This is a genomic window from Kitasatospora sp. NPDC004272 (assembly GCF_053603035.1).
Genome location: NZ_JBSGET010000033.1, coordinates 1 through 56,276, shown reverse-complemented (window position 1 = coordinate 56,276; position 56,276 = coordinate 1). Strand labels below are relative to the sequence as shown.

45 protein-coding genes, 4 pseudogenes, 3 CRISPR repeat arrays and 1 riboswitch (1 of these 53 running past the window's edge) are annotated in these 56,276 nt (G+C 74.3%); of the genes and pseudogenes, 21 read left to right on the top strand and 28 right to left on the bottom strand.

Translation table 11 applies throughout. The features are described from left to right. Both ACWEO5_RS13355 and ACWEO5_RS13350 read right to left on the bottom strand, forming a co-directional pair. Positions 1-853, bottom strand: partial view of a globin domain-containing protein gene (locus ACWEO5_RS13355; protein ID WP_452162523.1) — the 5' portion only. It extends 362 nt beyond the left edge of the window; 853 of the gene's 1,215 nt are visible here — the first part of the coding sequence; its start codon is at positions 851-853; the stop codon falls past the left edge of the window. A 149-nt stretch (positions 854-1,002) separates the two neighbouring features. Then, a complete protein-coding gene (locus tag ACWEO5_RS13350; RefSeq protein WP_452162522.1) occupies positions 1,003-1,557 on the bottom strand; it encodes an RrF2 family transcriptional regulator in 555 nt (184 codons plus the stop codon). A 297-nt stretch (positions 1,558-1,854) separates the two neighbouring features. Between ACWEO5_RS13350 and ACWEO5_RS13345 the strand changes: the two genes are divergently transcribed. From ACWEO5_RS13345 to ACWEO5_RS13335, 3 genes are all read left to right on the top strand, one after another. Then, a complete protein-coding gene (locus ACWEO5_RS13345) occupies positions 1,855-3,384 on the top strand; it encodes a carboxyl transferase domain-containing protein (RefSeq protein WP_452162521.1) in 1,530 nt (509 codons plus the stop codon). Next, positions 3,381-3,659, top strand: a complete 279-nt coding sequence (locus tag ACWEO5_RS13340) for a hypothetical protein (RefSeq protein ID WP_452162520.1) — start codon at positions 3,381-3,383, stop codon at positions 3,657-3,659. The genes ACWEO5_RS13345 and ACWEO5_RS13340 overlap by 4 nt, the downstream gene beginning before the upstream one ends. A gap of 79 nt (positions 3,660-3,738) precedes the next feature. Then, positions 3,739-4,908: a DUF6183 family protein gene (locus tag ACWEO5_RS13335; protein WP_452162519.1), complete on the top strand. Its 1,170-nt coding sequence runs from the start codon at positions 3,739-3,741 to the stop codon at positions 4,906-4,908. A gap of 128 nt (positions 4,909-5,036) precedes the next feature. On the opposite strand, the gene ACWEO5_RS13330 is transcribed toward ACWEO5_RS13335, so the two are convergent. The 3 genes and pseudogenes from ACWEO5_RS13330 to ACWEO5_RS13320 all read right to left on the bottom strand — a co-directional run bounded on the left by ACWEO5_RS13330 (position 5,037) and on the right by ACWEO5_RS13320 (position 7,219). Then, complete coding sequence (locus ACWEO5_RS13330; RefSeq protein ID WP_452162518.1) at positions 5,037-5,840, bottom strand: hypothetical protein; 804 nt, start codon at positions 5,838-5,840, stop codon at positions 5,037-5,039. 252 nt (positions 5,841-6,092) lie between these two features. Continuing rightward, a pseudogene (locus ACWEO5_RS13325) lies at positions 6,093-6,609 on the bottom strand (GNAT family N-acetyltransferase). Positions 6,610-6,679: 70 nt separating this feature from the next. Continuing rightward, on the bottom strand, positions 6,680-7,219 hold the full coding sequence (locus ACWEO5_RS13320) for a hypothetical protein (RefSeq protein ID WP_452162517.1): 540 nt from the start codon (positions 7,217-7,219) through the stop codon (positions 6,680-6,682). Positions 7,220-7,345: 126 nt separating this feature from the next. On the opposite strand from ACWEO5_RS13320, the gene ACWEO5_RS13315 reads away from it, so the two are divergent. From ACWEO5_RS13315 to ACWEO5_RS13295, 5 genes are all read left to right on the top strand, one after another. Further along, positions 7,346-7,588, top strand: a complete 243-nt coding sequence (locus ACWEO5_RS13315) for a hypothetical protein (RefSeq protein WP_452162516.1) — start codon at positions 7,346-7,348, stop codon at positions 7,586-7,588. Next, positions 7,560-8,084, top strand: a complete 525-nt coding sequence (locus ACWEO5_RS13310) for a DUF6879 family protein (RefSeq protein WP_452162515.1) — start codon at positions 7,560-7,562, stop codon at positions 8,082-8,084. The genes ACWEO5_RS13315 and ACWEO5_RS13310 overlap by 29 nt, the downstream gene beginning before the upstream one ends. A 13-nt stretch (positions 8,085-8,097) precedes the next feature. Next, positions 8,098-8,949 carry a helix-turn-helix domain-containing protein gene (locus ACWEO5_RS13305; protein ID WP_452162514.1) on the top strand — a complete coding sequence of 284 codons (852 nt, stop codon included), beginning with the start codon at positions 8,098-8,100 and terminating at the stop codon, positions 8,947-8,949. 178 nt (positions 8,950-9,127) lie between these two features. Continuing rightward, positions 9,128-9,271 (top strand): hypothetical protein, encoded by a 144-nt coding sequence (locus ACWEO5_RS13300; protein ID WP_363605038.1) that lies wholly within the window; start codon positions 9,128-9,130, stop codon positions 9,269-9,271. A 3-nt stretch (positions 9,272-9,274) separates the two neighbouring features. Next, the gene (locus tag ACWEO5_RS13295) at positions 9,275-10,453 is read left to right on the top strand and encodes a methyltransferase domain-containing protein (RefSeq protein ID WP_452162513.1); all 1,179 of its coding nucleotides are present in this window, start codon (positions 9,275-9,277) and stop codon (positions 10,451-10,453) included. Between the two features lie 36 nt (positions 10,454-10,489). On the opposite strand, the gene ACWEO5_RS13290 is transcribed toward ACWEO5_RS13295, so the two are convergent. From ACWEO5_RS13290 to ACWEO5_RS13280, 3 genes are all read right to left on the bottom strand, one after another. Continuing rightward, positions 10,490-11,158, bottom strand: coding sequence for a hypothetical protein (locus ACWEO5_RS13290; RefSeq protein ID WP_452162512.1), 669 nt, complete (start codon positions 11,156-11,158; stop codon positions 10,490-10,492). 120 nt (positions 11,159-11,278) lie between these two features. After that, positions 11,279-12,469 carry an alpha/beta hydrolase family protein gene (locus ACWEO5_RS13285; RefSeq protein ID WP_452162511.1) on the bottom strand — a complete coding sequence of 397 codons (1,191 nt, stop codon included), beginning with the start codon at positions 12,467-12,469 and terminating at the stop codon, positions 11,279-11,281. After that, complete coding sequence (locus ACWEO5_RS13280; RefSeq protein WP_452162510.1) at positions 12,466-12,645, bottom strand: hypothetical protein; 180 nt, start codon at positions 12,643-12,645, stop codon at positions 12,466-12,468. The genes ACWEO5_RS13285 and ACWEO5_RS13280 overlap by 4 nt, the downstream gene beginning before the upstream one ends. A 39-nt stretch (positions 12,646-12,684) precedes the next feature. On the opposite strand from ACWEO5_RS13280, the gene ACWEO5_RS13275 reads away from it, so the two are divergent. The 3 genes from ACWEO5_RS13275 (at position 12,685) to cobM (ending at position 15,512) form a co-directional block, all read left to right on the top strand. Then, positions 12,685-13,131 carry a MarR family winged helix-turn-helix transcriptional regulator gene (locus ACWEO5_RS13275; RefSeq protein WP_344559397.1) on the top strand — a complete coding sequence of 149 codons (447 nt, stop codon included), beginning with the start codon at positions 12,685-12,687 and terminating at the stop codon, positions 13,129-13,131. A gap of 249 nt (positions 13,132-13,380) precedes the next feature. After that, positions 13,381-14,775, top strand: coding sequence for a precorrin-6y C5,15-methyltransferase (decarboxylating) subunit CbiE (gene cbiE, locus ACWEO5_RS13270; RefSeq protein ID WP_452162509.1), 1,395 nt, complete (start codon positions 13,381-13,383; stop codon positions 14,773-14,775). Next, positions 14,772-15,512, top strand: a complete 741-nt coding sequence (gene cobM / locus ACWEO5_RS13265; RefSeq protein WP_344559393.1) for a precorrin-4 C(11)-methyltransferase — start codon at positions 14,772-14,774, stop codon at positions 15,510-15,512. The genes cbiE and cobM overlap by 4 nt, the downstream gene beginning before the upstream one ends. 534 nt (positions 15,513-16,046) lie before the next feature. Here the strand turns inward: cobM and ACWEO5_RS13260 are convergent. Continuing rightward, positions 16,047-17,213, bottom strand: a complete 1,167-nt coding sequence (locus ACWEO5_RS13260) for an FAD-dependent oxidoreductase (protein WP_452162508.1) — start codon at positions 17,211-17,213, stop codon at positions 16,047-16,049. Between the two features lie 118 nt (positions 17,214-17,331). Between ACWEO5_RS13260 and ACWEO5_RS13255 the strand changes: the two genes are divergently transcribed. Then, positions 17,332-17,976, top strand: coding sequence for a TetR/AcrR family transcriptional regulator (locus ACWEO5_RS13255; protein WP_452162507.1), 645 nt, complete (start codon positions 17,332-17,334; stop codon positions 17,974-17,976). A gap of 73 nt (positions 17,977-18,049) precedes the next feature. Continuing rightward, positions 18,050-19,606: direct repeats of the CRISPR family, unit length 29 nt; unit sequence GGGGCCATCCCCGCGGGCGCGGGGAGCAG. Positions 19,607-19,707: 101 nt separating this feature from the next. Here the strand turns inward: ACWEO5_RS13255 and cas2e are convergent. Genes cas2e through cas3 form a run of 8 tightly spaced genes read right to left on the bottom strand, consistent with a single transcriptional unit; the run spans position 19,708 to position 28,827 of the window. Next, complete coding sequence (cas2e, locus tag ACWEO5_RS13250) at positions 19,708-20,058, bottom strand: type I-E CRISPR-associated endoribonuclease Cas2e (RefSeq protein ID WP_452162506.1); 351 nt, start codon at positions 20,056-20,058, stop codon at positions 19,708-19,710. Beyond that, a complete protein-coding gene (gene cas1e, locus ACWEO5_RS13245; protein ID WP_452162505.1) occupies positions 20,055-20,990 on the bottom strand; it encodes a type I-E CRISPR-associated endonuclease Cas1e in 936 nt (311 codons plus the stop codon). The genes cas2e and cas1e overlap by 4 nt, the downstream gene beginning before the upstream one ends. Before the next feature lie 4 nt (positions 20,991-20,994). Beyond that, on the bottom strand, positions 20,995-21,699 hold the full coding sequence (gene cas6e / locus ACWEO5_RS13240; protein WP_452162504.1) for a type I-E CRISPR-associated protein Cas6/Cse3/CasE: 705 nt from the start codon (positions 21,697-21,699) through the stop codon (positions 20,995-20,997). After that, entirely contained in the window at positions 21,699-22,460 is a 762-nt protein-coding gene (cas5e, locus tag ACWEO5_RS13235; protein ID WP_452162503.1) for a type I-E CRISPR-associated protein Cas5/CasD, read from the bottom strand. The genes cas6e and cas5e overlap by 1 nt, the downstream gene beginning before the upstream one ends. Further along, positions 22,457-23,653 carry a type I-E CRISPR-associated protein Cas7/Cse4/CasC gene (cas7e, locus tag ACWEO5_RS13230; protein ID WP_452162502.1) on the bottom strand — a complete coding sequence of 399 codons (1,197 nt, stop codon included), beginning with the start codon at positions 23,651-23,653 and terminating at the stop codon, positions 22,457-22,459. Before cas7e ends, cas5e begins: the two co-directional genes overlap by 4 nt. Continuing rightward, on the bottom strand, positions 23,650-24,321 hold the full coding sequence (casB, locus tag ACWEO5_RS13225; RefSeq protein ID WP_452162501.1) for a type I-E CRISPR-associated protein Cse2/CasB: 672 nt from the start codon (positions 24,319-24,321) through the stop codon (positions 23,650-23,652). The genes cas7e and casB overlap by 4 nt, the downstream gene beginning before the upstream one ends. Continuing rightward, positions 24,318-26,075, bottom strand: coding sequence for a type I-E CRISPR-associated protein Cse1/CasA (casA, locus tag ACWEO5_RS13220; protein ID WP_452162500.1), 1,758 nt, complete (start codon positions 26,073-26,075; stop codon positions 24,318-24,320). Before casA ends, casB begins: the two co-directional genes overlap by 4 nt. Continuing rightward, a complete protein-coding gene (gene cas3, locus ACWEO5_RS13215; RefSeq protein WP_452162499.1) occupies positions 26,062-28,827 on the bottom strand; it encodes a CRISPR-associated helicase Cas3' in 2,766 nt (921 codons plus the stop codon). The genes casA and cas3 overlap by 14 nt, the downstream gene beginning before the upstream one ends. A 713-nt stretch (positions 28,828-29,540) precedes the next feature. After that, positions 29,541-29,997: direct repeats of the CRISPR family, unit length 29 nt; unit sequence CTGCTCCCCACCCGCGCGGGGATGGCCCC. A gap of 144 nt (positions 29,998-30,141) precedes the next feature. On the opposite strand from cas3, the gene ACWEO5_RS13210 reads away from it, so the two are divergent. Further along, complete coding sequence (locus ACWEO5_RS13210; protein WP_452162498.1) at positions 30,142-30,975, top strand: Fic family protein; 834 nt, start codon at positions 30,142-30,144, stop codon at positions 30,973-30,975. Positions 30,976-31,071: 96 nt separating this feature from the next. Here the strand turns inward: ACWEO5_RS13210 and ACWEO5_RS13205 are convergent, their stop codons facing one another. From ACWEO5_RS13205 to ACWEO5_RS13195, 3 genes and pseudogenes are all read right to left on the bottom strand, one after another. After that, on the bottom strand, positions 31,072-31,362 hold the full coding sequence (locus ACWEO5_RS13205; RefSeq protein ID WP_452162497.1) for a hypothetical protein: 291 nt from the start codon (positions 31,360-31,362) through the stop codon (positions 31,072-31,074). A 934-nt stretch (positions 31,363-32,296) separates the two neighbouring features. Beyond that, positions 32,297-33,025, bottom strand: a pseudogene (gene istB / locus ACWEO5_RS13200) (IS21-like element helper ATPase IstB); the annotation flags it as partial. Positions 33,026-34,342: 1,317 nt separating this feature from the next. Next, the gene (locus tag ACWEO5_RS13195; RefSeq protein ID WP_452162496.1) at positions 34,343-35,665 is read right to left on the bottom strand and encodes a hypothetical protein; all 1,323 of its coding nucleotides are present in this window, start codon (positions 35,663-35,665) and stop codon (positions 34,343-34,345) included. A gap of 556 nt (positions 35,666-36,221) precedes the next feature. Continuing rightward, positions 36,222-37,420: direct repeats of the CRISPR family, unit length 29 nt; unit sequence CTGCTCCCCGCGCCCGCGGGGATGGTCCC. A gap of 202 nt (positions 37,421-37,622) precedes the next feature. Here ACWEO5_RS13195 and ACWEO5_RS13190 point away from each other — a divergent pair. Further along, positions 37,623-38,043 (top strand): annotated as a pseudogene (locus ACWEO5_RS13190) (IS5/IS1182 family transposase); the annotation flags it as partial. Positions 38,044-38,141: 98 nt separating this feature from the next. On the opposite strand, the gene ACWEO5_RS13185 reads toward ACWEO5_RS13190, so the two are convergent. Beyond that, the gene (locus tag ACWEO5_RS13185) at positions 38,142-38,783 is read right to left on the bottom strand and encodes a TetR/AcrR family transcriptional regulator (RefSeq protein WP_452162495.1); all 642 of its coding nucleotides are present in this window, start codon (positions 38,781-38,783) and stop codon (positions 38,142-38,144) included. 87 nt (positions 38,784-38,870) lie between these two features. Between ACWEO5_RS13185 and ACWEO5_RS13180 the strand changes: the two genes are divergently transcribed. After that, positions 38,871-39,464: a peroxiredoxin-like family protein gene (locus ACWEO5_RS13180; RefSeq protein ID WP_452162494.1), complete on the top strand. Its 594-nt coding sequence runs from the start codon at positions 38,871-38,873 to the stop codon at positions 39,462-39,464. Positions 39,465-39,697: 233 nt separating this feature from the next. Here the strand turns inward: ACWEO5_RS13180 and ACWEO5_RS13175 are convergent, their stop codons facing one another. The 3 genes from ACWEO5_RS13175 to ACWEO5_RS13165 all read right to left on the bottom strand — a co-directional run bounded on the left by ACWEO5_RS13175 (position 39,698) and on the right by ACWEO5_RS13165 (position 43,432). Beyond that, the gene (locus tag ACWEO5_RS13175) at positions 39,698-40,327 is read right to left on the bottom strand and encodes a bifunctional 4-hydroxy-2-oxoglutarate aldolase/2-dehydro-3-deoxy-phosphogluconate aldolase (protein WP_452162493.1); all 630 of its coding nucleotides are present in this window, start codon (positions 40,325-40,327) and stop codon (positions 39,698-39,700) included. A gap of 82 nt (positions 40,328-40,409) precedes the next feature. After that, positions 40,410-42,023 carry an N-acyl-D-amino-acid deacylase family protein gene (locus ACWEO5_RS13170; protein WP_452162492.1) on the bottom strand — a complete coding sequence of 538 codons (1,614 nt, stop codon included), beginning with the start codon at positions 42,021-42,023 and terminating at the stop codon, positions 40,410-40,412. Continuing rightward, complete coding sequence (locus ACWEO5_RS13165; protein ID WP_452162491.1) at positions 42,023-43,432, bottom strand: amino acid deaminase; 1,410 nt, start codon at positions 43,430-43,432, stop codon at positions 42,023-42,025. Before ACWEO5_RS13165 ends, ACWEO5_RS13170 begins: the two co-directional genes overlap by 1 nt. A 246-nt stretch (positions 43,433-43,678) precedes the next feature. Here ACWEO5_RS13165 and ACWEO5_RS13160 point away from each other — a divergent pair, with 246 nt between their 5' ends. The 3 genes from ACWEO5_RS13160 to ACWEO5_RS13150 are packed head-to-tail and all read left to right on the top strand — an operon-like array spanning position 43,679 to position 46,007. After that, positions 43,679-44,764, top strand: coding sequence for a sugar kinase (locus ACWEO5_RS13160; RefSeq protein ID WP_452162490.1), 1,086 nt, complete (start codon positions 43,679-43,681; stop codon positions 44,762-44,764). A 41-nt stretch (positions 44,765-44,805) separates the two neighbouring features. Further along, complete coding sequence (locus ACWEO5_RS13155; RefSeq protein WP_452162489.1) at positions 44,806-45,564, top strand: IclR family transcriptional regulator; 759 nt, start codon at positions 44,806-44,808, stop codon at positions 45,562-45,564. Positions 45,565-45,596: 32 nt separating this feature from the next. Further along, positions 45,597-46,007, top strand: a complete 411-nt coding sequence (locus ACWEO5_RS13150; RefSeq protein ID WP_344557529.1) for a RidA family protein — start codon at positions 45,597-45,599, stop codon at positions 46,005-46,007. 19 nt (positions 46,008-46,026) lie between these two features. Here the strand turns inward: ACWEO5_RS13150 and ACWEO5_RS13145 are convergent, their stop codons facing one another. Continuing rightward, positions 46,027-47,166 (bottom strand): cobalt-precorrin-5B (C(1))-methyltransferase, encoded by a 1,140-nt coding sequence (locus ACWEO5_RS13145; RefSeq protein ID WP_452162488.1) that lies wholly within the window; start codon positions 47,164-47,166, stop codon positions 46,027-46,029. A gap of 120 nt (positions 47,167-47,286) precedes the next feature. On the opposite strand from ACWEO5_RS13145, the gene ACWEO5_RS13140 reads away from it, so the two are divergent. Beyond that, the gene (locus ACWEO5_RS13140; protein WP_452162487.1) at positions 47,287-48,027 is read left to right on the top strand and encodes a cobalt-precorrin-6A reductase; all 741 of its coding nucleotides are present in this window, start codon (positions 47,287-47,289) and stop codon (positions 48,025-48,027) included. A gap of 19 nt (positions 48,028-48,046) precedes the next feature. Here ACWEO5_RS13140 and ACWEO5_RS13135 read toward each other — a convergent pair whose 3' ends face one another. The 3 genes from ACWEO5_RS13135 to ACWEO5_RS13125 are packed head-to-tail and all read right to left on the bottom strand — an operon-like array spanning position 48,047 to position 51,428. After that, entirely contained in the window at positions 48,047-49,594 is a 1,548-nt protein-coding gene (locus ACWEO5_RS13135; RefSeq protein ID WP_452162486.1) for a precorrin-2 C(20)-methyltransferase, read from the bottom strand. Further along, the gene (locus ACWEO5_RS13130; RefSeq protein ID WP_344557533.1) at positions 49,591-50,217 is read right to left on the bottom strand and encodes a precorrin-8X methylmutase; all 627 of its coding nucleotides are present in this window, start codon (positions 50,215-50,217) and stop codon (positions 49,591-49,593) included. Before ACWEO5_RS13130 ends, ACWEO5_RS13135 begins: the two co-directional genes overlap by 4 nt. Further along, entirely contained in the window at positions 50,214-51,428 is a 1,215-nt protein-coding gene (locus tag ACWEO5_RS13125) for a hypothetical protein (protein ID WP_452162485.1), read from the bottom strand. The genes ACWEO5_RS13130 and ACWEO5_RS13125 overlap by 4 nt, the downstream gene beginning before the upstream one ends. Before the next feature lie 248 nt (positions 51,429-51,676). After that, positions 51,677-51,741: riboswitch (cobalamin riboswitch) on the top strand. Between the two features lie 210 nt (positions 51,742-51,951). On the opposite strand from ACWEO5_RS13125, the gene cobN reads away from it, so the two are divergent. Beyond that, a complete protein-coding gene (gene cobN / locus ACWEO5_RS13120; RefSeq protein ID WP_452162484.1) occupies positions 51,952-55,560 on the top strand; it encodes a cobaltochelatase subunit CobN in 3,609 nt (1,202 codons plus the stop codon). Between the two features lie 111 nt (positions 55,561-55,671). After that, positions 55,672-56,276, top strand: a pseudogene (locus ACWEO5_RS13115) (apolipoprotein N-acyltransferase); the annotation flags it as partial.

Here is a 56,276-nt window from a genome sequence, read left to right as displayed (position 1 = left end):
GGGTGCAGCCGATGCCGGCCGAGGCGAGCACCACCGGCCGGTCACCGTCGGCCAGTTGCACGTCGCCGAACGGGGCGCTGACCAGCAGGGTGGCGCCCTCGTCGACGTGCTGGTGCAGGTGGTTGGAGACCTCGCCGGCCGGGTCGCCGGCCACCTTCTTGACGGTGATCCGCAGGCCGCCCTCGGGCCGGCCGGACAGGCTGTACTGGCGGATCTGGTGGGCGCCGTCGGGGAGTTCGACCTGCACCGAGACGTACTGGCCGGGCTTGTGCGCCGGGACGGGGCCGCCGTCGGCGGGGCGCAGCAGGAAGGTCGCCACGTCGGCGGTCTCGGCGGTGCGGGCGACCACCGTGTAGGGGCGGCGCTCGCCGCGGGTGCCGCTCTCCTCGTACAGGCGGGCCTCGATGGCGATCAGCGCGTTGGCCATCAGCCAGTACACCTCGTCCCAGGCGGCGGCGACCTCGGGGGTGACGGCGTCGCCGAGCACCTCCACGATGGCCGCGAACAGGTGGGTGTGGACCACCTGGTACTGCTCGGGGGCGATGCCGAGCGAGGCGTGCTTGTGGGCGATCCGGGCGAGCATGGCGTCCGGGCGCTGGTCGGGGTGCTCGACCAGGGCGGTGGCGAAGGCGGCTATCGAGCCGGCCAGCGCCTGGCGCTGGCTGCCGTCGGCCTGGTTGCCCCGGTTGAACAGGTCGCGCAGCAGTTCGGGGTGGGCCGCGAAGAGCCGCTCGTAGAACGAGCCGGTGATCTCCCCGATCGCCGCACCCACTGCGGGGAGGGTGGCGCGCACGGTCTCCGCGGACTTCTCGGACAGCATCCGAAACTCCAAACTCGCATCCAAGATGCGCATTTAACGGTGTGGAAAACCTACTGCTGGACTTGCTGCTGCTGGACTTGCCGTTGCTGGACCTGCTGTTGCTGGACCCGCTCTTGTTGGACCTGCCCGCCACCGGGCCCGCCGCTCGCCGGCGCCCACCCCGATGCTCGTCGGGCGGACGGCTACGCGGAAGGGCCGAACGGCCCCGGCCCCGGCGGGCCGGACGGACCGAGCGGATCGAGCGGGCTGAGCGGGCCGGACGGAGCGGGCAGGCTCGGCAGGCCGAGCAGGACCGGACCGCCGGACTCGCCCGACCCTCCCGCTCCGCCCTCGCCGCCCTCGCCGCCGACCAGGTCGTCCACGGTCAGCGGGTCGAGCGAGGCGTAGAACGCCTCCTGCGCCCGGCGCAGCGCCCCGCGCAGGCGGCAGGAGTGGCGCAGCGGGCAGGGCGGCTCGTCCTCGCAGCCGACCACGTCGCCGACGCCCTCCAGCTCCCGGACGATCCGCCCGAGCGATCCGGTGCGCCCGGCGGCGGTCAGGGCGAGCCCTCCGCCGCGGCCGCGCCGGGCCTCGACGACGCCGAGGTGCTGGAGGCGGCTGACCACCTTCGCCGCGTGGTGGTAGGGGACACCGACCGCCTCGGCCACCTCGCGGGTGGTCGGGGTCTGGTCCTCGTCCAGCACCGCCAGGCGCATGGCGATGCGCAGCGCGATGTCGGTGCTCTTGGTCAGCCTCACGGGCCCGACTCTAGCCAATTGCGCATCTTGGATACCAATTACGCCGCTGTCTGCTGCGTCACGCTCCGCCGCGCCTCCACCGCACTCCCGCCGTACCGGGCACCGGGCACCGGGCACCGGGCACCGGTGATCCTGCTCACCCCCGTGCGGCGCACCGGCCGACGGCCGTACCGCCCCGCTAGCCTCGGGTGACGCCCGGCCGTTCTCCCCGCGACCGGGGCCGCACCCTTCCCGCTCCCCCCGCTCCCCCGCTCCCCGCTCCCCCGCTCCCCCGCTCCCCTTCCGACGGAGGCTCTGGTGACGGCACGCCAACTCCTCGACCTGCTGGTCGATCCCGGCACCTTCCGCAGCTGGGACGAGCCGGTCACCGCCGAGCACGCCGACCCCGGCTACCGGGACGCGCTGGCCCGGGCCCGCGAGCGCACCGGCCTGGACGAGGCCGTGCTGACCGGACGCGCCTTGCTGGACGGGCGCCCGATCGCGCTGGTCGCCTGCGAGTTCGCCTTCCTCGGTGGCTCGATCGGCGTGGCCACCGCCGAACGGATCACCCGCGCCGTGGAGCGCGCCACCGCCGAACGCCTGCCGCTGCTCGCCCTGCCGGTCTCCGGCGGCACCCGGATGCAGGAGGGTTCGGCCGCGTTCCTGTGCATGGTCCGGGTCACCGCCGCCGTCCACGCCCACCGCAGCGCGGGTCTGCCCTACCTGACCTACCTGCGCAACCCCACCATGGGCGGGGTGTTCGCCTCCTGGGGCACCCTCGGCCACCTGGTGCTGGCCGAACCGGGCGCCCGGCTCGGCTTCCTCGGCCCCCGGGTGTACGAGGAACTGCGCGGCGAGCCGCTGCCGCCCGCCGTCCAGCGCGCCGAGACGCTGGCCGCGCACGGCCGGCTGGACGCGATCGTCCCGCCCGAACGGCTGCGCGCCTTCCTGGCCCGCGCCCTCACCGTCCTCACCGCCCGCCCGACCGCCCGTCCGACCGCCCCCGTTCCCGCACCCGCACCCGTCGCCGCACCCGCGCCCGCCGCCGGGGTTTCCGCCGCCGGGGTTTCCGCGGCCCCCGAAGTCCCGGACGCCTGGGAGTCGGTGCTGCTCAGCCGCCGCCCCGACCGGCTGTCCGCGCTCGAACTCCTGCACCACACCGCCGAGTCGCTCCTCCCGCTGGACGGCGACAGCGCACTGGTCCGGGCCCTGGCGCTGATCGGTGGACGCCCCGTGATGGTCGTCGCCCAGCAGCGCCAGGGCCCGGACCAGCCCCAACTCCCGTTCACCGCAGCCGATCTGCGGGCCGTCCGGCGCCAGACGCAGATCGCCGAGGAGCTCGGCATGCCGCTGCTCACCGTGGTCGACACCACCGGCGCGGAACTCTCGATCGAGGCCGAACTCGACGGCGTGGCCCTGGAGATCGCGCACTGCCTGACCACCCTGGTCGGGCTGCGCACCCCCGTGCTGGCCGTCCTGCTCGGCCAGGGCAGCGGCGGCGGCGCGCTCGCCCTGCTGCCCGCCGACCGGGTGATCGCCGCCCAGCACGCCTGGTTGGCCCCGCTGCCGCCCGAGGGCGCCTCGGCGATCGTCCACCGCGACGGCGAGCACGCGCCCCAACTCGCCCGCGCCCAGGGCATCACGGCCGCCGAGCTGACCGCCACCGGCCTGGTCGACCTGGTCGTCCCCGAGAGCGCCGACCCGGCCGACCTGCGCGAACGCCTCGGCGCCGCCGTCACCGCCGCGCTGGCCGAACTCGCCGAACTCCCGGACGCCGAACGCCTGGCCGCCCGGGCCGCCCGCAACCGCCGCCTCGGCGGCCCAGGTTCAGGAGACACCCCGCGATGAACACCACCGACCCGCTGGTCCCCGCCCTGGCCGGCGTGCTCGCCGACCTGCTGCGCTTCCTCGACGAGTGCGAGGACGACGAGGTCGCCGACGACACCGCCGTCGGGCTGCTGGAGAACGTCGCCGGAGAGCTGAACAGCCTCCCGCCGGCCCAACGCGAGCGCCTGACCGCCGTGTTCACCGACCTGGCCGCCGCCGAACCCGACCCCGGTCGCCGCACCGCACTCGCCGAACTCCCGTACGCCTGCGGCCTGGTGGAGGAACCGCCCGCCTGAGCAGCCCCCACTGCTCGACGGCGGCGGCGGCCGCGATAACGGCGCGCCCTTCCCGGAGAGCCGCCCTAGGATCCTGTGCATGTCCCACCCTGACGACCGCGAACACGTCCAGAGCCTGTTGGCGCGGGTGGCACGCCGTTCGGACGCCGCGCCGGTGGTCGAGGCCGCCCGCGCCGCGCTGTCCGGTGGCGACCTCGGGTTCGTGACCGGACTCGGCCTGGCCCTGGCGGCCCGCTGCACCGACCCGCGCGCCGCTGCCCAACTGGACGCCTTCCAGCAGCTGTTCGAGCTGGTCGCGGCCACGCCCGGGCCCGAGCACGCCGCCCTGGCGCTGGGCCTGCTCGCGATGCTGCCGCCCGGTACCAGGCGCCACACCCGCCACCAGGTGTCCGTGCTGGCAGCGGACCGTCCCGCCACCGACCTCGCGGCGGCGTTCAGCGGGCCGACGGCCGAGCGGCTGCGGCTCGCCCTGGTACGGGAGTTGGAGCTGCGCGGTACCGATCCGACCGGCGTCCCGGAGATCGCCGCCTGGCTGGACCACCGGCGGCGCACCCGGCGCCCGCTGCAGTCGGCCACGGCACCGGGCACCGCGCCGCTGCCCCGGTTCGGCGCCCCGGCGAGGGAGTTGTGCCTCGGGCCGAACCACGGCGGCCCCTTGCCCCCCATCGGCCCGACCGCACCGCGTCCACCGGTCGAGGAGGTCACCGACCGGGAGACGGCCGACGCGCTGGGTTCGGCCACCGCCTGCTGGTCGAACGGCTCCAACGGCCGCACCGAGGCCCGGGTCTTCCGCTTCCGCACCCCGCTCGCCGCACCCGCCACCCCCGTCACCCCCGACCTGCTCCGCACCGTCCTCACCGGCCTCGCCCTCGACTGCCTCGACCACTCCCGCGGCCTCCGCAGCGGCCGGAGGCGCACCCGCCACCCCGCCGGCCTGGCGGTGCGGGCCGTCGAGGCCGAACAGGTGTGGCACCTGCTGCACGCGGCCGCGACCGGTGGCGGCGCGTACAGCCGCGGCCTCGACGAGGCGTCCGGACGGCTGGCCGCCTGGCGGTCCCTGGCCGCGCTGGCCGACTGCCCCGGGACGGCGACCACCGACGAGGTCGAGCTGGCGGCGGACGAGCACCTCTGGTTCGGCTTCGAGTCCGACAGCCCGTGGTTCGGCCAAGTAGCCTGGGACCTGGGCGTGTTGTCCCTCTCCTCCGATTTGCGCCGACTGGCCGTCCTGGCCGCGACCGACACCGACTGACCGTGCCGGTGTCCGTCCGGAGGCCGCGCCCCCTACCGGGCGGTCCTGACCGCCCGGCTTCGGCGTCCTGCCGGTTCACGGCCCCGGTTCACGGCCCCGGTTCACGGCCCGGTTCTCGGCCCGGAACGCTAACGGAGCGCGTTCGCCAGCGATTTGGTCAGGACGCACGTGAACCCGACCTCCACTTCAGCGCCGTCGTCGCGGCGCAACTCCCGGTCGCACAGGGCGTCCAGCAGGTCCTCCAACGGAACGACGGTGCCCTCGGCACCCCGCTCCGCGACGTGCAGCACCTCGATCGTCCCCGCCCGGACCAACCGGACCAGCGGGGCGGTGTCCGCCGCGACGAAGGCCCGCAACTCCTCGCCCGCCAGCTCGGCCGGCGGCTCGGCGAGGACGTTCCACAAGCCGGTCAGCCAACCGCTCGCCTCCACGGCACAGGTCACGATCGCGCTCTCGTCCCCGGTCAGCTCCAGCTCGTGGACGGTGCCGGGGGCGTCCGGCGCGTACGCCGCGGCCTCCCAGCGGCGCCGACCCTCCGCGGTGACCCGCAGGGACAGGACGGGCAGGTCGGCGCACCGCCCCCGGGGCAGCAGCCAGGTCGCCGGGTCGGCCAGCACCCCAGTCAGCTCCGGGCCGGTGACGGCCGGGCCGTCCTCCTGGACGAACGGGGTGCTCAGCGCCCGGCGGACCGTCAACCACCCGCCCGCGACCAAGCGGTGCGCCGCCGCGGCCAGCTCCGGCACCCGCGCCAGCTCCTCCGCGGGCGAGGCGTTGCGCCGCCGGGGCACCTCGGACGAGCCCGCCCAGCGCAGTACGGCGGTGACGTGCGCCGCGCTGCCGCGCGGGCTCGTGCCGTCGACGGCGCGGCGGACCAGCACCTGTTCGGTGACGGACAGGTCGTCCCAGCTCTCCACGGTCTCCACGATCTCCACGGCAGCCGATCCTGGCACACCCACCGGCCCCGACCCACCCGGTTTTCGGCCGCGGACCGCCGGGGGGACGCGCAGGTCAGGCCCGGGCCGCCTCGCTCCGCCACCGGCCGAGGACGTCGTCCGCCCCTTCGAACGACTCGCCGCCCGCACGGCCCACCGCACCTGACCCGCGCATCACCCCGGCGAGCCGCTCGAACCGGTCCCGCCCCTCCCACCTGCCGTCCGTGGGAGCGCCCCGGCCGGCGTGCCGGGTCAGCCGGTCACCGACTCCCACCTGACCTCGCCGTCCTGCCACCGGTCGGTGGGAACGAGCCCGGCCGCGGCGGCGACCGCCCCGGACGCCGCGTGCTCCGGGTGGACGTGGGCGACGACCGTCCGCACCCCGTGCCCGCGCAGCCAGCCGACCAGGCCCCGGGCCGCTTCGCTCGCGATGCCGCGCCGCTGCCAGCGGGTGCCCACCGTCCAGGCGATCTCCGCGACGGCCCCGCCGCCGTCCGGGGTGACCGTCGCCTGGACGGTCCCGACCAGGCACTCCTCGTCCCGGAGCCGGACCGCCCAGTTGCACCAGGACACCGAGGGCTCCGGCGCACCGGCCGCCCAACGCTCGTAGCGGGCCCGCAGGAGTTCGGCGTCCTCCGGAGCGCCCCCCGGTGAAGGCGTGCAGCGCCGGATCGGCCAGCACCGCCGCCAACTCCTCGGCGTGCTCCGGCCGCAACGGCAGCAGGGTCAGCCGCTCGGTGCGGACGGTCTCGGCTTCGAACGTGCTCACACTGCCTCCTGGACGGAACGTCCGACGAGTATCCCGCGCCTCTCCCCCGGCCCCCGGCCCCCGGCCCCGTTCACCGCGGTGCGGACAGCCACTCCTCCAGGACCTCGAAGTCCCCCTCCGCCAGGCCCACCCGGGGATCGATCCGGAGCAGCAGTGCGGGCCCGTCGTGGTGCGCGGCCACCCACGCGCGGTCGGCCGGCCCGATCTCGTCGTCCACCCAGGCGAACGCACCACCGCCCGCGTGCGCCACCAGGAGCGGTGCCTTCCAGTGCACTCCGGGCGGCAGGGCCTCGGCGGCGTCGTCCGGTTCCTCGATCACCGGCAGCGGCGGCAGCCCGAGCAGCGGCGCCACCCAGAGGTTGGCCTCGTGCTCCCAGGTCGTCGCCCACACCGGACGGCACGGCAGCGCCGCGATCCGCGCCCCGCACCGCGGGTCCAGCCTGGCCAGCAGGGGATGGCCGGCCGCCTCCGCCCCCAGCACCTCCCGGATCCGCCGCTCGCTCAGGTGCTCCGGCCGGCTCCCGGCCGGCCCGCCGAACGGGATCAGCGGCCCGTCGACGTCCAGGTACAGCAGCGGCAGGGGCGACCGGGACGGCGGGCGTGGTTCCATCCCCCGCATTCTGCCCGCCCGCCACCCCAGGAGGCGTGATCCTGCGCTTGTCGTGGTCCGTCTGTGGGTACTCCGTTGGCTGAACCGCGTAGCGCATCGCGGAACGGGCCAGCGACGGAGGCCCGCGTGAAGCTAGTGTTCATTGCCAAGGACCCCCACACGAATGGGGAGAACTGCCCCACTGTTTGGGTGGACCCGGAGACGCGCGACATTGTGATCCAGGGGTGGAAGGCCGATGCCGACACCGAGGCCGAATGCCTCGCGGTGGGGCACATCCCGGAGTCCGAGGCGGTCGTTCGAGTGCCTGCCCGGATGGTGGCCGCGATCAGGGAGGCTTGTAGTGTCGCAGAAGGTGCCGACCTTCGCTGAGTTGCTGGGGGGCAGCCGACGCAGTGCCGTTCACCTTGAGATGCGCGACGTGTACGGCGTCGCGGAGGAGGACGCCGATTTTGCGGCTTGGAAGGCCGGCCACCGCCACGACCCGGACGACCGGGCATCTTGGTGGAACCCCTTCCTGGCGACCGTTTCAGAGGCGGCCGCCAGGGGAGTGGAGTTTCGCCGGGCCCGGGTCGTTTCGGTGCCCGTGACCGACTACATCCGGTACGAGCATTCGTGCACGTTCCAGAACATCGCAGCGGGGGAGTCCGTTCGCTGGCTTCCTCGACGGCTGGCCTCTGATCTGATGCTGCCGGGCAATGACCTCTGGCTCTTCGACGGCAGGGTTGCGAAGTTCGGTCTGTTCTCCGGTGACGGCTCGTTCTTGGGCAACGTCATGAGTGACGACCCTGAGGTGGTCAAGCGCTGCGTGGACGCCTTCGAGGCGGTGTGGGAACGCGGCACCCCCCATCAGGACTTCAAGATCTGACGCTCTCGCTCCCATGGCTCGATCCCCTTCCTCCAGTGTTCAAGCGGCCCGCGATGCGGTGGCTGCACGACTGCACGAGCTTCGCCAGGATGCTGGTCTCAAGCAGGTGGACATCGCCGTGCGCACGGGCTGGCACGGTTCGAAGGTGTCCCGCATCGCCAGTGGAACGACTCAGCCTTCCGACACGGACATTCGGGCGTGGTGCTCGGCATGTGGTGCCGACGATCAGGCCGACGACCTGATCGCGGCATCGCGTGCCGCCGACACCATGTACGTCGAGTGGCGTCGCGTCCAACGGGCGGGCCTGCGGCGGGTGCAGGAGTCCCGCGTGCCGCTGTACCAGCGCACGCGGCTCTTTCGCGTCTACTGCTCGAACGTGATTCCCGGGTTGTTCCAGACCGAGCCGTACGCAACGGCGCTGCTACGGGCTATCGCTCGGTTTCATCGAACTCCTGATGACGTGGCGGAGGCCGTTGCGGCACGGCTGGCCCGTTCGGACGGCGTGGTGAGGGAGGGTGACCACCGGTTCGCCGTCCTGATCGAAGAGTCGGTGCTGCGCAACCGAGTCGGCGACTCGCAGACCATGGCCGGCCAGCTCGGGTACTTGCTCACGCTGATGAGCCTTCCCCGCGTTTCGCTCGGCATCGTGCCGTTCTCCGCCCGACGCGAGGTGTGGACCTTGGAGGCGTTCAACGTCTTCGATGACCAGCGGGTCCATGTGGAGCTGCTCACGGCCGCTGTGACCGTCACCGCGCCTACGGAGGTCAAGCAGTACGTCCGGGCGTTCGGGGAGTTGGCATCGCTTGCGGTGTACGGCACAGCTGCGCGGTCCCTGATCTCGGAGGCGATCAACACCCTGGAGTGATTGACGTAGAACTCCGTAGAACTTCGTGGCGCTTCGCCTTCAGACCTCCCTACCGTTCCGAGTGCGGATCAGGGCTACGAACTTCCGTTCCGGCCGACCCGGGAAAGAACGGCCGGGGCGGGCAGCACCACCCGGCGGGCATTCGTCCGCCGGTCCCCACCAGCACGGAGGTACTGAGATGGGCAAGCGCGGTGGCGGCACCGGTTCCGGCGACGGCGGCAAGCAGCAGGACGACAGCAACAAGGGCTCGGGGCACGGCGGCGGCGGCTCGGACGAGGGCGGCAATACCTCGGACGGCCAGAACCCGGCGGGCGGTAAGTAGCCGGTGACCGGCGAGACGCGCAGGGAGGCGGGCCCGCGGGAGCTCGCCTCCGCGCTGGTGGCCAGCGGCGCACTCCACTCGGACTGGCTCCCCTCTTTCGAGGCCGTGCCCCGCGAGCAGTTCGTCCCGGACCGCATCTGGCCGGGCATCGCGGACGGCACGAAGCAGAACCCCGTGGTGTACCGGTCGAAGGACCCCGAGGCGTGGCGCAGCGCGGTCTATTCGGACATCCCGCTGACGACGCAGTGGGACGACGGCGACCACGAGGGCGACGGCATCGGAGTGACCCCGAGTTCGTCCAACTCCATGCCGACGATGGTCGTCTCCATGCTCCGGGACCTGGGCGTGCGTCCGGGGGACCGGGTGCTGGAGATCGGCACGGGTACCGGGTGGAACGCGGGCCTGCTGGCCCGGCGGCTCGGGAACGCCAACGTGGTGAGTATCGAGTACGACCCGGAGGTTGCCCGGGGTGCCCGGGAGAACCTGGGCCGGGCCGGACTCGTGCCGACCGTGGTGGAGGGCGACGGCCGGGCGGGCTGGTCGCCGGGCGCTCCCTACGATCGCATCATCGCCACCTGCTCCCTGCTGGAGATCCCTGCGGCCTGGCTGGAGCAGTCGGCCCCCGGCGCGGTGATCGTGGCCCCGTTCGGCACCGAGTACGGCGGTGAGCAGATCGTCCGGCTGACCGTGAACGGCGACAGGACCCGGGCGGTCGGCGGCTTCACCGGCGGGTCGGCGTTCATGCGGATGCGTCAACAGCGCACCGAAAGACCTCTGTTCGAGGAGTACCTGCACGGGGTGGAGTGGCCGGCCGACGGCATGAGGAGCACCACGACGCTGTCCCCGCGGGATACCGGCGACTGGTTCCAGCAGTTCGTCATCGGTCTCGGGGTTCCGGGCGCGTTCTGGCGGGCCGAGCGCTACGACAACGGTGCGTACACGCTGTGGATCTACAGCCGCGACAAGCGGTCGTGGACGTCCGCCGACTTCGAGCACGGCCGCACGGAGTACGAGGTGTACCAGGCCGGTCCACGCTGCCTGTGGGACGAGGTGGAGGCCGCCTACCGCTGGTGGGACAACCAGGGCCGCCCCGGACACGAGCGCTTCGGCCTCACCGTCACCCCCGAGGGCCACACCGCGTGGCTCGACAGCCCCGACAACCCCGTCCCCACCCGGAGATGACCGAACGCCGCGGCTCCGGTCGCTTCCCCGCTCCGGTCACCTCCTCAGCCAGTAGCCGCCCTCGATCACGTAGAAGTCGGCAGCGGGCGGCGCGCACTTCACGGCCACCGGTGCAGCCGTCGGGTCGTTGAAGTCCGGTACGCCCGACCAGCCGACCCGTCCCCGGCCCGTGCCGTCGGTCGAGAAGGCGAGTGCGGTCTCCGGGTGCCAGCCGCTCGGCGGCCGGGGCGGTTCGGGCGTCCCCGGCGGTACGGCGTAGCTCAGCGAGCGCACCGTCCCGGTGACCGCCGCGGTCGTACCGCTCCCGCCCCCGTCCCCGCCCCCGCCCCCGTTGCCGTTGCCGGTGCCGGTGCCGGTGCCGGTGCCGGTGCCGGTGACAGCCAGGCAGTCGACGTCGATCTCGACCCGCACCGTGCCCTGCCGGCTCCCGTCCGGGTTGAAGAACTCGTGCTGCAGCGTGGCCCGCCCGGTACCGTCACGCCGGCGGCCGGCGGCCGCGTCAACCGCCAGCGTGAGCTCGCCGAACCCCGGCACCGTTCCGCGCTCCGGGCTGAGCCCGACCCGGCCGTGCGGGCTCGCGCCGTGCAGGCTCGCGCCGTGCGGGCTCGCGCCGGAACCGGTCGGCGCGGCCGAGGCGCTCGGTACCGCGAGCGCGGACGCCGCCATCGCGGCCGCCGTCCCCAGTAGCAGCTTGTGCTTCGTCAACTTGCTTCTCCCCCGTGCTTGTCGGGCTCCACTTCCGGCGCCCCGGCCACGGCTCCCGGGGCCACCCCAAAGATCGCAACCGGCACGATCCGGACGCGTCCGCCGGGGGAAGGAGCGGGGTCACCCGCGCGGAGGAAGGAGTTCGTCCCCGCTCTCCTCCGTCCCGATGAGGGCGAGGGTGTCGGCGAGCCAGTCGGCGGTGTCGGGGAGCCAGTCCGGCAGGGCGTTGCCGAGCAGGTGGTTGCCGTGCGGGACGTGGAGGAGTTCGGCGTGCGGGAGGTCGGCGACGAGGGCGTCGGCGTTGGTGACGCCGGGGATGCGGTCCCGGCCGCCTTCGACCAGGAGCAGGGGGAGCCCGCGCAGCCGGGGGGCGAGGGCGGCCAGGTCGATCCGGGCGGCGAAGGCGCGGGCGGCGGCTTCGCCACCGCAGCGCTGGGTGAGGGTGGCGGTGACGAACGGGACCAGGGCGTCCCAGTCCAGCCGGTACGGGCCGCTGACCAGTGCCGCCGCCCGGACGCGCGGATCGTGGGCGGCGAAGTCGGCGGCGAGGTGGCCGCCGAGGCTGAGCCCGAGCACCGCGACCCGGTCCGGGTCGAGCGCCGCGTCGGGCGTCGGGGCGAGCGCAGCGTCGGGCGTCCGGGCGGGCGCCGCGCCGGAGGTCACGCCCGCCGGGGCGGCGCGCAGGGCGTGGCTCAGGGCCCGGCCGAGGGCGTGCCGGTGGTCCGGACCGAGGGCGGGGCCGGTGGCCAGGACGCCCTGCCCCGGGCCGTCGACGGCCAGGACCGCCAGGCCGCGGTCGAGCAGGGCGTCGGCCGGGTGGTGGAACTCCTCCTTCGAGGAGTCCATCCCGGGCACCAGCACCACCAGCGGGACTCCCGTTCCGTGCCGCCGCGTCCGTCCCGCCGGGAGGCGTAGCCACCCCGCGTAGCCCTCGCCGGAGATCCGCCGGGCCCGGGGTTCGAGCAGGGCGAGGGCCTCGCCCGCCGAGCGGTCGGCCTCCGCGGCGACGGTGGCGGCGCGTTCCCGGTCCGGGTCCGGCAGCAGCGCGGCGAGGTGGAACCAGCGGGCGGCCAGCCGGTGGTGCTGCCCGGCGGTGCGGTGGCGGCCGCGCGCGGCGGCCCGTTCGGCCCGGGCCCGGTGGGCGAGGGCGGCGGTCCGACAGGCGTCGGGCCAGTGGAGCAGCGAGTCGACCGTGGCGGTGACGCGGTCGTACTCGTACGGGTCGACTCCGGCGCCGTGGGCGCGCGGGCGGGTCTCGGCGGCGAACCCGGCGGCCGTGCCGGGGGCGGTGAGGAAGGAGAGATCGGTCATGGGCGGCGGGTCCTCCGGAACGCGGCGGAGCTGTCGGGGAGATAGGTCGACAAATCGATCGGTACGTCGGCGGTACGGGTCGCGGCGACGGCGACGGCGACGGCTGCGCCAACGGCAACGGCAACGACTGCGACATCAATGGCGCTCATCATCATCAATACATTGATGACTGTCAACGCAACTGATTGATGTCGCCCACCCTGTAGCATCCCCGCATGGGAATGCCCGCCGCCGACCGCATCGGCATCGACCTGCACCTCGCCGACCAGGAGTTGATGGCCGCGAAGCGCGCCGCGGTGGAGCCCGCGGGGCTTACCGTGCCGCAGTACGCGGCGCTGTACGTGCTCGCCGACAGTCCGGGCATCAGCGGGGCGGCACTGGCCCGGTCCTGCCAGGTCACTCCGCAGGCGATGGCCGTACTGCTCAAGCACCTGACCGGACGCGGGCTGGTGGAGCGGGCGCCGCACCGCTGGCACCGCAACGTGCTGGAGACCCGGCTGACCGACCGCGGCCGGGCGGCGCTGGAGCTGGCCGACGAGCGCGCCACCGAGGTGGAGCAGTGTCTGGCCGACGAGTTCACCGAGGCCGAGCAGGAGCAGTTCCGCGCGTTCCTGGTCCGCGCCGCCCGGGCCCTCCAGCAGGCCGCCGACGATCTGGACTGACTCCTCCCCCGGCTCCGGCCGACCCGCCGAGCGCCGGCCGACCCACCGCGGCACCCCGGTACGGCCACCGGTACGGCCACCGGCCCGGCCCGCGCGGTGCGGCCGGTGTCGTGGCCCGTGGCGTGGCCAGTGTCGCGACCCGTGGTGTGGCCAATGTCGCATGGCGGATCTCCGCAGCTCATAGGGGGTACGGCGGCGGGTTGCGGGTAGGCTGCGGCTGCCCCGTCCCCGAGCCGTGAGGAGTTGCGCGTGTCTGCGATCGCCGTCGTGGGGGTGGGTGCGGACGGCTGGCCGGGGCTGTCGGTCGCGGCGCGGGAGGCGCTGGGCGCGGCGGAGGTGGTGCTCGGCGGCGCGCGTCAGTTGGGGTTGCTGCCGGAGCAGGTGACGGCGGATCGGGTGTCGTGGCCGTCGCCGTTGCGGCCGTCGGTGCCGGGGCTGCTGGAGCGGTTCGCGGGGCGGCGGCTGGCGGTGCTGGCCAGTGGTGACCCGATGTTCCACGGGATCGGCCGGACGCTGCTGGAGTGCGGCGTCCCGGCGGAGGCGCTGCGAGTGCTGCCGCACCCGTCCTCGGTGTCGCTGGCGTGCGCCCGGCTGGGCTGGCCGGTGGAGGAGACCGAGGTGGTGACGCTGGTCGGCCGTCCGCTGGAGTCGCTGCGCGCGGCGCTGTACCCGGGCCGTCGGCTGCTGGTGCTGAGTGCGGACGCGTCGACGCCCGCGCGGGTGGCCGGGCTGCTGACGGACGGGGGCTACGGACCGAGCCGGGTACGGGTGTTGGAGCAGCTGGGCGGCCCGGCGGAAGCGGTGCGCGAGGGGGTGGCGGCGCACTGGTCGCTGCCGCCGGGCGATCCGCTGAACGTCCTCGCGGTCGACTGCGTGCCGGACCCGGCCGTCCCGGCGGACGCCCCGCGACCGCAGCTCGTCCCCGGCCTGCGGGACGAACTGTTCGAGTCGGACGGGCAGTTGACGAAGCGTCATGTCCGGGCGGCGACGCTGGCGGCGCTCGGCCCGGCGCCGGGCGAGCTGCTGTGGGACGTCGGCGGCGGCTCGGGGTCGATCGGCATCGAGTGGCTGCGGGCGCACCGCAGTTGCCGGGCGGTCAGCGTGGAGCGGGACGCGGTGCGGGCCGAGCGGATCGCCCGCAACGCGGCGGCGCTCGGGGTGCCCCGGCTGCGGGTGGTCCGGGGCGCGGCACCGGCGGCGCTGACCGACCTGGTGGCCGAACTCGGCCGTCCGGACGCGGTGTTCGTCGGTGGCGGGCTGACCGTGCCGGGGGTGCTGGAGGCGTGCTGGGCGGCGCTCGGTCCGGGCGGGCGGCTGGTGGCGAACACCGTGACGCTGGAGTCGGAGGCGCTGCTGACGCAGTGGTACCGGCGCCACGGCGGCGAGTTGGTGAAACTGGGCGTGGCGCACGCGGTACCGGTGGGCGGTTTCACGGGGTGGCGGCAGGCGATGCCGGTGACCCAGTGGAGCGTCGTCAAGGGCCCGGGCACCGAGGGCCCGGACGCCAGGGACACTGACGCCGAACGCGCGCACGCCGAGGAGACGGACGCCGAGGAGACGGACGTCAAGGAAACGAACATCGAGGACACCGACGGAGCGGCGAGCGCCGGAGGGTCCGGCGGGGCTGGAGGAGGAGCGAAGTGACGGTCTATTTCATCGGTGCCGGTCCGGGCGCGGCCGATCTGATCACGGTGCGCGGCCAGCGCACCCTGGCCCGCTGCGGGGTGTGCCTGTACGCGGGCAGCCTGGTGCCGCCGGAACTGCTGGCGGACTGTCCGCCGGACGCCCGGCTGGTCGACACCGCGAACCTGGACCTGGACCAGATCATGGCCGAGATCGTCCGGGCGAACGCCGGGGGCCAGGACGTGGCCCGGCTGCACTCGGGCGACCCGTCGGTGTTCTCGGCGATGGCGGAGCAGATGCGCCGGCTGGACGCGGCGGGCATCCCGTACGAGGTGGTGCCGGGCGTGCCCGCGTTCGCGGCCGCGGCGGCGGCGCTGAAGCGGGAGTTGACGGTGCCGACGGTCGGGCAGACGGTGATCCTGACCCGGGTGGCCCGGCAGGCGACGCCGATGCCACCCGGCGAGGAGCTGTCCGTGCTGGGCAAGAGCGGCGCGCTGCTGGTGCTGCACCTGGCAGCCCGCTACGTGGACAGCGTGGTGGAGGAACTGCTGCCGCACTACGGGCCGGACTGCCCGGCGGCGGTGGTCGCGATGGCCAGCCGCCCGGACGAACTGGTGCTGCGCGGCACGCTCGGCGACATCGCCGTGCAGGTGAAGGCCGCGGGCGTGCTGCGCACCGCCGTGATCATCGTCGGGCGCACGCTGGCCGCGACCGAGTTCCGCGACAGCCACCTGTACTCGACGACCCGCGCGCGCTGACCGGCGCACCCTCCCGGCTGCCGGCCCGTTGCCCCAACGGGCTGGCAGGATCGGCGCGTTGACGTTCCGCCCGACGGCCGACGAGGGGGTCCCGCAGTATCCGAACCGTACTCCGCGACGGCCCGGCCGCACCTCGAACCGGCCGCGCTGCGCGCCTACTCGGGCACGCCGTCCGGGCCGTGGGCGGGGCGGGCGGAGTCGGCCGACCGGCCGGTACGACCGGGTCGGCGAGGGCGGCGAGGTCGGCGGGCTGCCGTGGTCGGTGCACCGCCGTGGCTCCTGTCCGTGCTCGGCGGCGCGGCGCAACACGTGGGCGCGGACGGCGGTTTCGCGGTGGTGCGCGACGGCGTCCGGCCCCAGGTCCCTGCACCCGCTGCGGGACGCCGGGGCGTACGACGCGGCGGCACGGGCGGCGTTCACGGCGGACGCGGCGTTCACGGCGGACGGGGACCGGGCCCCGGAGGAGTGGACCGGGCCGGACCCGGTGGAACGCCTGGACGCCCTCTGCAACCCCTCCCACCCACCGCCCGCCGGCTACTGCTGCCGCGTGCCGGACAGCTCGGCCGACTCGGCCGACTCGGGGCCGCCGTGGTGCGGCTCGTCGGACAGCAGCCCTTCGAGGGCGCCGTCGAGCTGGTGCTGCATGGCGGTGGAGCGGGGCAGCATGGTCGGCTCGTAGGCGCGGACGGCCTCGGCGACGGTGGCGTGCTCGGCGAGGGCGAGGGCGAGTTCGCAGGCGTCGAGCATGGCCAGGTTGACGCCGACGCCGAGCGGGGGCATCAGGTGGGCGGCGTCCCCGAGCAGGGTGACGGCGCCGTCGTGCGGCCAGGTGTGCGGGACGGGCAGGGCGTGGATCGGGCGGTCGACGTAGGGGCCGTCGTTGTCGGCGAGGAGTCGGCGCAGGCCGGGCGACCAGTGGCGGTAGCGGTCCAGGAGGAGGGCGCGGAGGGCGTCGGTGTCCCGGACGGTGTGGCCGGCCGCGGCGATCCAGTCCGCGGGGACTCGCTGGATGGCGTAGACCCGGAGGTGGCCGCCGCCGCCGCGCTGGGCGAACAGACCGCGTTCGCCGTCGGCCGCGGCGGCGCTGCCGGGGCCGACGAGTGCGGCGAGTTCGGGGTGTCGGCGGTCGACGTCGTGGAACCAGGCTTCGAGGAAGCTGACGCCGGTGTGCACGGGGGTGGCCGGGGAGAGCACGCGGCGGACCTTGGACCAGGCGCCGTCGGCGCCGATGACCAGGTCGGCCTCGGTCACGGTGCCGTCGGCGAAGTGCAGGCGGCGGGGGCCGGCGGCGGGCCCTTCGACGGACCGCAGGGCGTGGTTCCAGTGCGCGGTGCCGGGTTCGAGCGAGCGCAGCAGGAGTTCGCGGAGTCGGCCGCGGTCGATCTCGGGCTTGTGGCGTTCGCCGTCCGCGGGGACGTGGTGGAAGCCGATCTCCCCGGTCACGGCGTCGAGTTGGCGCATCTCCTGCCCCTCGGGGCGGGCGAGCCGGAGGAAGTCGTCGAGCAGTCCGGCCGCGCGCAGGGCGAGCTGGCCGTTGTCCTCGTGCAGGTCGAGGGTGCCGCCCTGGTCGCGGACGTCGGGGCCGTGGTCGCGGTCGTGGACGGTGACGGCTATGCCGTGCCGCTGCAGGATGCGGGCGCAGGTCAGGCCGCCGGGGCCGGCTCCGATGACGGCGATGCGGGGGGCGGGTGCGGTGGTCATGGTGGTGCTCCTTTCGGGCGGTGCGCGGCGGGGCCGCTCCTCCAGAAGAGCACAACGACTACAAAAGTGCAACGAGTCAACTTTTTGGCCTGCTCAACCACCCGAGTAGACTGTGCCCATGCCCCAGACACCGCCCCCGCCTCCACCCCCACCGCCGTCGAACCCCCCGCCGCCTCCCCCGCCCGGGCGGCGCGAGCGCAAGAAGGCCGCCACCCGCCAAGCCATCGCCGACGCCGCGCTGCGCCTCTTCCTGGAGCGCGGCTACGACGACGTCGGCATCCGCGAGATCGCGGACGCCGCCGACGTCTCCACCACCACGCTGTTCAAGCACTTCCCGGTCAAGGAGGCCCTGGTCTTCGACGAGGAGCCCGACCTGGAGGCCGACCTGCTCGCCGCCGTCCGCGAGCGGCCCCCGGGCCGGTCGATCCCGGCCGCCCTGCGCGAGCACGCGCTGCACCACCGCCGGGCCGCCACCGACGGCGATCCCCGGTTCGCGGCCTTCACCGCCCTGGTGGACTCCACCCCCGCCCTGCGCGACTACCACCAGGCCATGTGGCTGCGCCACACCGCCACCCTCGCCGCCGTGATCGCCGAGCAGAGCGGCCGCCCCGCCGACGACCCGCTCTGCACCGCCCTGGCCCACTTCGCCCTGGAGGCCCCGCACGCCGCCCAGTCCCACCAGGACGTCCGCGAGGCCCTGACCCGCGCCTTCGACCTGCTCGAACACGGCTGGAACTCCCTGACCGCGCCCGCCCCCTCGTGACCTGAGTCGGAGATTCGTCGCTGGTCGGGCATGAGTCGCCCTGGTCCGAAAGCGACCGCAGCCACTCCTCACGGAGGCCATCCCCGCGGGCGCGGGGAGCAGGCCGCCGCGTTGGCCCGCCAGTCCCGCTTGATGGGGCCATCCCCGCGGGCGCGGGGAGCAGTCGGCCGTCGGACTGCTCCTCGTGCACCGCGCTGGGGCCATCCCCGCGGGCGCGGGGAGCAGGCCGGGCACCGTCGGGAGCTGGTCGACCAGCAGGGGCCATCCTCGCGGGCGCGGGGAGCAGATGCTGTCGAGCCGGAACCCGACGGACGCGGAGGGGCCATCCCCGCGGGCGCGGGGAGCAGCTGGAGCTCGTCCGCCGTGACGGCTCGGGCTGGGGGCCATCCCCGCGGGCGCGGGGAGCAGGCCGTGCCGTACATCGGCGCGGACGACCGCCCGGGGCCATCCCCGCGGGCGCGGGGAGCAGATCCAGATCCGACCTTAATAGGTCCGCGACTGGGGGCCATCCCCGCGGGCGCGGGGAGCAGAACTCACCTTTCAGGCCGGAGAGGGTGCGGGAGGGGCCATCCCCGCGGGCGCGGGGAGCAGACCCTGTCCCGACTCGCCGTCCGCAAGATGGCGGGGCCATCCCCGCGGGCGCGGGGAGCAGCTGGCGGGACGAGTGCGACGACTGGGCTGCCGAGGGGCCATCCCCGCGGGCGCGGGGAGCAGTTCGGGCAGCCTTCGGCGAGCCGGTGCAGCGCGGGGCCATCCCCGCGGGCGCGGGGAGCAGCTCCCCGATCTACCGCGACCTGTCCATCGGCCGGGGCCATCCCCGCGGGCGCGGGGAGCAGCACTGCCCGAAGTCCGGCTGCATCGCGGTGTTGGGGCCATCCCCGCGGGCGCGGGGAGCAGCGTGCACGGCATCGGCTGGCACCTGTGGGACGGGGGGCCATCCCCGCGGGCGCGGGGAGCAGAGACCGGCGATGCGGGCGGCGGCCAGGCGCCGGGGGCCATCCCCGCGGGCGCGGGGAGCAGGTGAGGCTCACGGTGTTCTCCTTCTGCTGCTGGGGGCCATCCCCGCGGGCGCGGGGAGCAGACCGCCTTCTGGATCAGCACGGACGTGGCCCGGGGGCCATCCCCGCGGGCGCGGGGAGCAGTTCTTCAGCTCGTCCCACAGGAGCTTGAACTGGGGGCCATCCCCGCGGGCGCGGGGAGCAGCTGCGGTTGCACCCGCCGGTTGGGGCCGCCCCGGGGCCATCCCCGCGGGCGCGGGGAGCAGCTCTGGTACCTGTACCGGCAATTCCGTGCACCGGGGCCATCCCCGCGGGCGCGGGGAGCAGCCGACCAGGTGGTCGGGCATGTCCTGGGTCAGGGGGCCATCCCCGCGGGCGCGGGGAGCAGCTGATACGGCCGATCCGCCGGCCGTCCCGGACGGGGCCATCCCCGCGGGCGCGGGGAGCAGACTTGCTCGCGATACAGCGAGGTGTGGCGATCGGGGCCATCCCCGCGGGCGCGGGGAGCAGCAGCGATTCTTGCTCGCGATGCCGATCGTGGGGGGGCCATCCCCGCGGGCGCGGGGAGCAGGAGCCGGGCGAAGGCGGACTTCCACTGGGCGCGGGGCCATCCCCGCGGGCGCGGGGAGCAGTCTTGATGACCTGTGGGTTTACCTGTCGGTGTGGCGCGAAACTGCAATCTTCGCCGGTTCCGGCATAACGGGCATAAGGTTCAGGCCCTTTCGGCGGTGGTTCATCGTTTTCCGAAGCGGCGGAGTTTGGACGCGGTGCTCCAGCCTGGCTTGGCTGGGCTGGTTGCCGGAGCCGCACCGGCGTTCGGTCGGTGGATGAGGGTGAGGCCTTCGTGGTCGACGGGTTTCCAGGCGTGGTCGTGGGTGTGGAAGGTGAAGCCCTGTTCCGTGTTCGAGGTGTGGATCAGGAGGGCCCGGCCCTGGCCGGCGTGTTGTCGGACTTCGGCCCACAGGACGTCCCGCACGCGTGCGGACGGGGAGCCGATGAACACTCCGGCGGAGATTTCGAGGAGCCAGCGGGTGAGTAGGCCCCGCAGTCCGACGGGGCAGTTGGTGAGGACGATGACGGTCACCAGTTGCCCTCTCCGTAGTTGACTCCTGCGGCGACGTGCTGCCCGTGGTCGGCTTGGAGGCTGACCGTGTCCTCGTCGTCGGTGGCCGTTTCGACGGCGAGCAGGCGTCGGATGTCGGCGACGATCCGCTCTTGCAGGCGCAGTTCGTGGATGCGGTCGCGCAGGGCGCGGCGGGTGCGGGCGCCGATGTCCTCGGGGGAGGCGGCTGCGACGTCGAAGGCGACGGGGATGCCGATCTCGGTCTTGTAGAGGTCGGCGATGTCGAGGACGAAGGACAGCTCGTGGCCGGAGTGGACGAACCCGAGGGCGGGTGAGCAGCCGAGTGCGGCGATGACGGCGTGCGAGACGCCGTACATGGCTTGGGCGGCTGCGGTGATGGCCTGGTTGGCGGGGTCTCCGGAGGTGAAGTCTCCGGGGGTGTAGTGGCGTCCTCGCCAGCGGATGCCGGTTCTGGCGGCTTCGGCGCGGTAGCAGTCCTTCATGCGGTCGCCTTCACGGCCGAGGAGTTGTCGCCGGGTGAGGCCCGCCGGGTCCTCGTCGGGGAAGCGCAGCCGGTACATGGCCCGGGCGGTGTCCAGGCGGGTGCGCTGGTTGGCCCAGCGGAGGGCCTGGGCTTCGGCCATGGCCGAGGAGCGGGACAGCGAGCGGCCTGCCGCGTAGTGGCGGACGCCGTGTTCGCCGGTCCAGACCACGCCCGCGCCGGTCTCGCTGAGGACGCTCATCGCCTGGTGGGTGATGCGGGTGCCGGGGCCCAGGAGCAGGGTGCCGATGGTGGCGGAGGGGATGTGGGTGGTGCCGTCGGCGGTTTCGACGGTGAGGGCGTTGGAGTCGCGGTGGATGGTGCAGCGTTCGAGGTAGAGGAAGGAGAGCCGGTCGGCGGCGCGGGCGAGTTCGCGCGGGCTGCTGGCCGGTCGGCGGCTGACGGTGCTCACGGGGTCAGCCGATCGGGGCGAGGGTCATCAGGCCGCAGCCGTACGCCTTGGCCTTGCCGAGGCCGCCGGTCAGTACGGCGCGCAGGGCGTCGGGGTCGGTGACTTCGAGGCGGCCGTCGAAGGTGACGGCGGTGAGGGTGACGCGCCCGGTGGTGCCTTGTTTGGCGAAGGCGAGGTTGCGTTGTCCGTGGACGGCGAGCTGGTGCTCGTCGCCGTGTTCGGTGTGCCGGCGGTCGGCGGGTTTGGCCAGGATGCGGAAGCCGCCCGCGTCCTGGCGCTGGAGCAGCCACTGCGTCTGGTGGCGGGCGGTGAGGTGGGCGGTGCGTTTGGTGGGCTCGCCGTCTTTCCGGCGGGCGTGGTGGACGGGGTTGGCGGTGAGGCGGAAGTTCCAGGTGGTGCCCTTGTCGAGGCGTTCGAGGAACGGGGCGTAGGCGTAGGTCTGCCAGCCGGCCGTACCGGTGGCGGCCGCGGCGGGCCAGCCGGCCTGTTCCACGAGGTGGGTGAGGTCGGGGCGGGCGGGGCTGACGACGTACAGCTGGACTTCGGCGGTGGCGTTGTGGTCGGTGCGCCACAGGACGCGCGGGCCGGGGGCGGTGGGCATGATCTCGGGGAAGGCGGACATGACCGCGGCGTGCAGGTGCTGGGGGGAGGACAGCAGTCGGCGGGCGCCCGCGCGCGCGGTGTTGAAGCGGAAGCGGGTCAGGTACATCAGGCGCTTTCCAGGTGTGTCGTCGGGTCGTGGGCGGGTACCGGCACGGCAGCGGCGGGCCTGGGCCTGGCACGGGGGTTGGGCACGGTGACGGTGGTGGTGCGGACGGTGCGCAGGCCGTGGCGGCGGTGGCGGACGTCGAAGCTGAGCGGCTGGTCGCGCAGTACGTCGCCTCGGACGGGCGCGGCCGGGTCGCTGCCCGGCGGGATCTCGGCGAAGACGGTCAGGTCGACGCTCGGGTGGTCGCGGTGGCGCTGCTGGTGCCAGGCGGCGGCGCGCCAGGGCAGGCGGGCCAGGACGGCGTCGAGGTCGCCGTCGTGGTGGACGCTCCGGTCGTCGTGCAGGTCCAGCGGGCGGGAGGGCGGGCAGGAGCGGCGCCCCAGGTAGGGCAGGTAGACGGGGACCCGGACGGCCGTGTGGAGGCGTTCGATGAGCGGAGCCGGGCCTTCGAGGGCCGCGACGAAGACGGCGTCGGCGAGGTAGAAGCGCTCGGAGAGCGGCATCGACTCCTCGGTGTCGAAGTGCTGGGCGCTCTGGTAGTCGCGCAGCCGGGCGCCGGGCTGGTCGACGCGGACGCCGAAGCGCAGGGCGGCGAGTTCGGCGAGGCCCGCGTCGTCGCCGCGTTCGATGCCGAGCGCGGCGGCGAGCAGTCCGATGACGCCGCTCTTGGTGGGGGCGTTCTCGGTGGTGCGCCGGGCGAAGCGCGAGGCGGCCCCCCACGACTGCAGGGGGCCGGCGAGCTGCAGGGCCAGCACGCTCATCCGCGCTGCTCCAGGCGGGCGGCGACGGCGGCGCCGACGGCGGTCACCAGGGTGGAGAGCCGCGGGGTCTCCTGGCCGAGGGAGGAGAGCTTGGCGGTGGCGGGGCCCACCCGCAGGACCCAGGTCTGGGCGCTGTCGTCGCCGTAGGCCCGTTCGATCTCGGGGACGTAGTCGGCGAGGCGGGCGCAGGCGGGTTCCAGGTGGCCGCCGTCGACGTCGGGGGTGACGGGCTTCTCGAAGGCTCCGACGAAGCTGACGGGGCGTGAGGTGCGCAGGGTGACGAGGACGGCGTCGGGGAGGGTGTGGTTGCCGAAGGTGTTGATCTTGCCGGTGGGCAGGGAGGAGACGAAGCCCTCCAGGAACGCCTCGACGGCGCGGCGCACCGGGGTGGCGGGCGGCTCGTTCTCGTCCAGGCCCTGGCCGAGGTTGCGCTCCAGCAGGTCGACGTCGAGGGCCGCGTACCGGTAGAGGGTGGCGGAGTTGAAGTCGACGGTGCCGATCATGCCCGCGCCCGGTTCGGCGTCGGTGTTGCGGTCGTCGACGGCGGTGAAGTAGTCGGACTCGGTCTCGCTGCGGTGCACGCCGATGGCGTGGGCGACCTGGGCCGCGGCGTCGACGTTGATGTCGGTGGAGTCGGCGACCATCCGTCCGAACAGGGCGATGTCGACGGAGTGCCGACCGTCGGCGATCTTCTTGGCGCGGGCCTTGGCGTCCTTGTCCTTGAAGAACGCCTTGATGTCGGCGGCGCCCTCGACGGCCAGGGCCGCGAGGTGGTCGAGCTGGCGGGCGCTGAGGAACATCAGGTAGGAGGACTCGGGCGCCGGGTCGTCGCCGCCGTTCTTCTTCGCCTGCTCGACCTTGCGCTTGGGCGGTTCGATCTTCGAGCCGGTCGCGGTCTGCAGCACCTCCGCCGCGAGCGCCAGCGCCTGGGCCTCGCCGGTGCGGGGGGCGAGTTCGGCGATGCGTTCGGCGAGGAGTTCGGCGACCCGCTTGGTGCGCACCCCGAGCTCGGCCGGGTCGAGGATGGTGTCGAAGTAGCGGCGGGTGGCACGCTTCCAGGCCTGGCTGGAGACCCGGGCACGGGTGGCGCCGCCGTACACCGCGGTCTTGGGCGCACCGGTGTCGTCGCGGTTGAGGTTGCTCGGCGGGACGCTCTGCAGGGCGTGCACGTCGAGGATGATGCGGCTGGTCACTGGGCGCTGTCCTTGCGGTCGTCGGTGTCGGTGCTGGTCTCGGTGGTCGCGCTGCCGTCGGCCGGGCCGGCGGGCTTGGCGCGGTGGACGTGCAGGGAGCGCCCCCAGGAGCGCCGGACGCTGTCCGGGCCCCACGGCCGCTGCTGCCACTGGTAGAGCTGCTCGGCGAGCAGGGCGTAGTCGAGGGCGATGTCCTCGCGGCGCAGCAGCAGCACGATCTCGCGCAGGCGGGTGGCCAGGTGGGGCAGCGTGGCCGCGGATCCGGCCCGCACGAAGCGCTTGCGGGTCGGCTCGTCCATGCCGCCGCCGGGCATCAGGCGGCGTACGGCGGTGCCGAGTTCGTCGCCGCCCGGCCGGTGCATGCGGCTGCCGCGGGACTGCTGGTGCAGGGCGTACAGGGTCGCGGCCGTGTACAGGGCGGTGTGCGCGGCGTCCTGGTCCAGCACCGGGTCGGCGTGGAGGCGGTCGGCGTCGAGCAGGCCCCACAGGTCGGGGACGGTGGCGGTGTCCTTGCCGGCGCCGCGGCGCAGCCGGGCGAGGGCGGCGACGGCGTCGGGGCGGTCGTCCAGGTAGCCTTTCTGCAGGCGGCCGATCTCGCTGCCGGCGAGGGTGCCGACCGGGCCGAGGACGCGGCGGCGTTGCGCGGGGGTCGGTGGGGCGGTGGTCATGCGGTCGCCCTTTCGAGGTCGGGAGCCGTATCGGTGTCCGAGGCGTCCGGCGTGCCGGTCGGGTCGGCGGTCAAGGGCCCTGGGCCGCTGTCCTGCGGCTCGGGCTGCGGGGTGTCGGGGAAGGCGAGGGGCAGGGCGCGCTTGAGGCGGCCGCGGAACCACAGGTCCGCGGAGTCGGTGTTCAGCCAGGCCTCGCCCTGCTTGGTGGTGACGATCCGTCCCTCCCAAGCCGTGTCTCCGGCCTGGGCGATGAGGTCGCCGGCGAGGCCGGAGACGATCCGGCGGGTCTGCTGCTGCCAGTCGGTGCGCAGCGCGGTGGGGTCGTCGCTGTCGCGGATGGCGGTCAGCCAGCGCCGGTACGGGCCGTCGAGGGCGCCGAAGCCGGCGTCCCGCGCGCCGGCCCGGGGGGTCTCGGACTCGCTGCCCGCGGCCCGCGCGAGGTCGGACGCCAGGTCGCCCAGGGCCCGGACGGCGAGGTCCGCGTCTTCGACGGCGGTCTTCGCGGTCTCGCCCAGGCGTGGGTCCCGCTCGCTGAGCACGACCAGCGCGAACGCCACCGCGTCGCCGGTGATCTCGTCGACGACCGACTGCTGGGTGCCGTACACGGCGCCGAAGGTCCGCAGCCGCATCCGCCGCCCCTTCGGCAGGATCTCGTCCCCTTCCAGCCGGGCCAGCCAGTGCACCAGCCCCGGCCTCAGCTCCGGCGCCGGCTCCGCGGCCGGGCCCTGGAGCGGGGCGGCGGAGGCGATCAGCGAACCCAGCCCGCGCCAGGCCGCCCGCGCCGGGTCCACCTCCCTGGGCATGTACACCAGGGGCCGGCCGAGCTTCTTCTCCTGCGCCTGGCTGCGCCGCCAGCCGGTCATCGGCTCGGTGTCGAACCTGTTCTGCGGGGTGAGGGGGTCGCCGTAGGTGAGGACGACGCCGTGCACGCCGTCGTGGTCGGCGTGCAGCCGGATGCGGCGGGACTGCCAGGTGTAGAGGTCGCGCGGGCCGGCGGGGCGGGAGGCCAGGTCGGCGGCGACGCCGGGGCCGGCGGGCGGGCGCCGCCAGGCGGGGAGATCGCCGTGGACGGTGCTCCAGTGGTCGGCCGCGATCAGGTTCAGCAGCAGCGTCTCGCGCAGGTTCGTGCCTTCGGCGAGTACCGCGCCCAGGTTGCCCGCCCAGGCCGGGCCCTGGGGGTATGCCTTGCCCGCTTTGGCCCGCGGGTCGCCTTCCACGCCGGTCTTGATGCCGGAGGTGTCGTAGGCCTGGGCGTGCACGACCCAGCGGGCGGCCTCCGCGAACGTGACGCGCTCGACGCCGGGGAACCGCGCGGTGAAGAACGGGTTGCCGTTGGGCACGTCCGCCACGATCCGGTTCAGGGAGAAGACCTCGTCCTTGCCGGTCCGCAGCCCCGCGCACTGGTAGAACGGCGTGTGCGGGTGCAGGAGGTCGAAGCGGTCCCGGTGTTCCTCCAGGTAGGGCAGCACCGGGTGCAGCGCCTGCGGATCCTCCCACAGGTCGGCCCATTCCTCGGTGTCGCCCGGGCCGTCCAAGGCGTCGTGGGCGATGGCCAGGAGCAGCCGGGTGAGGGCGAATTCCTGCGTGGTGAGTTCGCAGGCCAACCGCCTGATTGTTGTCGCCTGCTCGAATACCTCGCGCAGGGACAGCTCGCCCTCGCGGCCGTCGATCAGCAGGACCGGGATCCACGCCTGCCCTGTCAGGTCGAACGACTCTGGTACGTGCGGGACTTGGGCGCGGTCATGCGTCGGCATTCGACACCTCAAGTCCGTTCTCACGGGTGTACATGAGTCGGAACCCTGCCAGAAGGGTCGGACAACCGGGCCGGATCGGAAGGATCAATTGCCCTGCCAGCCAAGGGTTTTCCTTAACCTGCCAACTTTCGAAATAGAAACGCTCAAGTTCGGCGATTACCCGGTCAATAATGTACGGCTTGGCCAGGCGCGGCGGCAGGCGCAGCCCGCAGGCCGCCGCCGCCCGCGCCGCCCGCGGCGACGGCGCCGAACCGGTCGGCAGCGGCAGCCCTCCCCGCCCCTCCCCCGCCCAGCCCACCGTCGCCAGCGAGCCGTCCTCCGACTCCTCCACGACGATCACCTCAAGGCTCTCCGGACTGTCGCGCACCTGGGCCCGCCCGGCACGCGTGTCGTCCGCATCGCCCGTACCGCCGGCCAGCCAGCCCATCAGCGACCGGCCGTCCTTCCCCGCCTCCCGGATCCGGAACACGTCCGCCGCCCTCGCCTTCTCGTCCTGCAGCTGCTCGTGGACCAGCCGCGCCTCCTGCAGCACCGGCGCCCACTGCACGGGCCCCACCGGCCCCTCCCCGTACGCCGCCTGCACCAGGGCGCTGATGTCACCGGGCAGGGACAGCCCCCGCCCCTCCTCCAGGTGGGGGTGCAGCACGGCGAGCGAGCGCAGCAGCGCGTGCCGCCCGTACACCGCCTCCGATCCGCGCACCGGCGCGGGCACCGGAGCCGACCAGTCGACGCCCGTCAGCAGGCACCTCGCCTCCCGCAGCCGCACGGGCCGGCCCGGCCGCCGGTGGCGGTGCAGCCGCCCCACCCGCTGCAGCAGCAGGTCCACCGGCGCCACGTCGCTCACCAGCAGGTCGAAGTCCACGTCCAGCGACTGCTCCGCCACCTGGCTGGCCACCACGATGTGCCGCCCGGGCCGCTCGGAGCCGTCCGGGCCGAACAGCTCCAGCAGCCGGCGGTCGTTCTCGGCCCGGTCGGTGTCGATGAACCTGGCATGGGCGACAGTCACCGCCCCGGCCCCGAACCTCTCCCGCAGGACCGCGGCCGCTTCCAGCACCCGGTCGACGGTGTTGCGCACCACCAGCGCGCACCCACCTCCTTCCAGCTCGGCCTCCAACCGGTCCGCCAGCGCCTCCGGGTCGTCCCCGAGCCGCTCCAACCGCACCTCGCACCCGCGGCCGGACGCCGCCGGGCGCCCCAGCACCGGGTCGTGCCCGGCACACACCGCCGTCAGCAGCGGATACTCCCGCGCCTGCTCCACAGCGGCGAACCGCCCCTCGCCCCCGCCGGCCCCCGCGTACGCCTGCGCCAACTCCCGGCGGCGCACGGCCGGCAGCGTCGCCGACAGCACCACCACCGGCACCCCGTACGCGCCCAGCCAGCCCAGCACCCGGTCCAGGTAGGCGTTCATGTACGTGTCGTACGCGTGCGCCTCGTCGATCACCACGACCTTCCCCGCCACCGCCAGGTGCCGCAGCACCAGGTGGCGGGCCTTCAACCCCGCGAACAAGAGCTGGTCGACCGTCCCCACCACGAACGACGACAGCAGGCCCTTCTTGCGTCCGGCCAGCCACTGGTGCGCCACCAGCTCCGCCGGACCGGCCCCTTCCTCCCCGGCCTTCGGCAACCGCTCCGCACCGTCCACGTCCACCGCCGCCACCCGCTGCCGCGAGCCGGCCCGCAACCCGGCGGCTTCCCGGTTCAGCGCCGCCTTCGAATGCGCCAGCAGCACCGACAGCCGCTCACCGCCCTCGGCCGGCAACCGGTCCAGCCAGTCCAGCAGCCGCGGGAACATGGCGTTGCTCGTCGCCATCGTCGGCAGCGCGAAGAACACCCCGCCCGCACCGGCCCGCGCCGCCAGCACCTCCGCCGCCGCCAGCGCCGCCTCCGTCTTGCCCTCCCCCATCGGCGCCTCCACGATCAACAGCCCCGCCCCCGGCATCGCCCGCGCCATCTCCACCGCCGCCGCCTGCACCGGCCGCACCACCGCCCCCGGCGGCAGCTCGAACCGCGACGCGAACAACGCCGGGGCGGCTTCCTGCGGCACCCGCGGCCGCCACGGCCCCGGCAGGTCCAGCCCCCGCCACGCCGCCGCCACCCGGCGCCCGCCGTCGAACCCGGCCTCCAGCGGGAAGTACGGGAACAGGTCCGGATTGCTGGCGATCCAGTCCGCCACGATCACCAGCCCGGACAGCACCACCTGCACCGTCTGCGGCAGCTTCACCCCCCGCCACTGCCCCAGCCTCCCCCGCGCCCCGAACTCCACCGCGCACGCGTCCAACAACTCCCCCTGGACCCGCCGCCACACCTCCTCGCTCCCGCCCGGCGTCCGCACCAACTCCGCACGCCCGTCCAGCTCCAGGAGCGCCACCTGCTCCGGCGGCACACCGTGATGACCACCCACCACCACCGCGAACTGCCCCGTCCCCCGCCCCGGCCACCCGTGCCGCTCCTTCAACCACTCCTGCAACAGCAACTGGCCCGCCAAACCGTGCGGCGCCAACCGCCGATCCGCCCCCAACCCCGCCCGGTACGGCATCTCCAACCCCGCATCGCGCATCCGGTCCGCCAGAGCGTCCACCTGGCACGCGAACGCCGGCGTCGCCTTCCCGATGTCGTGCACCCCCGCCAGCCACACCACCAACCGCCGCCCGTCCACCTCCCCCTCCGGCAACACCCCACCCACCAGCGCCCGCACCCGCTCCGGCACCCAGCAGTCCCACAACAGCCCCGCCACCGCCGCACTGTCCTGCATGTGGCACCACAACGGCAGCCACCCCTCACCCAGCGCATCGTGCTTCGCCCACACACTCCGCGCCACCGCCGACAACCGCGACCGCAGATCGAACCCGCCGGCCACCCGCCCACCCCACTTCGCCCTGCACGACTCCGGCAGACAGCCGCAGATGACGGGCGATCATATGGACCGGCAACAACCGCACACCCCCGCCAGGACGAAAACCCGACGACCTGCGGACAACTGGCGAAACGACAACACGACCAGACCCACTGCCAGGCCGCCCCACTCCGGGACCGCACACCACTCAGCCCACCCTCCGAGCCGCAAGGAAAACCGCACGGGCGGCACCGCAAGCGCCTCCCGACCACGCTGCCCACGTCCGCCCGCGCGAAGACGTCCTGGACCCCGGCACCCCTTCGAGCCCTCCAGAAGCACGGACCAATGGCCGAGAACCCTGCCCGATGTCATACCGCTGTGAGAGCATCCAGCCTCGCTCCACCGATCCTTGACACCTCCACAACACCACCGAACAACAGGTGGCCACCGCCACGGCACAAGCCCCCGACCACCCGCCGCAGGACCAGCGGTCGCAGAGCTCCGCCCTGCCCATGCCTTGAAAACTGCCGACTCTTCAAAAGGAAGGAGGTGACACCATGTCCCTAATATCCGATTCCCAGAGAGTAGCGAATTTCCGCGCTCCCAACGAATAACACCGCAGGTCAACAAGCCTGCTCCCCACCCGCGCGGGGATGGCCCTACAACATTGAGACCACGCCGGCGATGTGGGGGCTGCTCCCCACCCGCGCGGGGATGGCCCCGCCCTGCCCGAACTCCTGCTGCTGGTCCGGTACTGCTCCCCACCCGCGCGGGGATGGCCCCTCGTCGGGAAGCAGGTTGGGCATCAGTTGGTCTCTGCTCCCCACCCGCGCGGGGATGGCCCCGCCACGACGTCCGGCACCGCCTGACCAACCGTCTGCTCCCCACCCGCGCGGGGATGGCCCCGCCCGCTGCAACACCCGCGGGCCCGGTGCCGGCTGCTCCCCACCCGCGCGGGGATGGCCCCGGTAGGCGGGGTGTCGGGTGGTGGTGGAAATGCTGCTCCCCACCCGCGCGGGGATGGCCCCACCACCGCCCCGACACCGGCACCGAGCCCATCCTGCTCCCCACCCACGCGGGGATGGCCCCGACCGATCCGGTCTCGACTCCGTCCCACTCGACGTCGCCGCGACCGCCCAGGACCGGAAGAGGCGGAGAAGCAGCCGGTGAACGACCCGGTCACACGGATCCGCTCGGTCGCCGAACTGCCGGTCCAGGGCTTCCCTCGCCCCTGTGAGGGCCCAGGTCTTCACCTGGTTCCTCACGCGCTGGGGAGTCGAACCCTCGGCCGCACGAACCATGGTGGACCAGGCGACCGGTGGACGGTTCAAGAGCTGGACCGGCCCTGAGGTGCTGCTGGTCGAGGAGGTCGCGGAGCGGCTCTCGTTGTCGCTGCGGCCGGATCACGGCGTGTGGTCAGACCCCCATCCCGCGCGGGACCACCTGCAGAACTGGCTCACGATATGCGCGACCGCCCCCTGGCAGAAGTGCCCCGCCGGCGACAGCGAGCCGGTGACCGCAGCGCGGGACGGCGCGGCTGACGACATCCGGGCCTTCGACCGTGCCCTGGATCCCGCCCGTGCCCAAGGCATGCTCGCCGCACTCGACCTGGTGCGGACCGATGCGGCCCGCGGCGCCGCACTTGACTTCGAACTCCTCTGCGGATGGCAGCAGCACGTCCTGGGCACCGACCAGCCGCCACTCTTCCGCAGCAGGCCGGCATTCGCCAAGGAAGGCCGGGAGCGCTACGGCATCGGCCCGGACACCCGCGCCCGGATGGACTCCTGTCTGGCCGAAAGCTTCCCCGGCCTCGACGATCCACTGCCCATCACCGCCCGCGCCTACCTCGACGTCTGCTTCTTCCATCCCTTCAATGACGGCAACGCCCGCGCCGCCTTCCTCGTAGCCGTCTTCGTCCTGGCCCGCGAAGGCATCACGCTCCACAGCGTCCCGCTGCTGCGGCGCGTCTCCTTCCAGGCCGACGACCCGCGGGATGGCCCAACTCTCGCCTACTACATCAACATGCTCATGGAAGAGACCCGTCGTAACTCGGTCCCTCCCCAGTAGGGACGGTAGGACGGGCGGCAAGATCCACCCGATGGCCCGGTACAACAGCCCAACCGGGCCGGCCAAGGCCACTTGGCAATCGGTCAAGGTCACCTGTCAAAGGTCACCGCCCGCTCCAGTGCCTCCGGTGGCGGCGCGCAGCCGCTCCACCACCGCGTCGATCGCCTCGCGGGCCTGCGGGTCCGGGTGTCCGGCCAGCAGGCCGAGCAGCTCCACGGCCGCGTTCACCACCGCCACCGGCACCGGCACCGCGTCCAGCAGTGACAGCTGCGCGACGATCCGGCGGCCGGTCGCGGCGGCGACCGGGTCGACGTCGGCGGTGCCGTCGGTCGGGATCAGAGAGGCCAGCCCGGTGCCGAGCACCCGGGCGGGGGCGGAGAAGCTCACCCCTACTCAACCGGCCCCAGGCCGCCGAGGTCACGGCTGCTCGGGTGGCCGCCGCGGCCCCTCGGCGGCGGGCGAACTCCTGGAGGCCGTCCTCGACGGCTCCCGACCAGAGTTGTGTCTGGTCGGGAGCCGAGTGCCGAACGGACAAGCTGTTCGGTGCCGGACAGCTGGCTGCTGCCCGCGGAACCGGCCGCTACGAACGGACGATTCCCACGATCACCCCCACCGCCGTCGCGATCGCGCTGATGGCCGCGGCATTGCGCCTCAGCCACCGTCCGATCCCGGCGGCCAGTCGGCTCCGGACATGGAGGTGATCCTCGTTCTCCACGGCTGCACCTTCCACGCGAAAGCCGGGCCGGATGCCCGGCCGGGGAGTGCGCCGGGGAGCCCTGGCGCCGCGAGACGCAACCGGGACGCTACAGCTGGCGAGCGGGCAGTACGGCCCTTTTGTCCGCGATGATCGCCAGGTTGGCTTCGTTTCCGTGGAGCAGCAGCGTTTGGTCAGCGGCTTGGGCAGCAGTTGGCGATCTTGAAGGCTGCAGATGTTCACGAGAAATGACGGCACTCGACGGTGACGGCCCTTCGCCTGGTGGGCGAAGGGCCGTCGGCTGCAGCTTGACGCTTGGACTTCATGTTGATCAAGCCATGTGCGAGGGTGGTGGCCATGCCTCAGCTTGGTCGCCGCCTTCGTTCTCTCAGCGTCGCATTTGGGCTTGCCCCGACTGGTTTTGCCGCGTGCCGGGTGACGGACGACCCGGTTCTGGAACACGCCCTGGCTGATGTGGCGACTCTCTGTGGCATCCCTCGGCGCCAGGTGACGGTCTATCGGCACCTGTTCGTCGCGATGAGGGGGCCCGGAAGATGTTCGGGCTGCCGGGCAAAGGCAGTCGGTGCCTCGTTCGAGCCCTGAACTCGGTGGGCGGGACCGAAGTAGTCAGCCGGCCTTGGCGGGTGCTTCGGTCCGTGCCCGGGTTGAGGCGAGGCGGTAGGAGTCGGTGCCGGTCTCGATGATGGTGCCGTTGAAGGTGAGGCGGTCGACGATGGCCGCGCAGAGGCGGGGGCCGGTGAAGGTCTTGGTCCAACCGCCGAAGGACTCGTTGAAGGCGATGGCGACGCTGTTCTTCTCCCCGCGTTCGGCGAGGACCTGGAAGAGCAGTTCGGCGCCGTGGCGGTCGAGTTCCATGTAGCAGAGCTCGTCGATGCAGAGCAGGTCGACGCGGCCGTAGCGGGCGATGGTCTTGTTCAGCTGCTTCTCGTCGGCGGCTTCCACCAGCTCGTTCACCAGCTTGGTGGCGAGGGTGCAGCGGACGCGGTAGCCCTGCATGGCGGCCTCGGTGCCCAGGGCGATGAGCATGTGGGACTTGCCGGTGCCGGAGTCGCCGATCAGGCAGAGCGGCTGGCTCTTCTTGATCCACTCGCAGCTGGCGAGAGCGTTGATCACGGCGGGGTCGATGTTGGGGTTGGCGTCGAAGTCGAAGGTCCGCAGCGACTTGCCCCGGGGGAAGCCGACAGGCTTGATCCGCCGCTCCGAGCGGCGCCGGGCCCGGTCGTCGCACTCGGCCATCAGCAGCTCGGCGAGGAAGCCGCGGTAGGTCATCTGGTCCTTGACCGCCCGGTCGGCGATCTCGGCGAACTCGCCTCGGATCGACAGCAGCCGCAGCAGTCAGCAGGCGGTGGGCTTGATCCGCCTTGACGGACACTCCCGATCAGGGGCTTCGGCCCCGGAAGGATGATGTCCGTCAAAGCGGATCAAGCCCAGTTCCTGGTAGTGCTCGACGCACCGAGGCTTCGGCAGGACCGGCTTCTTCGGGCCGCCCGGGCACCAGCGAAGCAGACACGCCATGTGACGGCCAGTGCACGAATGTTGCATCATGAGGCATCCATGGGAAAAGCGCCGTGTGAGCTGCCAACTTCCCATGGCAGGGAGACCCGGGCCATCGCGCTCCGGCCGCAGATCCTTGCCGAGCCCACCGCCCGCCACGCCTGACCGGCGCCGCTCCGGGAGATAGATCACCAAGGGGCGGAAACAGGTGAAGATGGATCATCAACGACCTGTCTCCCACCGCCCCTATGCGGGCACCTCGCGCTCCGTGACCCGTCTCACCGAAGTTTGACGAGTCTCACCGAAGTTCGACCGGGGCGGGTTTGTCTCATCGGAGTTTGACCAACGGGTCCAGAGACGATGCTCCGACCGGTCCGGTGGGTGTGACTGCCCTGGTGGGAGGCAAATTGGGTTGGCGGGTTTGCAGGGGGGTGCTAGGAACTGCGGGTGACAGTGTTTGCGTGTGTGGCCTGTGGATCTGCGATCACGGGACCGTTGACCGAGCTGGCTGAGGTCCCTGTTCGCCCGATGGACCAGGGCTACCCGAAGGACGGTGGGACGCGGACGGCGTCCGCCACCGTGCCACGGGGATGCTTCGCGGTGGAACCGGAGCCTTGGGGCGCACCTTTTGTGCCCTGCGATGACCCGGTGGCGATCTTCCCGGGAGGTCCGTGCGTCAGTGATCCGGACGGTGACGACTTCCTGGTGTCCGCAGGGCCGCGGGGGACGGTGGTTCTTCATCCTGGCGATGCGCCGGGCCTGGAGCCGCTTCGCGTCCCGGACTTCGAGGATGTCGGCTGCTGCGGGTGTCCGGGCCGGGGCGGGATGAACCGCCGATGCCCGTGCGGCGCTCCGGTGGGTACGGAGATCAGCGACTGCTCGACCCCGTACGAGCTGCACCTCGACCCCGGACAGGTCCGTCAGCTCGCGGCCTGATGGAGACACACGGCCGGTACCGCCGATGGATGGGCCGAACGTCGTGCGGTCAAACTTCGGTGAGACTCGTCAAACTTCGATGAGACGGATCACTCCGTGACCTTTGACGGGTGACCTTGACGGTTTGCCACCCGACCTTGACCGATTACCAGACGGGTTTGGCTGGTGGCGGGTTCCTGCGAGCCGATCTCGACCGGTTGTCAGGGTCTGGAGAGGGCGGGATCAGCGGAATGCTTTCCAGGGGTCGGGAAGAGGGGCGAAGGGGTCCTCGCCCTCGGTGTCCAGGCCGACGTAGGCGCGGAGGGCGGGGCGGGTGCCGGGGAAGCCGTACCGGGTGAACTGCTTGTGGAGGTCCGAGCCCAGCGGCCAGGGTTGGAACTCATCGGGGGGCAGCAGCTCGGCCAGAATACTCAGCAGTGCCCGGCGTCCGGGAGAGAGCGCGGCGAACACCGGTGCGCTGTCCGCGGGTTCGAACAGGGCCTTCAGGAGGTTCTCGGTGCGGGCCGCCAGGGAGCGGGATGCGAAGTCGACCACCTTGATGCGGGGCAGGGTGCGGACGATCTCCAGCAGGATCCCGTCCGGGTCCTCGGCGGTGTTCATCAGGTGCAGCAGGCTGCGGACGGTGTAGCTGTGCAGGTCGCCCTCGTGATGAGCGGTGGCGGGTTCGGGTACGGGCGCGGCGCCGAAGGCGGCCAGTTCGGCGGCGACGCGCCCGGTCGGCGGCAGGCCGAGCGCGGCGGCCGGGTGGACGACCAGGAGGCGGGCGAGGGCGGTGGCGGCCGCCCAGCGCAGGAGGGGGAGCGGGTGGTCGAGGTGGCGCCGGAGTCGGCCGTCCGGATCCCGGGTGGTGAGCAGTCCGACCGCGACGAGGACCGTGGCGGCGCAGACCGGGTCCAGCTCGCCGTCGAGGTGGGCCAGCAACGGGGGCAAGACGGTGGCGGCCTCCTCGGGGAACCAGCCGAGGAGGTACGCCGTCCTGGTGCGGATGTCCGGGACCGGGTCGTCGAGCAGTTCGAGCAGGACGGGGAGTTGGGCGCGGACCGCGTCATAGGAGCGCAGCGCGCCCTCGCGGCCGTCGATGGGGTGCCCCGCCGCACAGTAGGCCCGCCCCTTGCGCAGGTTTTCCAGCCGCTTCTCGTCGGTCTCGACGGCGATCTGCTCGTCGTACCAGCGCAGGTTCTCTTCGGGGCTGACGGCCGCGGCGCGCCACGCGGCGGTGTCGATGCCGAGGGGGAGGTCGTACTTGTCGTGCCAGTCGACGGCCAGCCGGGTCAGCAGCATCAGCGTGTCGGCCCGGGCGCCGGCCGGGCCCGCGACGGCGATCCGGGCGAGGAACGGCACGGCGTACGGGGACGCCGAGTAGCGGGTGCCCTGGTGGAAGATGTTGCCGAACAGGACGCGGAAAGCTGTCTCCCGGGCCTGTTCGTCCGGCCCGCACGCCGCCCGGAGTTGGTCGGGTACGTCCTCGGCACTGCCGTAGGCGTGCCCCAGGGACGCCCAGTCGATGTCGTCCAGCCCTACCAGGAGATCGTCGGATCGCTTCATGATCCGTACGCTCCCAAAGACCCCTGACACCGACCCCGCAGCTCTCAAAAACGTGCTGCCCCTTGGACTCGGCGGTCAAGATCACCTGTCAATCGGTCAAGGTCGCCTGTCAAAGGTCCAGTGGGCCGGTCCGGCCTTCATCTCCTGCTCCCCGTCCGCGCTGGGACGGCCCCTACGTTGGCCCGCTGTCCCGGTACGTCACCAACTGCCCTCCGCCCACGCTGGGGACGGTCCTGGCCACCGCGCAGCCGGCCTGGGGATGGGGCTCTGCTTTGCACGCGAGGGAGCCGGCGGCTGTGATGTCGGAGGGTCGTGGGAGCATGCGCCCACACCACCGCGCTCCTTGACACCTCCACAGCACCGCCGAACAACACATGACGAACGCCGGCCACCCAGTACAGAACCAGACGACCACGAAACCCCGCCCGCCCCATCCACACGCCGAAGGGCTACCAGCCCGCCCCAGCAAAAAAAGTGACTCGATGTCGCTAATGTCCGAATCTCTGAAGCTGGCGAAACTCCGCCCCACCGCCACATAACACCGCAGGTCAACAAGCTGCTCCCCGCGCCCGCGGGGATGGTCCCCTTCGGGCGCGGGGCAAGGAAGGGGAGCCGGTCTGCTCCCCGCGCCCGCGGGGATGGTCCCGAGTTCAGCAGGTGCCCTCCCCGAGACGGAAACTGCTCCCCGCGCCCGCGGGGATGGTCCCCGGCCCGAGACCGCCGCCGTCGGCCACCAGGACTGCTCCCCGCGCCCGCGGGGATGGTCCCGGATGGCACGGCGCCGGATACACCAACCCGCCCTGCTCCCCGCGCCCGCGGGGATGGTCCCGCGATCGGGCGGCGGGTGATGTCCTCCACCGGCTGCTCCCCGCGCCCGCGGGGATGGTCCGACGTCTCGAAGTTCCGGTGCCGGTAGGTGCGGCTGCTCCCCGCGCCCGCGGGGATGGTCCCGACCCCGCACGCTCGCCACTGAATCCCGACTCCTGCTCCCCGCGCCCGCGGGGATGGTCCCCCGCCCAGCGGCCAGTGCCGGCAGTGCTGGGAGCACGCCCTGCTCCCCGCGCCCGCGGGGATGGTCCCGACGCGGCGGATGCGGCCTGGTGGCCGATCGACTGCTCCCCGCGCCCGCGGGGATGGTCCCGCGACCGTCCACCCCGAGATCAAGTGGGAGGGCTGCTCCCCGCGCCCGCGGGGATGGTCCCCGCCCGGCACGGACCGGGGCCTCCCCCTCCGCACTGCTCCCCGCGCCCGCGGGGATGGTCCCTCGGCCGCCCTGAACCTGTACGGCTCCGGCCACTGCTCCCCGCGCCCGCGGGGATGGTCCCTCGCCGACGACCTTGTTCGGCCAGGGGTAGGTGCTGCTCCCCGCGCCCGCGGGGATGGTCCCTCGTAGCGCTCCTCGGCCTTCTCGATGAACTCCTGCTCCCCGCGCCTGCGGGGATGGTCCCGACCTGCGGGCCGCCGTCCGGGCGCTCGACCGCTGCTCCCCGCGCCCGCGGGGATGGTCCCGCGGTCATAAGGCCCCCCGCGATCCCCACCTCGCTGCTCCCCGCGCCCGCGGGGATGGTCCCCAAGATGCCCGTCCCCAAGTAGCGGGATGCACACTGCTCCCCGCGCCCGCGGGGATGGTCCCCCGGAACGCCTCGACTTCGTCCTGCAGTTCGCCTGCTCCCCGCGCCCGCGGGGATGGTCCCCCGGAACGCCTCGACTTCGTCCTGCAGTTCGCCTGCTCCCCGCGCCCGCGGGGATGGTCCCGGCGAGTCACCGGAGTATGCCGTACGCCGAGCCGCTCTGCTCCCCACCTGTGTGGGGTGGCTCCCGATTCCGGTTTATCGGAGGCGTGGATGTGTGGTCAGAGCGCTGGTGGTGGTGTGATCTGGCAGAGGACGACGAGTTCCAGGCGTGGGGCTACGTAGTAGGTGAGGGGGCCGCCTGCGACATCGAGGCAGTGCATCGGCTGGCGTTCGTTCCGACCGGGGGCCAGGCCGCCGACAGGCCGCAGTTCGTCCCCGTGCTGGAGAGGGTCCGGGCCCGTCGGCCGTTCCCGCACCCGGGCCGACGTGGTCGCCGGGGACAAGGCCCACTCGCCCCGTGGCAACCGCACCCACCTGCGCAGGCGCCACGTCAAGGCCGTCGTCCCGGAGAAACGGGGCCAGGCTGCGAGCAGGAAGAGGAGAGTCAGCGGGGCCGGCCGGCCGGTCGGACACGGCGCCGGGCTCCACGAAGAGCGCGACACCGTCGGGCGCCTGATCAACAGGCTGAGGGCCTAGCGGGGCATCGCCACCCGGTTCGACAAGACGCCCCGGAGCTGCCGCGCCGGCCTCCACCTCCGCGCCTCGATGACCTGGATCAAGGACCTCACCGAGACCACCCCTTGATCACGACCACATGCGCTCCCTGGCACTCCGCCGAACCCGAGCCCGAACCCAGACCCGAACCCGCGCGAGCCGGACCCGGAGCCGGGCGCGGAACCGGCTCAGTCGGGACCCGGCCCCAGGGCCAGGCCGTCGAGGACGGTGCGTGCGCCGTCGCCGAAGGCGCGGGCCGGGTCGGTGGCGGCGCGGGTGGTGAGGGCCGCGGCGAGCAGCGGGAAGGTCTCGGGGACGGCCGGGCCGGGGGTGGCGGTGGTGGCGGGCGCCCGGTGTTCGAGTTCGAGCGCCCCGGTCACGTACGACACCAGTGCGTGCAGGGCGGCCGCCCGGCGCGGTCCGTCGAGTCCGGCTTCGGCGAGGGTTTCCAGCAGCCGTTCGCGCCAGCGCAGCACGGGCAGGCAGCCGCCGTGGTGCCGGACGGCCAGCGGCAGGACGCCGGGGTGGGCGCCGACGGCCTCGCGCATCGATTCCAGCAGGGCGAGCAGCCGGGCCCGCGGCGCGGGCGGGTCGTCGGGGCCGTCGGCGGAACCGCCGGCGGCGCGGTCGAGGACGGGGCCGAGGGCGAGGTCGACGACCAGGCACTCCAGTTCCTCGCGGTCCTCGACGTAGCGGTAGAGGGCCATGGTGCGGCGGTCGAGTTCGGCGGCGACGGTGCGCATGGAGAGGGCGGGCAGGCCGTCGCGGTCGATCACGGTGAGCGCGGCGGCGGCGATCTGGCGGGTGGTCAGCGAGCGTGGGCGGGGCACGGGTTGACAGCGTACGCCATACGCCTACAGTTTTGGCGTACGGCATACACCTACGAGGCGCCACCGCGGCGCCACCGAGGAGCCACCGTGTCCCGACTCCGGACCGGCACCACCGCCCCCGCCCTCCCCGCCGACGACGCCGCCGGCCGCCCGCTGCCGCCGGTGCCCGCGGACGGCCTGACGCACCTGCAGTTCCGCCGCTTCGCGGGCTGCCCGATCTGCAACCTGCACCTGCGCGGCTTCGCCGTCCGGCACCCGGAGCTGCGCGCGGCCGGGGTGCGGGAGCTGGCCGCCTTCCACTCGCCCGCCGGCGAACTGCGCCCGTACGCGGACGGGTTGCCGTTCCCGCTGCTGGCCGACCCGGAGCAGCGGCTGTACCGGGCGTACGGGGTGGAGCGCGGTGCCCGGGCCCTGCTCGACCCGCGGGCCTGGCCGTCCGTGCTCCGCGGGCTGGCCCGGAGCGTTCCGCTGGTCCTGCGCGGCCGCGAGCGCCCGCCCGCGTCCCGTCCGCTCGGCGGCCGGCTGGGCCTGCCCGCCGACTTCCTGCTGACCGCGGACGGGCGGGTCGCCGCCGCGCACTACGGCACCCACGCGGCCGACCACTGGTCCGTCGACCAGGTCCTCGCCCTGGCCGCCGGGCACCGGCCCGCCGGACGGACGGACCCGGCCCGCCGCTCGTGAGAACCGCCCCGCGCGCGCCGGGAACGAAGGTCGCCCGGTCCGTCGCGGCCGAGACGGACGCAACCGCCCCGCGCGCAGCGGGGAACGAGACGGGCGGAGCACCGGGGAACGAGACGGGCGGAGCACCGGGCCCGGTGCCCCGCCCGTCCGCGCACCGCTCACCGGCCCGTGCCGCGGCGGCAGGGGCGGGCGGCGGCAGGGGCGGGCGGCGGTGCGGGCACGCGGTGCCGGGCTCAGCCCAGCGAGGCGATGAACTCCTTGGCGCGGCGGGTGATGTCGGCCCAGTCGCCGTCCGCGACGGCCTGCGGCGGGACGACGTCGGTGCCCGCGCAGACGGCGAGCGCGCCGTGGTCGAGGAAGGCCCTGGCGTTGCCCGCGTTGACGCCGCCGGAGGCGACCAGCGGGACGTCGGGGTAGGGGCCGCGCAGGTCCTTGAAGTAGCCGGGACCGAACGCCTTGGCGGGGAAGACCTTGACCGCGGCGGCGCCGAGGTCGACCGCGTCGGCCACCTCGCTGGGGGTCAACGCGCCCATCACGACCGGGATCCCGGCCTGGCGGGCGACGTCGGCGACGGCGGGGCGCAGTCCGGGGGTGACCAGGAAGCCGGCGCCGGCGGCGATCCCGGCCCGGGCCTGGTCGGCGGTGAGCACGGTGCCGACGCCGATCCGGCAGCCGGCTGCGGCGGCGCGGGCGACGTGGCGGGTCACGTCGGGGGTGGTGAAGGTGAGTTCGGTCCAGGCGATGCCGCCTTCGGCGAGCGCTTCGCAGAGTGCGACCGCGTCGGGGATCACGGGGGCCCGCACCACGGCGATCACCGGCTGCCGGGCCAGTGCCGCGCGCAGGTCCGTCGTTTCCGTTCCCATTCTGGGCAGCTCCTCTTGGCACATGGTCGTTTCGAGCAGATGAAGCGGAACGTCGTTGTTCCGCAAGAGAATTGACTGTCCGTCAGTCGACGGCCCGGACCTTGTGGTCGGCGCCGCGGCGCAGCGCCCGCCCGGCCCGGTCGCCGGTGGGCTTGCCGTCGGTGAGGGCGGGGACGCCGTTGACCAGGACGTGCCGGATGCCGTCGGCGGCCTGCCGGGGGTGGTCGAAGGTGGCGGTGTCGCGGACGGTGTCCGGGTCGAACAGGACCAGGTCGGCGTGGTGGCCGGGGCGGACCAGGCCGCGCCGGTCGAGGCCGAGGCGGCGGGCGGGCCGTCCGGTCATCCGGGCGACGGCCTGTTCGAGCGTGAGGACGCCCAACTCGCGGACGTAGCGGGCGAGGTAGCGGGGGAAGGTGCCCCAGGCGCGGGGGTGCGGGCGGGCGCCGACCAGCAGTCCGTCGCTGCCGACGGTGTGCACGGGGTGGCGCATGATGGCGCGGACGTTCTCCTCGTGGCCGACGTGCTGGAGGATGGTGGTGCCCAACTGGTCGGCGAGCAGCAGCTCGAAGAAGACCTCGGTGCCGGTGCGGCCCTGTTCGGCGGCGAGTTCGGAGACCTTCCTGCCGACGGCGGCGGACAGCGCGCCGTCGCGGACGCCGGAGATCTGGATGGTGTCCCAGTCGGTGACGACGCCGTGGCAGCCGTCACTGCCGTGCTCCTCGACGTCGGCGCGGATGCGGTCGCGGGCGGCGGGGTCGGCGAGCCGGGCGAGGGTGGCCGCGGGGCCGCCCTCGGTGGACCAACTGGGCAGCAGGGCGGCCAGGGTGGTGGATCCGGGCAGGTAGGGGTAGCTGTCGAGGGTGATGTCGATGCCGTCGGCGAGGGCGGCGTCGACCAGGGCGAGGAACTGTCCGGCGCGGCCCTCGTTGACGCCGAAGTTCATGGTGGCGTGGGTGAGGTGCAGCGGGCAGCCGGAGCGCCGGGAGATCTCCACCATCTCCGCGTAGCCCTCCAGCGCGCCCGCGCCGTAGGAGCGTTGGTGCGGGGCGTGGAAGCCGCCGCGGGCGGCGACGACGGCGCACAGTTCGACGAGTTCGGCGGTGTCGGCGTACATGCCGGGGGTGTAGGTGAGCCCGGTGGACATGCCGACCGCGCCGTCGGTCAGTGCCTCGTCCAACAGCCGCTTCATCCGGTCGAGTTCGGCTCCGGTGGGGGGACGGTTGTCCCAGCCCGTGGTGAGCATCCGGACCGAGCCGTGCGGGACGAGGTAGCAGGTGTTGACGGCGGCGCCGGTGTCGAGGCGGTCGAGGTACTGGGCGACGGTGCGCCAGTTCCAGTCGAACTCCTCGTCGGCGGGGTCGCCGTTCCAGCCGGCGAGTTGGCGGCGCAGCGCGGCGAGGGTGGTGTCGTCGACGGGGGCGTAGGAGAGGCCGTCCTGGCCGAGGACTTCGAGGGTGACGCCCTGGGTGATCCGGGAGGGGTGGTCGGGTTCGAGGAGCAGCCGCAGGTCGGAGTGGGCGTGCATGTCGATGAAGCCGGGGGCGAGGACGAGTCCGTCGGCGTCGATGACCCGGCGTGCCGTCAGTCCGCGGCCGATCCGGTCGATCCGGCCGTCGGTGACGGTGACGTCGGCGTGGCGGCGGTCGGCGCCGGTGCCGTCGATGACGGTGGCGCCGCGCAGCAGCAGGTCGGCCATCAGAAGTACGTCCGGATCAGGTCGACGACGCGGGGGTTCTCGGCGTCGGCGTGGTCGAGGACGGGGATGAGGCTCCACTTGTCGAAGGCGGTGCAGGGGTGGGAGAGGCCGAGGCGCAGGACGGCGCCGACGGGGGCGGCCGCTCCGGCGTCGCGCAGGAAGGCGTGCTGGTCGTTGAGGGCGGTGACGGTGGCGCCGGCCAGCGGGCCGGCGCCACGGACGAGTTGGGGTTCGGGCAGGCCCTCGTCGAACGGGAGGTCGCGCTTCCCGGCGTCGAGCAGGGCGAGTCGGGGTTCGGGGTGGGAGACGACCCGGGCCCAGCCGTGCATGGCGGAGCGCAGCGGGGTGGCGTCGGCGGTGCGGGAGAGCGGGGAGATGCCGCGGTAGAAGCCGTCGTCGTGGGCGAGGTAGGCGCCGGCCCGGACGATGACGGTGGTGCCGGGGACCTGCCGGACGAGGGGGGTGAGTTCCTCGGCGACGGTGTCGAAGTAGGCGCTGCCGCCGGCGGTGACCACGGGGGTGCCGGTGGGGTAGTCGGTGGCGAGGCGGCGGTGCAGGTCGGCGAGGTCGGCGAGGTAGCCGCGGACGGCGGCGAGCGCGGGGTCGGAGGCGTCGTGGGCGAGGGCGCCCTCGTAGCCGCCGACGCCGGCCAGGCGCAGGGTGGGGGCGGCGAGGACGGCGGCGGCGACCTCCAGGGCGGCGGGGACGCCGCGGGCGCCGGTGCGGCCGCCGGGGCCGCCGAGTTCGACCAGGACCTCGACGGGGCGGCGGGCTCCGGCGGCGCGCAGCGCGGCGTCCATCTGCCGGACGCTGTCGGCGGAGTCGACCCAGGAGGCGAAGGCGAAGCCGGGGTCGCGGTCGAGTTCGGCGGCGATCCAGGCGAGTCCGGCGGGATCGAGCAGGGTGTTGGCGAGCAGGAGGCGCTGGACGCCGAAGGCGCGGGCGACCCGCAGCTGGGGGAGGTTGGCGAGGGTGATCGCGTGGGCGCCGGCGGCGAGTTGGGCCTGCCAGAGGGCGGGGGCCATGGTGGTCTTGCCGTGCGGGGCGAGCCGGACGCCGGCGGCGCGGCACCAGGCGGCCATGGTGCGCAGGTTGTGGTCGAGGGCGGCGGCGTCGAGGGTGAGCAGGGGGGTGCCGAGGCCGTCGAGGGCGGGGCGGGTGGCGAGCCAGTCGCGGACGCTGCGGCCGTGGGCGGCGGCGGGGACGGCCTTGAACCGGAAGTCGAGCCGTTCGTCGGCGAGGGCGGCGACGGCGGCGGTGTCGATGCCGGGGCCGTCGGCGGGGTCGGCGAAGTACCGCGGGCCCGCGCCCGCCCCCGTGGCCGCCGCCCCGGCCGCCGCCGCCCCGTCCGCCGCCGCCGCGGTTCCTGCCGTTCCTGCCGTTCCTGCCGTTCCTGCCGTTCCGCTCATCGCACTGCCTCCGTAGCAGACCCCGGCCCACTCGCGAGCTGGGAAGTTGCAACATGCGCAACCTCTATTGCGCATGTTGGTGATACGGTTCTAGCATTCACGCCGGACGGCGGTCAACGGACCGCGACGCGGCCCGTCCACCCCTCCCACCAGGCACGCAGCACCGGGCTCACCGCCGAGCACCGGCCGCGCGGGCCGTCGGCGGCGGGAGCGGGGCACGGGCCCGAGGGCGAGGGAGCGGGTTTGATGGCGGATCAGGACGGGGCGGGCCGGGACCATGCGGCCGCCCGGGCCGTGTGCCTGGGCGAGTCGATGGCGGTGCTGCTGCCCGACCGGCCGGGGCCGTTCGAGGCCGTCGGCGCGTTCCACCCCTCGGTGGGGGGCGCCGAGTCCAACGTGGCGGCGGCGCTGGCCGCGCTGGGCGTGCCCACCGCGTGGATCAGCCGGGTCGGCGCGGACGGCTTCGGCCGCCGCCTGACCGGCGACCTGGCCGCGGCGGGGGTGGACGTGTCGGCCGTCGCCGTGGACCCGCACCGCCCGACCGGGGTGTACCTGAAGGAGACCGGCGGCTCCGCCCTGCCGCACGACCTGGGCCCGGGCCGCTCGCGCCTGCACTACTACCGCACCGGCTCGGCCGCCTCCGCGCTCTCCCCCGCCCTGCTGGACGACCCGGCCGCCGCCGCCCTGCTGGACGCCGCGCCGCTGCTGCACCTGACCGGCATCACGCCCGCGCTGTCCGACGACTGCCTGGCCCTGGTGCGCGCCCTGCTGGCCCGCCGCCGCCCGGGCCGGCTGGTCTCCTTCGACCTGAACTGGCGCCCGGCGCTGTGGCGGCGGCGCGACCCGGCGGTGCTGCCGGAGCTGTTGGACGCCGCGGACGTGCTGCTGCTGGGCGCCGACGAGGCCGAGGAGGCGTTCGGCACCGGCGACCCGCGGGCGCTGCGCCGGCTCTTCCCGTCCCCGGCCACCCTGGTGGTCAAGGACTCCGGGCACCTGGTCAGCACGGTCGACCGGGACGGCGCGACGGTCACCGAACCGGCGCTGCGGGTCGAGGTGGTGGAGCCCACCGGCGCGGGCGACGCGTTCGCGGCCGGCTACCTGGCGGGCACCCTGCGCGGCCTGGACCAGCGCTCCCGGCTGCGGCTTGGCCACCTGGCGGCGGCGGGCGCGCTGACCGCCCGCACCGACCACGGTGCGCTGCCGGACGCGGCGACGGTGGCCGCGCTGCTGGCCGCCGACGAGGACGCCTGGGCGGCGACCCGGGTCTCCGCGTCGGGCTTCGACTCCCCCGCCCTGCCCGCGACCGTCCACGCCCCCGTCCACGCCCCCTGAGACCTCCCCTCCCGGCACCCTCGAAGACCCTCGGGACACCCATGAGCCAGACCGTCACCCGCGCCCTGCGCCTGCTCGCCGAACTCGGCGAGGGCGAGCGTTCCCTCGACCAGCTGGCCGAGCTGATCGGCGTCCACAAGACGACCGTGCTGCGGCTGCTGCAGAGCCTGGAGGAGGAACGCTTCGTCCACCGCGACGCCCAGTACCGCTACCACCTCGGGGCGGGCCTGTTCGCGCTCTCCAGCCTCGCGCTGGAGCAGCGCGGCATCCGCCGCACCGCCGCCCCGCACCTCGCCGAGCTGAACGCGGCGACCGGCCAGACCGTGCACCTGGCCGCGTACGAGGGCGGCGAGGTGGTCTACATCGACAAGTACGACTCGCGGCACCCGGTGCGGATGTACTCGCGGATCGGCCTGCGGGCGGCGCTGCACAACACGGCGGTGGCCAAGGTGCTGCTGGCCGACCTGCCGCCGGCCGAGCGCCGCCGGGTGGTGGACGGCGTCGAGTTCACCGTGCACACCCCGAACACCCTCACCAGCCCGCAGGCGCTGCTGGCCGAGCTCGACCAGGTCGCCGCGCAGGGCTGGGCGCAGGACCACGCCGAGCACGAGGCGTTCATCAACTGCGTGGCCGCGCCGATCCGGGACGCCTCGGGCCGGGTGGTGGCCGCCGCGTCGATATCCGTGCCGGACGTGGTCCTCCGCTACGAGCAGGTGCTCGACCTGCTCCCCCAACTGCTCGCCTGCACCCGGGCGATCTCCGCCGACGCGGGCCTCCCGGCCCGCGGAAGTCATCACTGACGCATCGTCAACTACCCCATGGAGCAAGTCACATGAGCGACAAGATCGAGGTCCGTACCGACGGCGCGCCCGCCCCGGCCTGGATGTTCTCCCAGGGCGTGCGCAAGGGCCCGATCCTGCAGGTCTCCGGCCAGGGCCCGCAGGACCCGGCGACCGGCGAGTACCTGTACCACGGCGACGTGAAGGCGCAGACCCGGCGGACGCTGGAGAACGTCAAGGCGATCGTCGAGGCGGGCGGCGCCACCATCGAGGACGTGGTGATGTTCCGCGTCTACCTGACCAAGCGCGCCGACTTCCCGCTGATGAACGAGGTCTACGCCCAGTTCATCGAGGAGAACGTCGCCCCGGGCGGCGTGAAGCCCTGCCGCACCACGATCTTCGTCGAACTCCCCCAGGAGCCCATGCTGGTGGAGATCGACGCCCAGGCCGTCGTCACCGGCTGACCGGCGCTCCCCCGTCCGGTCAGGGGCCCTTCGGGGCGGCCCGGCCGACGATCGTGCCCGCGCGGTCGATGCAGATCACGTCGACCGTGACGGGCGCGCCGAGCAGCACGCCGAGCGCGGTGGCGCGGGCCCGTTCGGCCACCAGGTCGCCGAGCGGGACGCCCGCCGCCGCGCACGACTGCACCGCCTCCAGGGCGGTGTTGGCGGCGGCGACCCGGGCGGCCAACTCCTCGGTGGCGCCGCCCTCCCTGGCCAGCGCGGCCAGTTGGGCCTTGTCCACCTGCGAGCGGCCGGAGTGCAGGTCGAGGTGGCCGGCGGCGAGCTTGGAGAGCTTGGCGAAGCCGCCGCAGACGGTGAGGCGCGGCACCGGGTGCCGGCGCAGGTACTTCAGGACGGCGCCGGCGAAGTCGCCCATGTCGAGCAGCGCGTCCTCGGGCAGGCCGTACTCGGCGACCACCACCTTCTCCGAGGTGGAGCCGGTGGCGCCCGCCACGTGGGTGCGCCCGGCGGCGCGGGCCACGTCGATGCCGCGGCGGATCGAGTCGATCCAGGCCGAGCAGGAGTACGGGACGACGATGCCGGTGGTGCCGAGGATGGACAGGCCGCCGAGGATGCCCAGCCGCGGGTTCCAGGTGTGCCGGGCGATCTCCTCGCCGTGGTCGACGGAGAGTTCCACCTCCACGTCCCCGGTTCCGCCGAACTCCGCCGCCACCTCGGCGACCGCCGCGCGGATCAGCTGCCGGGGCACCGGGTTGACGGCCGGCTCGCCCACCGCCAGCGGCAGGCCCGGCTTGGTGACCGTCCCCACCCCCGGCCCGGCCCGGAACACCACGCCGCTGCCCGGCGGTCCGACCCGCACGGTGGAGCGCACCAGCGCGCCGTGCGTCACGTCCGGGTCGTCGCCCGCGTCCTTGACCACCCCGGCACTGGCCCGGCCCGGCGCCGCCTCCTCCACCGCCAGCGCGAACGCGGGCCGCTCGCCCCTGGGCAGCGTGATCACCACCGGGTCGGGGAAGCCGCCGCCGAGCAGCGCCGTGTACGCCGCCTTGGTCGCGGCCGTCGCGCACGCCCCCGTCGTCCAGCCGGGCCGCAGCCCGCTGCTGCGCAACTGCCCCTTGCGCCCACCGGCCGGCGGGCCGTCCTGCGCCGCGCTACTCACCGCTCACTCCTCGTCCTCCCGTGCTCCTCGCTGCTCCCACCGTCCCACGCCGCCCCCGTCGGGCGCCCGGTCGGGCCGGTTAGGGTGGTGTGTCCTGATCGCACCGGCCCGGGAGCCCGCATGCACGTCCTGATCCTCGGCGGCACCGGCGAGGCCCGCCGGCTGGCGGACGTGCTGGTGGCCGATCCGGCGCTGCGGGTGACCAGTTCGCTGGCCGGGCGGGTGGAGCGGCCGCGGCTGCCCGCCGGGGAGGTCCGGACCGGCGGTTTCGGCGGCCCGGCGGGGCTGGCCGCCTGGGTGCGGGCCCACGCGGTGGACGCGGTGGTGGACGCCACCCATCCGTTCGCCGAGCGGATCAGCCGGAACGCGGCGCTGGCCGCCGAGGAGACCGGCGTCCCGCTGCTGGCGCTGCGCCGCCCGGGCTGGACGGCGCAGGACGGCGACCGCTGGCACCGGGTGCCCGGCCTGGCCGCCGCCGCGCAGGCGCTGCCCGCGCTCGGCAGCCGGGTGTTCCTGACCACCGGGCGCCAGGGCATCGCCGCGTTCGCGCACCTGGACGGCCTGGTGTTCCTGGCGCGTTCGGTGGAGGCGCCGGTGCCGCCGATGCCCGCGCGCACCGAAGTCCTGCTGGATCGCGGCCCGTTCACCCTGGACGGGGAGCGGGCGCTGCTGCGCGCGCACCGCATCGAGGTGCTGGTGACCAAGGACAGCGGCAGCGCCGCGACCGCCCCGAAGCTGGCCGCGGCCCGCGAACTCGGCCTGCCCGTCGTGGTGGTGGAGCGCCCGGCCGCCCCGGCGGGGGTGCGCACCGCCCCGGACGTCGCCGGGGCGGCCGACTGGCTGCGGCGCCTGCGCGGCTGACGCACCGTCAACTCCCCTGCTACTGCTCGGGGTAGCGGCGCGGCGTCCACACCACTTCGTGTCCGCCGCCGCGCTCGACCCGCCGGGTCTGGCTGGAGCCGATCAGCAGCAGGGTGCGCATGTCGACCTCGGCGGGGTCGAGTTCGGCGAGCGTGACGGTGCGCACCCGCTCGGTGGGGCCGCCGACGTCCCGGGCCAGCACCACCGGGGTGTCCGGGGCGCGGTGCTCCAGCAGCAGGTCGCGGGCCGATCCGACCTGCGTGGTACGGGACTTGGAGCCGGGGTTGTAGAGCGCCAGGACCAGGTCGGCCTCGGCGGCGGCGCGCAGCCGGCGGGCGATCGCCTCCCAGGGCTTGAGCCGGTCGGAGAGCGAGATCACGGCGTAGTCGTGGCCGAGCGGCGCCCCGGCCCGGGAGGCGGCGGCGTGCGCGGCGGTCATGCCGGGCAGCACCCGGACCGGGACGTCCCGGTAGGGGTCCTCGCAGGCGGCTTCGAGGACGGCGGTGGCCATCGCGAAGACGCCCGGGTCGCCGGAGGAGACCACCGCGACCCTGCGTCCGCGCCGGGCCAGGTCGAGCGCGAACTCGGCCCGGACGCCCTCGACCTTGTTGTCGGAGCCGTGCCGGACCTGCCCGGCGCGCACCGGCACCCGGTCCAGGTAGGTGGTGTAGCCGACCAGGTCGGTGGCGTTCGCCAGGGCTCCGCGCGCCTCGGGGGTGAGCCACAGCGGCCCGGCGGGCCCGGTGCCGACCACGACCACCTCGCCGACCGGCTCCTGCGGAGCGTCCGGGGCGTCGGCCGGGGCCGCGTACGGCTGCCCGGCGGAGTCGAGCGCGGCGACCTTGCTGGGCAGCACCGCGACCGCGAAGTACGGGACGCCGTCGGGGTCGACGTCGGCCAGCCGTCCGGTGCGCTCGCCGTCCATGGTGGCGCGTTCCACGTACCGGGCGTCGTCCAGCCGACCGGCGCGTTCCAGGGCGCGGCGGACGGCGGGGAAGGTGCGGCCGAGCTTCATGACGACGGCGGAGTCGGTGGCGGCGAGCCGGGCGGCGATCTCCTCCTCGGGGAGGGTGCCGGGAATGACGGTGAGGATCTCCTCGGCCTCGACCAGCGGGGTGCCGAGGCGGGCGGCGGCGGCGCTGATCGAGGTGACGCCGGGGACGACCTCGGTCGGGTAGCGGTGCGCGAGCCGCTTGTGCATGTGCTGGTAGGAGCCGTAGAACAGCGGGTCGCCCTCGGCGAGGACGACGACGTCGCGTCCGGCGTCGAGGTGGGCGGCGAGCCGTTCGGAGGCGTCCCGGTAGAAGTCGTCGAGGGCGCCGCGGTAGCCGCCGGGGTGGTCGGTGGTCTCCACCGTGACGGGGTACATCAGCCGCTCTTCGAGCTGGCCGCCGGTCAGGTAGCGCTCGGCGATGGCCCGGGCGTGCGAGCGGCCGTGCCGGGCGCAGTGGTAGGCGATGACGTCGGCCTTGCCGATGAGTTCGGCGGCGCGCACGGTGACCAGCGACGGGTCGCCGGGTCCGACGCCCACGCCGTAGAGCTTTCCGGTCCTCTGACTGCCCGTCATTCTTCTTCGCTCGCAATCGCGTTGATGGCGGCGGCGGCGATGGCGCTGCCGCCTCGGCGGCCCCGGACCACCAGGTGCTCCAGGGCGGAGGGGTGGTCGGCGAGGGCCTGCTTGGACTCGGCGGCGCCGATGAAGCCGACCGGGACGCCGATGACGGCGGCGGGGCGGGGCGCCCCGGCCTCGATCATCTCCAGCAGGCGGAACAGCGAGGTGGGGGCGTTGCCGACGGCGACGACGGCGCCCTCCAGGCGGGGCAGCCAGAGTTCCATCGCGGCGGCGCTGCGGGTGGTGCCCAGGGCGCGGGCGAGTTCGGGGACGGCGGGGTCGGTGAGGGTGCAGACCACCTCGTTGTCGGCGGGCAGCCGCTTGCGGGTCACGCCGCTGGCGACCATGTTGACGTCGCACAGGATCGGCGCGCCGGCCAGCAGGGCGCGGCGGGCGTCGGCGACGGCGTTCGGCGACCAGAGCAGGTCGTCGACCAGGTCGGTCATGCCGCAGGCGTGGATCATCCGGACGGCGACCCGGGCGACGTCGGCGGGCAGCCGGTCGAGGTCCGCCTCGGCCCGGATGGTGGCGAACGACTGGCGGTAGATGGCCGCGCCGTCCTTCTCGTAGTCGATCATTTGGGCCTCCGCCATTGGGCGTTGCGGGCTTCGGCGACTGCCTCGGCCGTGTCGTTCTCTTCGGTGTCGCGGACGGTGCCGTCGACGGTGACGCGGTGTCCGGACGCGGTGGCCAGGACGTCGACCCAGCGGCCGGCGGGGTGCCCGCAGCGGCGGGCGCAGCCGGACCAGTGGACGGGGAGCCCCTCGGCGGGGACGTCGGTGTGGGCGCGGGCGGCCTGGGCGCGGACGTCGGCGAGGGACTTGTGGCAGCCGGGCAGGCCGGTGCAGGCGGTGACGCCCTCCCAGGGGCCGCCGGGGGTGGTGCGCAGTCCGGCGGCGGCCAGGTCCGGCAGCCGGGCGGGGTCGGCGTGCGGCAGGACGACGCCGCGCCAGGGGGTGAGTCGGGCGGTCTCCCCGGTGCCGAGGGCGTCGGCGAGCAGCCGCCACTGGGCACTGTCGGCCCGGCCGAGGCGCACGCCGACGCTGAGGGCGCCGGTGAGCGTGCCGAGGGCGGGCCGTTCGCCGGCGAAGGGGGGCAGCGGGACGTCGCCCTCGGGCAGTTCGGCCTGGATCTCGCGCGGGTGCCAGGCGCGTCCGGCGGCGAGGTCGAGGAAGCGGCGGGCGGCGTCGAGCGCGGCGGGCACGGGTGCGTCGACGGCGGTGGCGCGGCGGGCGCGGCCGAGGCGGAGCAGGGCGCGGCCGCCGCCGACTGCGATCAAGGTCACATCGGCGTTGAGGGCGGCGACGTCGCCGCGGCCGTCGTCGAGGGCGAACAGGAACTTGCCGGACAGCCCGGCGGCCCACTGCGCGGCGCACAGCGCCTCGTCCAACTCCCGCACCCATTCGGTCAGTTGGTTTCCGGCCGCGCCGCGGCCGTCGAGTCCGGCGAGCGGGGAGGCGGCGATGTTGCGGACGCGTTCGTGGGTGTCGGAGGGCAACAGGCCGACGGCGCGCAGCCGTTCGGCGAGGTCGGCGGCGCAGCCCGCGGCGAGGCCGCGCAGCTGGAGGTTGCCGCGCGAGGTGATCTCGGCGCCGCCGTCGCCGAGCGCGTCGGCGGCGCCGGCCACGGCGAGGATCTGGTGGTGCGTCAAGTGGCCGCCGGGCAGCCGGAGTCGGGCGAGGTGTCCGTCCTCGGCGGGGTGCAGGCGGAGCGCGCCGGGGCAGGCGTCGGCGCGGCCTCGGTCGGGCCCGACGGAGGGTGCCTGGGCGGCGTCGGGTGTGGGTGGCATGGCGGCGAGCATACCCATCGGTCGCGGGCGCGCCACCGCCTCGTGCGTCACACCCGGCGCCGGGTGCCGGCCCCGGCCGGGGCGGTGATTGCGCAGCTCAGGGCGGTGCGGGCCGGGGTCCGGGGGCGCGGGTGGTCGGGTTTCGGTCAGCGTCGCAGCTCACACTCCCCCGATCGCCGATCACCCCGTACGATGCTGGCGGGCGCCTCTCGGGGCGTCCGCTGCCAGCGACGGCACAGCGGAGGAAGTCCGGTGCGAATCCGGTGCGGTCCCGCCACTGTGACCGCGGCTCACTGAGCCGCGGGAGCCAGGAACTCCGGCCGTCCTCCACTGCCCGGGGCGAGGACCCCGAGGAAGGCCGTTCCATGCGCTGCCGCATGCCCGCGCCCCGGCGGGTGCCCGCCGGGCCGTCCCGTGCCGTCCGCCCCGCGCTGCCCGGGCCGCCTGCCCGCCCCGCACCGTTCGGCCGCCCCGCGCTGCCCGCCCGCCCCGTGCCGTCCGAGACGCCCGGGAGGGCTTCCGCATGATCCTGCTGCTGTCGACGTCCGACACCGACCTGTTGAGCGCCCGGGCGGCGGACGGCCCGGTGCCGTTCCGCTGGGCGAACCCGGCGCGGCTGTCGCCCGCGGAGCTGCCCGCGCTGCTGGCCGGCGTGGAGCTGGTGGTGGTGCGGCTGCTGGGCGGGCGCCGGGCCTGGCAGGAGGGGTTGGACGCGCTGCTGGCGGGCCCGCTGCCGGTGGTGGTGCTGACGGGTGAGCAGGCGCCGGACGCGCAGCTGATGGAGCTGTCGACCGTCCCGGCGGGCATCGCGGCGGAGGCGCACGCGTACCTGGCGCACGGCGGTCCGGCGAACCTGGCGGAGCTGGGCGCGTTCCTGTCCGACACGGTGCTGCTGACCGGCCACGGTTTCGCGCCCCCGGCCTCGGCGCCGTCCTGGGGCCCGCTGGAGCGCGAGGCGCGGGACGGCGGGGGGCCGACCGTCGCGGTGCTGTACTACCGGGCGCACCACATGAGCGGGAACACGGCGTTCGTGGAGACGCTGTGCCGGGCGGTCGAGGACCGGGGGGCCCGGGTGCGGGCGTACTTCTGCGCCTCGCTGCGCGGGGCGGAGCCGGAGCTGCTGGCGGAGCTGGGCGCGGCCGACGTGATCGTGACCACCGTGCTGGCGGCGGGCGGCACCCGGCCGGCCGACGCGCAGGCCGGCGGCGACGAGGAGGCGTGGGACGCGGGCGAGTTGGCCGCGCTGGACCGGCCGATCCTGCAGGCGCTCTGCCTGACCTGGTCGCGGGCGCAGTGGGAGGGCAGCGACGACGGGCTGTCCCCGCTGGACACGGCGACGCAGGTGGCGGTGCCGGAGTTCGACGGCCGGCTGATCACCGTCCCGTTCTCGTTCAAGGAGGTCGACGAGGACGGGCTGACGGTGTACGCGGCCGATCCGGAGCGGGCGGCCCGGGTGGCGGGCATCGCGGTGCGGCACGCGCAGCTGCGGCACACCCCGGCGGCCGAGCGCCGGCTGGCCCTCGTGCTGTCGGCGTACCCGACCAAGCACGCCCGGGTGGGCAACGCGGTGGGCCTGGACACCCCGGCGTCGGCGGTCCGGCTGCTGGAGCGGCTGCGCGCGGAGGGCATGGACCTGGGCGACGCCCTGCCGGGCTTCCACACGGGCACGGAAAACGGCCACGAGGGCGACGCGCTGATCCACGCGCTGATCGAGGCGGGCGGCTACGACCAGGCGTGGCTGACCGAGGAGCAGTTGGCCCGCAACCCGGTGCGGATCCCGGCCGCCGACTACCGCCGCTGGTACGCCACCCTCCCGGCGGCGCTGCGCGAGCGGGTGGAGGAGCACTGGGGTCCGGCGCCGGGCGAGCTGTACGTGGACCGCTCCCGGAACCCGGACGGCGACCTGGTGCTGGCGGGCATCCGCTCGGGCAACCTGCTGGTGCTGGTCCAGCCGCCGCGCGGGTTCGGCGAGAACCCGGTGGCGATCTACCACGATCCCGATCTGCCGCCCAGCCACCACTACTTGGCGGCCTACCGGTGGATCGCGGCGGACCGCGCGGACGGCGGTTTCGGCGCGCACGCGGTGGTGCACCTGGGCAAGCACGGCAACCTGGAGTGGCTGCCGGGCAAGACCGCGGCGCTGTCCGCCGAGTGCGGCCCGGACGCGGCGCTCGGCGACCTGCCGCTGGTCTACCCGTTCCTGGTGAACGACCCGGGCGAGGGCACCCAGGCCAAGCGCCGGGCGCACGCCACGCTGGTGGACCACCTGGTGCCGCCGATGGCGCGCGCCGACTCCTACGGCGACATCGCCCGGCTGGAGCAACTCCTCGACGAGCACTCGAACATCGCGGCGATGGACCCGGCGAAGCTGCCCGCGATCCGGGCGCAGATCTGGACGCTGATCCAGGCCGCCAAGCTGGACCACGACCTGGGCCTGGCGGAGCGGCCGGAGGACGACGGTTTCGACGACTTCCTGCTGCACGTCGACGGCTGGCTGTGCGAGGTGAAGGACGCCCAGATCCGCGACGGCCTGCACGTGCTGGGCCAGGCCCCGACCGGCACCGACCGGGTGAACCTCGTGCTGTCGATCCTCCGGGCCCGGCAGATCTGGGGCGGCGTGAGCGCGCTGCCGGGCCTGCGCGAGGCGCTGGGCCTGGACGAGGCGGCCCCGACCCTGGGTGCGGCGGACGCGGCCGAGGCGCGGGCCCGTGCGCTGGTCGAGGCGATGGAGGCGGAGAGCTGGGACCCGGCCGCGGTGGCGAAGGTCTCCGCCGGCCTCCCCGCCGCCGTCGCCGAGGTGCTGGCCTTCGCCGCCACCCAGCTGGTGCCCCGACTGGCCGCCACCACCGACGAGTTGGACGCGGTGCTGCACGCCCTGCGGGGCGGCTTCGTCCCGGCCGGGCCCTCCGGCTCGCCGCTGCGCGGGCTGGTCAACGTGCTCCCCACCGGCCGCAACTTCTACTCGGTGGACCCGAAGGCCGTCCCGTCCCGGCTCGCCTGGGAGACCGGCCAGGCGCTGGCCGCGTCCCTGGTCGAGCGCTACCGGGCCGACAACGACGGGCAGTTCCCGCCCTCGGTGGGCCTGTCCCTGTGGGGCACCAGCGCGATGCGCACCGCGGGCGACGACATCGCGGAGGCGTTCGCGCTGCTCGGCGTCCGCCCGGTGTGGGACGACGCCTCGCGCCGGGTCACCGGCCTGGAGCCGGTCCCGCTCGCCGAGTTGGGCCGGCCGCGGATCGACGTGACGCTGCGCATCTCCGGCTTCTTCCGGGACGCCTTCCCGCACGTGGTGGCGCTGCTGGACGACGCGGTCCGGCTCGCCGCCCGCCAGGAGGAGCCGGAGTCGGAGAACTTCGTCCGGGCCCACGTGCGGGCCGACCTGGCCGAGCACGGCGACGAACGCCGGGCCACGGTACGGGTGTTCGGCTCCCGCCCGGGCACCTACGGCGCGGGCCTGCTGCAGCTGATCGACAGCCGGGACTGGCGCACCGACGCCGACCTGGCCGAGGTGTACACGGTGTGGGGCGGCTACGCGTACGGGCGCGGCCTGGACGGGCGGCCCGCGCGCGAGGAGATGGAGAGCGCGTACCGGCGGATCACGGTGGCGGCGAAGAACACCGACACCCGCGAGCACGACATCGCCGACTCGGACGACTACTTCCAGTACCACGGCGGCATGGTGGCCACCGTGCGGGCGCTGACCGGCGCCGCCCCGGCCGCGTACGTCGGCGACTCCACCCGCCCGGAGACGGTGCGCACCCGCACCCTGACCGAGGAGGCGGCCCGGGTCTTCCGGGCCCGGGTGGTCAACCCGCGCTGGCTGGAGGCGATGCGCCGGCACGGCTACAAGGGCGCGTTCGAGATGGCCGCGACCGTCGACTACCTGTTCGGCTACGACGCGACCACCGGCGTGGTCGCCGACTGGATGTACGAGAAGCTGACCGAGGAGTACGTGCTCGACCCGGTCAACCGCGAGTTCTTCGCCGAGGCCAACCCGTGGGCCCTGCACGGCATCGCCGAACGCCTGCTGGAGGCCGCCGGGCGCGGCCTGTGGGCGGAGCCGGACCCGGCGCTGCTGGACGGGCTGCGGCAGGTGCTGCTGGAGACCGAGGGCGACCTGGAGGGCGAGTGACGGCGCCCGGGGCGAGTGAACCCGGGCGATCCGGGCAGGCTGGGGGCGACCTTGACATGCCGATGATCGAATAGGGGTGCCTTCCGGCCCGGCCGGACGGACAATCTGCCCATGAACCTGCGAACCGCCCTCACCCGACCGGCCCGCTACGGCGCGCTGGCTTCGGGCGCGCTGCCCGTCCTGACCTTCCCCGGCGCGGGCCTGGCCTGGCTGGCCTGGGCGGCGCTGGTACCGGGCCTGCTGCTGATGCGGGCCGCGGCCGGGCCCCGCGAGGCCGCGGTGCGCGGCTGGTGGTTCGGCGCGGGGTTCATCCTCACCGGGATGTACTGGCTGGTCCCGTCGATCGGCCCCGCGCTGCCGGTGCTGGCGGTGCTGTTCGGCGTGCTGCAGGCGCCGTTCGGCCTGGCCGCCTGGTGGCTGCTGCACGGCGAGCCGACGCCGCGCCGCGCGGCGGCGGCGCTGGCGGTGCTGCCCGCGGTGTGGGTGTGCGCCGAGTACGCCCGCTCCTGGCACGCGCTGGGCGGGCCGTGGGCACTGCTGGGCGCCACCCAGTGGGAGCACCCGGCGGTGCTCGGCCTGGCCTCCATCGGCGGTGTGTGGCTGGTCAGTTGGGTCCTGGTCGCGGCGAACACGGCGCTGCTGGTGCTGCTCCGCGCGCCCGGGCTGCGGGTGCGCGCGCTGGCCGGGACGGCGGCGCTGGCCGCGCTGCTGGCGGG

Bases quoted from the DNA above. Each gene is read 5' to 3' on its own strand.
- ACWEO5_RS13340 (WP_452162520.1), top strand. From the start codon at position 3,381: ATGAACACCACCGACCCGCTGGTCCCCGCCCTGGCCGGCGTGCTCGCC.
- ACWEO5_RS13335 (WP_452162519.1), top strand. From the start codon at position 3,739: ATGTCCCACCCTGACGACCGCGAACACGTCCAGAGCCTGTTGGCGCGG.
- ACWEO5_RS13320 (WP_452162517.1), bottom strand. From the start codon at position 7,219: ATGGAACCACGCCCGCCGTCCCGGTCGCCCCTGCCGCTGCTGTACCTG.
- ACWEO5_RS13305 (WP_452162514.1), top strand. From the start codon at position 8,098: ATGGCTCGATCCCCTTCCTCCAGTGTTCAAGCGGCCCGCGATGCGGTG.
- ACWEO5_RS13300 (WP_363605038.1), top strand. From the start codon at position 9,128: ATGGGCAAGCGCGGTGGCGGCACCGGTTCCGGCGACGGCGGCAAGCAG.
- ACWEO5_RS13285 (WP_452162511.1), bottom strand. From the start codon at position 12,469: ATGACCGATCTCTCCTTCCTCACCGCCCCCGGCACGGCCGCCGGGTTC.
- ACWEO5_RS13275 (WP_344559397.1), top strand. From the start codon at position 12,685: ATGGGAATGCCCGCCGCCGACCGCATCGGCATCGACCTGCACCTCGCC.
- ACWEO5_RS13260 (WP_452162508.1), bottom strand. From the start codon at position 17,213: ATGACCACCGCACCCGCCCCCCGCATCGCCGTCATCGGAGCCGGCCCC.
- ACWEO5_RS13255 (WP_452162507.1), top strand. From the start codon at position 17,332: ATGCCCCAGACACCGCCCCCGCCTCCACCCCCACCGCCGTCGAACCCC.
- cas6e (WP_452162504.1), bottom strand. From the start codon at position 21,699: ATGTACCTGACCCGCTTCCGCTTCAACACCGCGCGCGCGGGCGCCCGC.
- cas5e (WP_452162503.1), bottom strand. From the start codon at position 22,460: ATGAGCGTGCTGGCCCTGCAGCTCGCCGGCCCCCTGCAGTCGTGGGGG.
- casB (WP_452162501.1), bottom strand. From the start codon at position 24,321: ATGACCACCGCCCCACCGACCCCCGCGCAACGCCGCCGCGTCCTCGGC.
- casA (WP_452162500.1), bottom strand. From the start codon at position 26,075: ATGCCGACGCATGACCGCGCCCAAGTCCCGCACGTACCAGAGTCGTTC.
- cas3 (WP_452162499.1), bottom strand. From the start codon at position 28,827: ATGCAGGACAGTGCGGCGGTGGCGGGGCTGTTGTGGGACTGCTGGGTG.
- ACWEO5_RS13195 (WP_452162496.1), bottom strand. From the start codon at position 35,665: ATGAAGCGATCCGACGATCTCCTGGTAGGGCTGGACGACATCGACTGG.
- ACWEO5_RS13175 (WP_452162493.1), bottom strand. From the start codon at position 40,327: ATGGGAACGGAAACGACGGACCTGCGCGCGGCACTGGCCCGGCAGCCG.
- ACWEO5_RS13170 (WP_452162492.1), bottom strand. From the start codon at position 42,023: ATGGCCGACCTGCTGCTGCGCGGCGCCACCGTCATCGACGGCACCGGC.
- ACWEO5_RS13165 (WP_452162491.1), bottom strand. From the start codon at position 43,432: ATGAGCGGAACGGCAGGAACGGCAGGAACGGCAGGAACGGCAGGAACC.
- ACWEO5_RS13160 (WP_452162490.1), top strand. From the start codon at position 43,679: ATGGCGGATCAGGACGGGGCGGGCCGGGACCATGCGGCCGCCCGGGCC.
- ACWEO5_RS13155 (WP_452162489.1), top strand. From the start codon at position 44,806: ATGAGCCAGACCGTCACCCGCGCCCTGCGCCTGCTCGCCGAACTCGGC.
- ACWEO5_RS13150 (WP_344557529.1), top strand. From the start codon at position 45,597: ATGAGCGACAAGATCGAGGTCCGTACCGACGGCGCGCCCGCCCCGGCC.
- ACWEO5_RS13140 (WP_452162487.1), top strand. From the start codon at position 47,287: ATGCACGTCCTGATCCTCGGCGGCACCGGCGAGGCCCGCCGGCTGGCG.
- ACWEO5_RS13135 (WP_452162486.1), bottom strand. From the start codon at position 49,594: ATGACGGGCAGTCAGAGGACCGGAAAGCTCTACGGCGTGGGCGTCGGA.
- ACWEO5_RS13130 (WP_344557533.1), bottom strand. From the start codon at position 50,217: ATGATCGACTACGAGAAGGACGGCGCGGCCATCTACCGCCAGTCGTTC.
- ACWEO5_RS13125 (WP_452162485.1), bottom strand. From the start codon at position 51,428: ATGCCACCCACACCCGACGCCGCCCAGGCACCCTCCGTCGGGCCCGAC.
- cobN (WP_452162484.1), top strand. From the start codon at position 51,952: ATGATCCTGCTGCTGTCGACGTCCGACACCGACCTGTTGAGCGCCCGG.